Here is a 54,495-nt window from a genome sequence, read left to right as displayed (position 1 = left end):
GTCACCCCTGCAATAGGCCCTTTTCCCGCAAAAGCCCTTCCTTATATAGAGAGAACAATCCCCTGCTTTGCCTGCGGATTAACAGGTTGCCGCCAGCAACCTTTAAATGGCTCGCAAGGCCATTCTTGAGCGGTGCGTGAATGTTCAACAATATTCAGGCGAATTATGCGATAAACGGCGCCCCCGGAAAAAACGAACACCATGACGGACAATAAACGAGGCAAGGGACTTTCATTTGTCAGGAGGATCTATGCACCGCGCACCATCGGCATGGGTATCGGTCTGCTCGGTGTGTACGCCGGCATGCTGCCTCTGGACCCACCACCATGGGTATGGGCAGTCATGTTCTTCAATGGACTGCTCTGGCCACACCTGGCCTATCAGATAGGCCTTCGCTCGCGCACGCCCTACCAGGCAGAACAACGCAACCTGCTGATCGACTCCCTGACTGGCGGCTTCTGGACCGCCAGCATGCATTTCAATCCGCTGCCGAGCATTACCATCCTGTCGATGATGACCATGAACAACGTGGCCGCCGGCGGCCAGCGCCTGTTCGTGCGCGGGATGCTCGCGCAGATCGCCGGCATGCTGATCGCCATCGCCCTGTTCGGCCCCGGCCTGCAACTGGTCAGCAGCAACCTGCAGGTCTATGCCTGCCTGCCGATGCTCACCCTTTATCCGCTGGCACTCGGCTGGGTGTGCTATCGCCTGGCGATCCAGCTTTCCGAGCACAAACGCAGCCTCAGTGCATTGAGCCGTACCGACAGCCTCACCGGCCTGCTCAATCACGGCTCATGGAAGGACCTGCTGCAACTCAAGTTCCAGACCTGCCAGCAACAACTCAGCAGCGCCGTGATCGCGATCATCGACATCGACCACTTCAAGTCCATCAATGACACCTACGGCCATGTGGTCGGCGACGCCGTACTACGCCACCTAAGCGCCGAGCTGAAGATCGGCCTGCGAGAAGATGACCTGGCCGGGCGCTACGGCGGCGACGAGTTCTGCGTAATCCTGCCCGACACCAGCCTGGAGCAGGCCGCAAGAATCATGGAGCGCCTGCGCCAGCGGGTTGCCAGCTACCGCGACCCCGCCCTTCCCGAGCTGCGTATCAGCCTGAGTATTGGCCTCGCCATCTGTCGCACCGACTTCGACGACCCGGTGGCCTGGCTCAACGAAGCCGACAAGGCGCTGTACACGGCCAAGAACAGTGGTCGCGACCGGGTCAATTTTGTCGGTGGGGAAAACGTGCCGTCCAGAGTCGCCTATCCTGAGTGAAGTCAGCCCGCGCCGCACGAGCCCGTGCGGTGCGCGCCCACAGGATTTGGCACCGCCATGGAAAGGAACACCACCGCTCGTCAACGCTGGGCTCAGCCCAGGTTGCAAACGCGAAAACTGATTACCGGCGCTGTCCTGCTGTTTTCGCTGGCCTGCCTGATTGCCCTCGGTGCCCTGTTCAACATCGCCTATCAGTTGAACCAGAGCGAAAGCCGGCGAAGCATCTTTCACACCGACCGGGCCCTGCACCAGCGACTCGACGCCTCTCGCCAGTTTCTCTCCAGCTACGCCGTGTGGGATGCCGCCTACCAGCACTTCAAAGGCGACCCGGACACACGCTGGGCATATATAGAGAAGAACATCGGCGAATCCCTCTACACCGCCAGTGGCTATGAAGGTGTGTTCGTCATTGATGAGCAGCGCACCAAGTACGCGTTGTTCAAGGGCCAGCCCAGCGACTCGCCGATAACCGCCTACCTCGATACCCCGCTGGAAGCCCTGGTTGCCGAAGCCCGGGGCCTTGCGGCAAGCCGTCGTCAAGTGAGCCGCTACGTGCTGTTCAATGGCTGGCCGGCGCTACTCAGCGCTGCGGCGATTCGCCCGGACGACGATGTACTGCGGATTGATCCGCAAACCGCCCCGGTCCTGATCTTCGTTGACCAGTTGACCCAACCCAAGCTCGACAAGCTCGCCAGCGATGTCGGCCTGGATACCATGCACATCGTCAAAGCCGGCGATGAATCCGTCAGATCCGTGCGCCTGCCGCTGGACAGTATCGGCTACAGCCTGCAATGGAGCCCGCCGCGTCCCGGCGACCACCTGCTCTGGGCCGTACTGCCGCCACTGCTCGGCGCGATCCTGGTGCTGGGCCTGTTGATGGCGTACTTCTTCCGTTATGCGCTGCACGCTTCACGGGAAATCGACAGCAACCTGAATGCCCTGCAAGACAGCAACCAGGCCCTCGAAGCGAGTGAGCAACGCTTTCGCGCCGTGGCCGAGGCCGCATCGGACTGGATCTGGGAGGTCGACCGCCATCAACGGCTGACCTACCTGTCGCAACGTTTCGTCGATGTCACCGGCTACCGTACCGAAGACTGGCTGGGCCAACCGCTGAACCTGCTGCTCACCTGCGAAACCACGCCGCTGGGCGCCTGGCTCGACAACCTTGACGAACCACCCGGCCAGCAGGCGTCGCATCTGCGCTGCGCCTATCGCGACCAATACAACCAACTGCGTTTTTGCCGGCTTTCTGCGCGACCGATCTACCTCAAGGGCCAAACGGCGGGCTTTCGCGGCACCGCCAGCGACATCACCGACGAAGTCGCGGCCCATGCGCGCATCCAGCACCTGTCGATGCACGACGCGCTGACCGGCCTGGCCAATCGCAACAAGCTCTCGCGGTTCCTTGAGCAGGCGCTGCTCAAGGGCCCGGATGCGCCGCCGCTCACTCTGATCCTGCTCGATCTGGACAGCTTCAAGCCGATCAACGATTCCCTCGGCCACGCTGCTGGCGACGCGGTGTTGCTGGAGGTGGCCGCACGGCTGCGCGACTCGACCCGGGACGGCGACCTGGTGGCTCGGCTTGGCGGTGACGAATTCGTGCTGGTGATCGCCAAGCTGGACAACCGCAGCGAAATCGACCGTTTTTGCGCCCGCCTGATCGAAAACCTGCACACCCCCATCCTTTATGAAGATCACAGCCTGCATATCGGCGCCAGCCTGGGCATCGCCCAGACCCGCCTGCACGGCACCGATGCCGGCGAACTGATCCGCTGCGCGGACATTGCGCTGTACCAGGCCAAGGCCCAGGGCAAGAACACCTGGCGTTACTTCTCGGCGGAGATGAACCAGCAGATCCAATACCGCCGGCAACTGGAAAACGATTTGCGCCGCGCCGTGAAGAACCACGAATTCGTCCTGCACTTCCAGCCGCGCTATCGCCTGCAGACCCTGGAAATCGTCTCGGTCGAAACCCTGTGCGCTGGCAGCATCCGGTCGAAGGGCTGCTCGGCCCGGACACCTTCATCCCCCTCGCGGAACAAACCGACCTGATCGTCCCGCTGGGCCTGTGGGTGTTGCGCAGCGCGTGCGAGATCGCCCGCGGCTGGCCGGGAGCGTTACTGGTGTCGGTAAACCTGTCGCCGGCGCAGTTCTCCCGCAGCGATGTGGTCGCCGATGTCCGGCAGATCCTCATGGAAACCGGCTTCCCGGCCCAGCGCCTGGAACTGGAGATCACCGAGAACGTCATGCTCAACGATATAGAAGGTGCGCTCGGCACCATGAATGCGCTGAAGGAACTCGGCGTGCGCCTGAACATGGACGACTTCGGAACCGGCTACTCATCGCTGGGTTACCTGCGCACGTACCCCTTCGACAGCATCAAGATCGACAAACGCTTCGTCGCCGGGCTCAGCAGCGACAGCAATGACCGCGCGGTGGTCCAGGCGATCATCAACCTCGGCAAGGCCCTGGGCCTGACCGTCACCGCCGAAGGCGTGGAAACCGAGCAGCAGCTCAAGGCGCTGAGCATGGAAAACTGCCATGAGGTCCAGGGCTTCTATTTAAGTCACCCGCTGGAGCGCGCAGCATTCGAACAGTTGCTCGAACGCCATCGCGAAGAAAGAAGTGAACGCGGGCAAGCCGGTTAGACCGGCTACGCCCGCCCGACGCGCTCAGCCCACCCGACGCCGCTGCGCCATGATTTCCGGCAGGTCACGCCGCCGCTGGTAAACCCGCAGCGGTTCGCTGACGTTGAGCCGATCGTCGACGTTCTGTGCCAGCAACACATCGATCAGTTCGCGACTGAGGGTCATGGCCTCGCCATCGTTACCCTGCCAGACGAATTCGCTGCTGGGCGTGATGCTGTCATCGGCCACATCCATTCCGAACGAGTCTTCGCTGAAACGCACGATGTGCTTGCCGAGTTTGCGGTGGAAACCGACGAAGCCCTTGAGCTGGTCGGCGGCGGAGCAGATGTCCTGAGACGTGATGTGCATGTCAAACCTCGCTGAAAACACCCAAAAGGATGCAGGTCAAAAAGAGTTGGCACGCAAGTAGATGGGCATTCCTCTGACGGGAATGCTCGGGTTGCACAAGAGTAATGGAAATTACTTACCGCTTGTTCCGATTTTTCTATCTCATCGCGGATGCTCGCTACACTTGCAGCCGACATTCGATTTTCTGCAGCCAATGTTCCATGAAGACTTCAATATTTCCAGACAGCGCTACCATCAGCCGTATCCAGGTAGTGCCCGCCATTCTCCAGGTCATCAGCGAAACCACTGGCCTGCGCTTTGCCGCCATCGCACGGGTGACGGAAACCCGCTGGACCGCCCTCGCCGTTCTCGACACTCTTGGCTTCGGCATGAAGGTCGGCGACGAGCTGGATGCCCGCAGCACGCTGTGCGGTGAAATCCGCCGCACCCACCAGACCCTCGTCATCGACAAGGCCAGTGAAGATGCCACCTGCCTCGAGCACCCTGCTCCGCGCACCTATGGCTTCGAAAGCTATATCGCCGTGCCGGTGTTTCGCAGCGAAGGCAGCTTTTTCGGCACCATCTGTGCGTTTGATCCACTGCCGCGATCACTCAAAGGCAGCGCCATCCAGCCGATGATGGAAGCCTTCGCCCGGCTGCTGACCATCCAGATCGAAAGTGAGGAAAGCGCCCAGCGCACGGAAATCGCCCTGGAGAAAGAACGAGAAATCGCCGCGCTTCGTGAGAAGTTCATCGCGGTGCTCGGCCATGACCTGCGCAACCCGCTGTTCGCCATCACCGCCGGCGCCGAACTGCTGGTCAAGCGTCTGAGTGACGAACGTTCGCGCAATATCGCCGGACATATCCTCACCTCCGGTCGCCGGGCGACTCAACTGGTGCGCGATGTTCTGGATTTCGCCCGTGGGCGACTGGGCGACGGCATTCCGCTGAGCATCCTGCCCTGCCCGGACCTGGGCGAAGCGCTGCAACATGTCGCTTCCGAGCTGCACCGGGTGCACCCGCAACGCCAGATACAACTGAACATCGCCGACCTGTCGAGCATCTATTGCGACCGCGAACGCATCTGCCAACTGCTCTCCAACCTGATCGCCAATGCCGTGCAACATGGCGACGAAAGCAGCCCGATCACCGTCTCGGCGATGATGGAGGACAACCTGTTCATCCTCGGCGTGCACAACTTCGGTCCGCCGATCGCGCCGGACGTGGTGACGCAACTCTTCGAACCGTTTTCCCAGCTTCCGTCGGAAACGCCCCAGGTCGGCCTCGGACTTGGCTTATACATCGCCAAGCAGATCGCCCTGGCCCACGGCGGGCACATGGAGGTGCGCTCGTCCGCCGAGGCCGGGACGTTGTTCAGCTTGTACCTGCCGGTGGATCGAGTTGAGTCGCCAGCACTCCCGCCAGCCAATCCATGAACACCCGCACCCGCGGCGGCAAGTAGCGCTGGCCGGCATAGAGCAGCGACACCGGCATGGCGGCCGGAACATGATCGGGCAACAACGCCACCAGTTGCCCGCGCGTCAGGTAGTCGCGCACGCCGATCCAGGGCGACTGGATGATGCCCAGCCCGGCCAGCCCGGCGCTTTCATATGCATCCGTGTTGTTGGCGGTAATGGCCCCGCCCATGCTCACGAAACGGGTAACGCCCTGTTCCTGATACTCGAAGCCCGGGCTGCGCGAACCGAGGGCCTGCACGTAGTGCACCAGATGATGGGACGCCAGATCCGCCAGCGACGTAGGCGTGCCGAAACGCGCGAGATAAGCCGGGCTGGCGCAGTTGACCATGGCCAACTGGCCCAATGGCCGTGCCACTACCGCCAGGTCGCTCAAGGCGCCAATGCGCATCACGCAATCGAAACCTTCGCGCAGCAGATCGACCTGACGGTCGGTACAACTCAGTTCAACGCTCAAACCCGGATGCGCCGCCATGAATTGCGGTAGTTGCGGCAGGATGATGCGCCGGGCCATGCGGGTCGGCAGATCGACCCGCAGGCAGCCACTCAGCTCGGCGGGGTCGGCGCGGAACAGGCCCTCGATTTCCTCCATCCGCGATAGCAGCTCTTTACTACGCTCGTAGAGCAGCAGGCCGTCCTGGGTCGGCTGCACACGGCGCGTGGAGCGGTTGAACACGCGCGCGCCGAGCTGGCTTTCCAGCGTCCGGATCTGCTCGGACACGGTCGAACGCGGAAGACCAAGCTGCTCGGCGGCCTGGGTGAAACTGGCCAGTTCATTGACCCGGATAAAGGTTCGCAGCAGTTCCGGCTTGAGCATGGGCAGCGCCTGATTGTCCGATTGACCCGAACAGTATTTCCGAATATTGCGGATTTATCAGCCCATACGCGACCAATAGACTTTGCCCATCCCGACTATCCCCTCCAGAGGTACAGCGCATGTCTCGTAAAATCGCACTCATCACCGGTGCCAGCCGTGGCCTGGGCAAGAACGCCGCACTGCACCTCGCGGCGCAGGGTTTCGACATCATCGGTACCTATCACAGCAAGGCCGGCGAAGCGCAAACGCTGGTGACCACGCTTGAACAGAGCGGCGCCCGCGCCGCCATGCTGCAACTGGACGTCGGCAACAGCGCCAGCTTCGAGGCCTTCGCCAGCGCCTTGGGCGAAACACTGAAACGCGACTTCGGCCGCAATCACATTGATGTGCTGGTGAACAACGCCGGCATCGGCATCAACGCGCCCTTCGCCGAAACCAGCGAGGCGCAGTTCGACCAGTTGCTCAACATCCAGCTCAAGGGCCCGTTCTTCCTCACCCAGCGCCTGCTGCCGCTGATCGCCGATCAAGGCCGGATTATCAACGTGTCGACCGGGCTGACGCGCTTCGCCCTGCCCGGCTATGCCGCCTACGCCGCGATGAAAGGCGCCATGGAAGTGCTGACCCGCTATCAGGCCAAGGAGTTGGGCCAGCGCGGCATCCGCGTGAACATCCTCGCGCCGGGGGCCATCGAGACCGACTTCGGCGGTGGCGTGGTGCGCGACAACTCGGACGTCAACGCCTTTGTCGCCAGCAACACCGCGCTGGGCCGGGTCGGTCTGCCGGACGATATCGGCGCCGCGATTGCGCTGCTGGCCAGTGACGGCGCCGGCTGGGTTACCGGCCAGCGTCTGGAAGTCTCGGGCGGGATGTTCCTTTAATCCGCCGAGGCGCCCAATGCCACCCGCAACTGCGCCAGCGCCGGCAGTTGCAGGGCCTGGGCGGCATAGCACAAACCGACACGGCGACTCAGGGCCGCGCCTTGGCACGGTCGCCAGTGCACGCCCGGATGATGTTCGACCAATGATTGCGGCAGCAGCGCCTGCCCCAACCCCGCCGCCACCATATGCACCGCCTGCTGCAGGCTGGCGGCGGTGCCGGCGCAATCCTGCACGGCATCGCCATAAAAGCCGAGCAGGCGCTGGTGCGACGGCTGCTGCGGGCACGTGATCCAGCGCAACGCCGCGCCACTACTCGGCAGCGCCAGCACGAACGGCTCGTCCCACAGCGGCAGGAACAGTTCGTCCTCGCAGCACAGTGATTCGACGCCGAGCCGCGCATCGCCCGCGCACCCGTCCAGCAGCGTCAGTTGCAATGACGGCAGCGCCGCGCTGGCCATGCGGAGGAAGGATTCCACCTGGCTGCCGGCAATATCCGCCTCAATCCCCAATTGCAGCACCAATTGCTGACGGCCTTCGCGAAAACTCAGGCTCAACGCCTCGGCCTCGGCCACCATCCGCTGCGCCTGCGGATACAGCACCCGCGCCTGCTCGCTGACGTCGACGCCACGGGCCTGACGCAGGAACAAGGCGACGCCGAGCTCTTCCTCCAGTTGCCGGATGGTCACCGATAGCGACGGCTGGGCCACGCACAGGCGCTGCGCGGCCGAGGTGATGTTGCGTTCTTCGAAGACCGCGATGAAGGCCTTCAGGTGTCGAATATCCATAGTCATTTCCGATGCCAGCCAGCGGAATAAGCCGTTTCTCAAGACTTTCCGGGCTCAATAGAATTCAGCCATTCAAATTGATTATGCCTTGGAGGTCATCATGCTCAAGCCCCTGATTATCATCACCGGTGCCAGTTCCGGTATCGGCGAAGCCTGCGCGCGGCTGTTTTCGCAGGCCGGCCACCCGTTGTTGCTGCTGGCCCGCCGCCTGGAACGAATGCAGGCACTGGCGTTGCCCAACACCCTTTGCCGCGCCATCGATATCCTCGATCGCGAGGCTTTCGCCGCTGCTGTGAACGAGGCCGAGGCGACCTACGGCCCAGCTGATGCGCTGATCAACAATGCCGGCGTCATGCTGCTCGGGCAGATGCACAACCAGGACCCGGCGCAGTGGGAGCGCATGCTCGACGTCAACGTCAAAGGCCTGCTCAACGGCATTCACCTGCTCGCCGCCGGGATGGTCGAGCGCCGCCACGGTACGCTGATCAACGTCAGTTCGGTGGCCGGGCGCAAGACCTTCCCCAACCATGTCGCCTACGTCGGCACCAAGTTCGCCGTGCACGGGATTTCCGAAAACCTGCGCGAAGAGCTGTCGCCGCACAACGTGCGGGTGGTGACCATCGCCCCCGGCGCGGTGGAGACCGAACTGCTCGGCCACACCACCGACGAGGCGATCAAGCGCGGTTACGAAGACTGGAAACAGCAGGACATGGGCGGCCAGGTGCTCAGTGCCGAGGACGTTGCCGGTTCCATCCTCTGGGCCTACCAGCAGCCGCAGCACGTGTGTATCCGCGAGATCGTCCTGGCCGCAACCCGCCAGCAGCCCTGATCAGTACTCCTCGACCTGGACGCTGGCGGTCATCCCGGCGCTCAGGGCGAACCCTTCCGGCACCTCGTCGAGGCTGATCCGTACCGGAATGCGCTGGGCCAGGCGCACCCAGTTGAAGGTCGGTTCGACTTCGGCCAGCAACTGGCTGTCCGGGGTGGCGTTGCGGTCGGTGATGCCACGGCTGATGCTCTGCACGTGGCCTTTCATCGGTTCGCCGGCACTCATCAGCCAGATGTTCACCGGTGCGCCGACCTTGATCCGCGGCAGTTTGGTTTCTTCGAAATAGGCCTGCACATAGAACGTCGAGTCGTCCACCAGGGCCATCACCGGCTGCCCGGCGTTGACGTAGTTGCCTTCGGCCAGGCGCAGGTTGGTGATGTGTCCGTCGCGGGGCGCCTGGACCTTGCTGCGGGCCAGGTTGATGGCGGCGAGTTTGGCATCGGCCTGGGCCTGACGCAGTTCGCCGCGGGCCACGGCGGCGTTGATCTGGGCGTTCTCGCGCAGCTCGGCGCTGATCGCCTGCGGACCCAACGCGGCCCGGCGTGAAGCCTCGTGTTCACGCAAGCGCAACTGTTGCTGGCGGGTTTCGGCCACGGCGTTGGCCTTGTCCAGCGCCGCCTCGAAACGGTCGCTGTCGATGGACATCAGCAATTCGCCGGCTTTCACCTGCTGGTTGTCCTTGACCTTCAATTCACGCACCCAGCCGGAAACATCCGGGGCGACGATCACCACATCGGCGCGAATCTTCGCGTCGCGGGTCCAGGGGGTGAGCATGTAGTACTGCCACAAGTGGGTGCCGGCGAACACGGCCACAGCCACCAGGCACAGGGTCAGGGCGATACGCACGGTGGTACGCATGGACAAACTCCTCAGACAGTTCCCAGGTACAGCGTTACCAGGGTCAGGATGCAAACGAACAAGGCGCAATCGAACAGCGCTTCGTGCCAGATCCAGCGCCCCACCGGGGTCAGGCGCAGGAGCAGACGCACGAGGCCGGTGAGCAGCAGCGCCAGCACGACATAAATCAGAAACGGACTGAGCAGGACCCCGCCCAGCGCCCATTCACGCAAGCCCATGGATTTCCTCCAGCCGGCGGCACCAGCGGCCCCAGCTCTTTTGCAGTTGCAGAACGGCGCCCACCGCCAGGCGCAGGGCGTCGCTGGTTGGCTGAGCCTGCAGCGCGGCGATAAAGGTGGTGGTCGCCTCGTCCAGGCGGTGTTCGCGCCCCGGGCCCGGACCTAGTGCCAGCACCGCCTGCAAGTGTTGCAGGTATTCGCGCTGGGCCGACTCCACCGGCGCCCGGGCTACCGCCAGGCACATGCGCAGGTGCAACAACTCGTCGCCCATGTCCAGGCCATGCAATCCGTCGTCCCAACGTCCGCGCTCCTGCTCGGGCAGTGCCGCGAAGTGCCGCGCCAGTTGCAGCAGGCGGTCGGCCATGCGTCCGCCAAACCAGGTTTCCGCCCCGCGCAGTTCACGTCGGGTCAGGCGCACCAGATCGCTCTGGGTCGCGGCGCGCAGGCGCCGGCCGTGCCAGGCGGGATTACGCAGCACCAGCAGCTTGAATGCCAGAACCGCCACCCCGACGCCGATCATCATCGCCTGGCCATTGTTGAGAAAAGCCTCGACGCTGAAACTCATGTTGTTCAAGGGCGAGACCAGCACGATGAAATGCAGGCAATACGAGGTGGCTGTGGCGCCGATTCGCGGGTTGGCCATGCCCAGTGCGCCGAAAAACAGCGGAACGCCCATCCCCAGGCAGAGCATGGCGAAGCTGCTCCACTGCGGCAGCAGGATCTGCCCGACGAAGAACGCCACCGGCAGCGCCAGCAGAATGCCGCGCAGAAAACTCATGCCGATCTGCGCGCCGTTTTCGCGGCTGGCGAACAGGCTGCAGACCACGCAGGTCAATACCAGCCCGCCCGGCGCCGCGGTCCAGGCGGTGGCCATCCAGAAGCTGGCCATGGCCAGGAACGCCAAGGCGCTGCGCGAACCGAACAACAGGCCCAAGGGGAAATCGCGGTGCACGGCAAGGCTGTCCGGCAGATCCGCCGGCGCCTTGCCTTCTTCTACCGCGTGCAGCGCGTGGGTCGCGGCGGCGGCGTTGTCCAGCAGCAAGGTCAGGCGCGCCAGGCAATAGTGTTCGGCGGCGCTGTCACGCAGGTCCTGAGCGCCCTGCCAGACCCGCTGGCGCAGCGCCAGCAGTTGCTCGGCGTCAGGCGCGGCCAGGGCCGCGCGCACCTCGTCGAGCCAGGGCCGCAAGTGCTCCGCTTCGCCCTCGTCCAGTTGTCGCCATTGTCGGCGTACCGAACGGGCGATACGCAGCAGGATCAGCAGTTTCTGGCTCAAGCCGCGAATGGCCCGGGCGCGCTCACGGCCCAGGCGGCCTTCGAACCAGGCGTGTTCGCGCTGCGAATCGACGGCGACGATGCGCCCGAGGATTTCCACCAGGCTCTTGCGCCCTTCTTCATCGCCGGCAAGCGTCGCGCTGGCCGCCTGCAATCCGCTTTGCCAGGCCTGGCGCGCCTGCCCGGCCAATTGCTGCTCGACGCGCATCGGCCAGAGCAAGGCGCTGCTTAAAGTGGCGCAGATGATGCCAAGGCTGATTTCAGTGCAACGCGCCACCGCCTGATCGAACACCAGCAGCGGATGATTGACCGTGGGCAAGGCGATGATCGCCACGGTGTAGCCGGCCAGCACGAACGCGTAGGCCCAGGCGCTGCGCAGCAGGGTCGAACAGGCGGTGCACAGGCCCAGCCACAGCGCCAGGCAGATCAGGAACAGCCAGGGTGTCTGGGCGAACACGGCGATGAACACCACCGACATCACCGTCCCTACCAGCGTCCCGACCAGGCGCGCCAAACCCTTCTGCAAGACCATGCCGGACAACGGCTGGGCAACGATGAACGCGGTCATCAAGGCCCAGGCCGGCTGCTCCAGCCCCCAGCGCAACGCCAGCCACAAGGCCAGTCCGCCACCCAGCAAGGTCTTGATGGCGAATTGCACGGCAAGGGTGTTGGGCGCAAATAGCGCCTGCAAAGTGATCGGCACGGAGCGAACCTGAGGACGGTGGGGTTAACGATAGACAGAGGTGACAGGAAAAGAACTGAAACAAATTATTAGCTAGCTAACTATCAGAGTCCAGTGCCTTTTTCGATGTTGCCTTGCTACCCGCCTCGTCCTGCAAAAAACGCAGACAAAAAAAGGGGCGACCGAAGTCGCCCTAAATGCCTTGCGTGCTCGTTGTATCGGGAAGGAATCAGCGATCTTTGCGCTTCTGCGAGTCCTTCCAGATGAAAAGTCCGAAGCCGGCGAAGAAAACAAACATCAATCCGACTGTGACTACCCCTGCGACAACCACATTATCGAAGAACATGTTGGCCTCCATTTGCCGTGCCTGTCCGATGAGTGAACAGTAGCGAATGTGCCGGGAGGGAAAATTGATCGAGGTCAATAGCGCCCTGAGCGGGCGCCGGAGGCGGGAGCAGGCTTGACCTGCATCAAGATTTTCAGCGCTTGGCGGGTTTGCCCTTGGGCTTTTTCTTGCCTTTCTTGGCGGCGCCCAGAGGCATGGCCTGCTCGAAGGCGTTGCGCACCTCGTTCAGGCGTTTCTCTTTAAGGTCGTGGACACGACGGGCGCGCTCGGCGCCGAAATCAATCAGGTTGTCGTCTTGGCTCATGGTCGGGCTCTGAGGCAGCGAAGGCTCCATGATGAAGGCTGATGCCGGTGCTGAACAGCCCGGCGGTCAGACTTCGATGTCCACCAGCAACCCTTGACGGCCTTCACCGCCCATCAGCGGGGCCACCGGCACGGTGTTGTCGGCGTTGAGTTCGTCGCCGGGCATCGGCTGATAAGGATCGTCGTCCTGTTCCTGCGACGCCTGCTGGCCCTGGCGCCTGCGCTGTTCTTCGCGCAGGAGCACGGCGGCCTGCTCGGGGTGGCGATGCTTGAGATCGATCGTCCCGTCGCTGGAGCTGGGCTGGGTGGGCACCACGGGCTTGATGTCCGGGGTCGGTTTGACCGGGTCCAGTTGCGACGTGACGGGCACGGCGCTCAGCGGAATCATCGGTGGCAGCATGGTGAAGGGTCTCCTGTTGCCTCTGTGTCGGCACGTTTGACCACGGCTTGAGCAAGGAGTGCCGGCAACTGTGAGCGGCGTCACGGCGTGGAACCGACGCCCGGTCACCCGCTCATGGGCCAGAACCTTTGGTCAATACGCCGCTATCCGTTAAGATAGCCAGCTTTTTCATGGCGGGAGTCAGGCAGTATGGTGCAGCAGTATCAACCGGGGCAACGCTGGATCAGCGACAGCGAAGCCGAGCTGGGTCTGGGTACCGTCCTCGCACAGGATGGTCGCTTGTTGACCGTGCTCTACCCGGCCACTGGCGACACTCGCCAGTACTCACTGCGCAACGCCCCCCTGACCCGGGTGCGTTTCTCTCCAGGCGACCAGATCACTCACTTCGAAGGTTGGAAACTGACCGTCCGCGAAGTCGAAGTGATCGACGGGCTGCTGGTCTATCACGGCCTCAACGCACAGAACGAGGCGTGCACCCTGCCGGAAACCCAACTGTCGAACTTCATCCAGTTCCGCCTGGCCAGCGACCGCCTGTTCGCCGGGCAGATCGACCCGCTGCCGTGGTTCTCCCTGCGCTACAACACCCTCGAGCACACCAGCCGCCAGTTGCAGTCGTCGCTCTGGGGCCTGGGTGGCGTACGCGCCCAACCGATCGCGCACCAGTTGCACATTGCCCGTGAAGTAGCCGACCGTATCGCCCCGCGGGTATTGCTGGCGGACGAAGTGGGCCTGGGCAAGACCATCGAAGCCGGCCTGGTGATCCACCGCCAACTGCTGTCCGGCCGCGCCAACCGCGTGCTGATCCTCGTCCCGGAAAACCTCCAGCACCAGTGGCTGGTGGAAATGCGCCGACGCTTCAACCTGGAAGTCGCGCTGTTCGATGCCGAGCGCTTCATTGAAAGCGACGCCAGCAACCCGTTCGAAGACGCCCAACTGGCGCTGGTCGCGCTGGAATGGCTGGTCGACGACGAGAAAGCCCAGGACGCGCTGTTCGCCGCGGGCTGGGACCTGCTGGTGGTCGACGAAGCGCACCACCTGGTCTGGCACGAAGAAAACGCCAGCCCGGAATACGCGCTGGTCGAGCAACTGGCCGAGGTTATCCCCGGCGTGCTGCTGCTCACCGCGACCCCGGAACAGCTCGGTCAGGACAGCCACTTCGCGCGCCTGCGCCTGCTCGATCCGAACCGTTTCCACGACCTGGCCGCGTTCCGCGCCGAGAGCGAGCACTATCGCCCGGTCGCCGAAGCGGTACAGGAACTGCTCGACGAAGGCCGCCTGTCGCCCAAGGCCCACGCCACCATCCAGGGTTTCCTCGGTGCCGAAGGCGAAGCCCTGCTGGCAGCCGTCAACGATGGCGACACCGAGGCCAGCGCTCGTCTGATCCGCGAACTGCTCGACCGCCATGGCACCGGCCGCGTGCTGTTCCGCAACACCCGCGCCGCCGTCCAGGGTTTCCCGCAGCGCCAGTTGCACGCCTATCCGCTGCCGTGCCCCGACCAGTACATGGAGCTGCCGGTTGGCGAGCACGCCGACCTCTACCCGGAAGTAAGCTTCCAGGCCCAGGGCGACAGCGATGAAGAAAACCGCTGGTGGCGTTTCGACCCGCGGGTCGACTGGTTGATCGACACCCTGAAGATGCTCAAGCGGGTCAAGGTGCTGGTCATCTGCGCCCACGCCGAAACCGCCATGGACCTGGAAGACGCCCTGCGCGTGCGCTCCGGCATTCCGGCCACGGTGTTCCACGAAGGCATGAGCATCCTCGAGCGCGACCGTGCCGCAGCCTACTTCGCCGACGAAGAGTTCGGCGCCCAGGTGCTGATCTGTTCGGAAATCGGCAGCGAAGGCCGCAACTTCCAGTTCTCCCATCACCTGGTGCTGTTCGACCTGCCGGCCCACCCGGACCTGCTGGAACAGCGCATCGGTCGTCTGGACCGGATCGGCCAGAAACACACCATCGAGCTGCACGTTCCGCACCTGCAGAACAGCCCGCAGGAACGCCTGTTCCAGTGGTACGACCAGGCGCTGAATGCCTTCCTCGCCACCTGCCCGACCGGCAACGCCCTGCAGCATCAGTTCGGCCCGCGCCTGCTGCCGCTGCTGGAAGACAGCGACGACGACCAGTGGAAAGCCCTGATCGACGAAGCCCGCGCCGAGCGTGAGCGTCTGGAAACCGAACTGCACAGCGGCCGCGACCGCCTGCTGGAGCTGAATTCCGGCGGTGCCGGCGAAGGCCAGGACCTGGTGGAAGCGATTCTCGAACAGGACGATCAGTTCACCCTGCCGATCTACATGGAAACCCTGTTCGACGCCTTCGGCATCGACAGCGAGGACCATTCGGAAAACGCCCTGATCCTCAAACCGAGCGAAAAAATGCTCGACGCCAGCTTCCCGCTGGGCGACGACGAAGGCGTGACCATCACCTACGACCGTGACCAGGCGCTGTCCCGCGAGGACATGCAGTTCATCACCTGGGAACACCCGATGGTGCAAGGCGGCATGGACCTGGTCCTGAGCGGCTCGATGGGCAACACCGCCGTCGCGCTGATCAAGAACAAGGCGCTCAAGCCCGGCACCGTGCTGCTGGAACTGCTCTATGTCAGCGAAGTGGTTGCCCCACGCGCGCTGCAACTGGGCCGTTACCTGCCGCCGGCGGCGCTGCGCTGCCTGCTCGATGCCAACGGCAACGACCTGGCTTCGCGGGTGTCGTTCGAGACCCTCAACGACCAGCTCGAAAGCGTGCCGAAGGCCAGCGCCAACAAGTTCATCCAGGCCCAGCGCGATGTGCTGACGCCACGGATCAACGCCGGCGAAACCAAGATCCAGCCGCGCCACAACGAGCGCGTAGCCGAAGCGCAACGCCGCCTGGCTGCGGAAACCGAAGAAGAGCTGGCACGCCTGACCGCGCTGCAAGCGGTCAACCCGACCGTGCGCGACAGCGAAATCGACGCACTGCGCAAGCAGCGGGAAGATGGCCTGGCGATGCTGGACAAGGCAGCGCTGCGGCTTGAGGCGATTCGGGTTCTCGTCGCCGGTTGAAACCATTGGGGCCGCAATGCGGCCCCAATATCACACTGCTTCGGCGGCCTTGCCGCCAAGCCCTTCAGCTTCCTCCAACATCCCCGCCTTCATCTTCTGCGCATCGCGACTGAAACTCCGCGCCGCAAACAGCAGAAACACCAACGTAAACAGCAAGGCCACCGGGATCAGCCCCATGGCGTCATGCAGGCCCACGGCCTTGAACGCCTCGCTCATTTCCAGCGCCCCCGCCTCGAGCATCGCCACCTTGGCGTAGTGATCCGACAGCGATCCCACCACCACCGGCCCCAAGCCACCGCCCAGCAGATACAGCCCGGCGAAGAACAACGCCATGGCCGTCGCCCGCAAACGCGGCTGGACCACGTCCTGAATCGCGGTGTAGACGCAGGTGTAGAAGTTGTAGGCAAACAGCCAACCCACGCCGAACATCGCGACGAATACGCCGATCTCCACCCGCCCGGCATACAGCGCCCAGCCCGTCCCAAGCGTAGCCACCAGCATGCTGAACGCGCCGAACAGCAAGCGGCCGGCGGGCATGCGCTGGTGGATCTTGTCGGCAACCCAGCCGCCGAGGGTCAGGCCAAACAGCCCAGTTACACCGACGATCACTCCAGTTGCCACCGCCGCCTGCTGCAACGACAGCAGGAAGTAGCGCTGCAACATCGGCACCATGAACGAGTTGCAGGCGTAAGTGGCAAAGTTGTAGCTCAGCCCGGCCAACACCAGCCAGCCGAAGGTGGGAATGCTCAAGACCCGGCGCAGCGGACGGTCCAGCGGCGTCTGGGACGAGGCAACGGCTTCCGCCGCGCCCCGCGCCGGTTCGCGAATCATGAACATGAACAGCGCCAGGATCACCCCGGGCACCGCAGCAATGAAGAACGGCGCGCGCCAGCTACCAAAGGCCTGGACCATCGCCCCGATGGTGAAGAATGCCAGCAACAGGCCCAGCGGCAGCCCGAGCATGAAGATGCCCATGGCCCGGGAACGGCGCTCGGCGGGGAACAGGTCGCCGATCAGCGAGTTGGCTGCGGGCGCATAGCTGGCCTCACCCACGCCGACGCCCATGCGCACCAGCAGAAACGTCCAGAAACTGCCGACCATGCCGTTCACTGCGGTCAGCCCGCTCCAGACCGCCAGGCCCCAGCCCATCACTTTGCTGCGTGATCCGGTATCGGCCAGGCGTCCCAGCGGCAGGCCGGCGATGGCGTACACCAGGGTGAATGCGGTGCCGATCAAGCCGATCTGCAAGTCGCTGAGGTGCCATTCCAGGCGGATCGGCTCGATGACGATGGCGGGAATGGTGCGGTCGAAAAAGTTGAACAGGTTCGCCAGGAACAACAGGAACAGAATGCGCCAGGCATTGGCCGCTTGGGTGGGGGTATGCATCAGTCAGATCCCTCTTGTTTTTGTCAGTGCGCGCCAGTACGCCGGACAAAATCTAGAAGGCAATCTCAAGGCTGTCTGCCATCATCCATACGCTTGATGACGGGTAATTGTAACCATTTGCGCCGTTAGAACCGTTGGCTATGAACGTCATCACCAAATCATTGAAATCAATCTGCCATTAATCCCGATGCCTCAGCACGGTCTTTCTATACTCAGCAAAAGAAAAGAGTCTCCAGGCGGTGTGGGGACGAGTGCGAACTCGGCTGAACTGGGAGGCACGCTATGGAATGGCTGCACATGCTGCTTGCCGATCATCCGGCGGGCCATTTTGCTCTGGCTGTACGCCATAATCCCTACCTGATATTCCTCGCCTATCTGGTGATGTGCGCGGGCAGCTTCGCCACCCTCGATATCATCGAACGCATCGGCGACAGCGAACACGCTGCCGCCCGTCGACGCTGGAAGATTCTGGGTGCCTGCTGCCTGGCCTGCAGCGTGTGGGCCATGCACTACATCGGCATGCTGGCCTTCGAAACGACGCTGGAAGTCCACTACGACATGTTCCTCACCGGCGTGTCGCTGCTGATCATGCTGTCCGCCGCCCTCTGCGCCATGAACATCCTCGGCCAGCCCCTGCCACGCACTCGCCATTACGCCCTCGCCGCGCTGTGCGTCGCAGCCGGGGTGGCGATCATGCACTACACCGGCATGGCTGCCATGCGCTCCAACGCCTTGCAACACTACAACCCCGCACTGGTGCTGGTGTCGGTGATCGTCGCCCTGATCGCCGCGCTTTTGCCACTGTTGATGGCCCGCTACCTGCGTGGGGGCAATAGCTCCCGCCCGCAACTGTTCAAGTACGGCGCCGCCGTGGTCATGGCCGGGGGCATCATTGCCACCCATTACACCGGCATGTGCGCCCTGAGCCTGACCCTGCCCGACGGCACCAGCACGCAGATGGCGCTGAGCGACAACAGCCTGCAACTGAGCCTGACCATCGCCGTGATCACCCTGCTGATCAGCGGCAGTTGCATCAGCGCGGCGCTGTCGGACAAGAAGCTGCAAAGCAAGGAGCAGGACCTGCAGCGGGTCAACACCCTGCTCACCCAGCTCGACCAGGCCAGGGTTTCGCTGCAACAGGCCGCGCACTACGACGCCCTGACCAACCTGATCAACCGCCGCGGCTTCAACCAGATTTTCGCCGAGCGCCTGGCCGAGCAAAGCCAGATCGGCGGCATGCTCGGGGTGATGTTCCTCGACATCGACCATTTCAAGCGCATCAACGACAGCCTCGGCCACGACGCCGGCGACCAGTTGCTCAAGGCTATCGCCAACCTGATCAAGGCCGCGACCCGTAATCAGGACGTGGTGGCGCGGCTCGGCGGCGACGAGTTCTGCATCCTCTTCAACCTGAAAAGCCCGGATGAGGCCCGCGGCCTTGCCCAGCGCATCCTGCAGAAGGTCCGCGAGCCGATCGACCTGGCCGGGCGGCGCATGGTCATGACCACCAGCATCGGCATCAGCCTGTTCCCGGACGACGGCGGCAGTTGCGACGAGCTGCTCAAGCACGCCGACCTCGCGCTCTATCAATCCAAAGGCAGCGGGCGCAACAAGCTCAATTTCTTCAGCGACAACCTCAAGACCCGCGCCACCCTGGAACTGCAACTGGAGGAAGAACTGCGTATCGCCCTGCTGGAAGAGCGCGGCCTGCGCATTCACTACCAGCCGATCTACGAACTTGCCAGCGGCCGGGTGACCAAGCTCGAAGCGCTGATTCGCTGGCAGCATCCGCAACATGGCCTGCTCAGCCCCGACCGTTTCATCGGCATCGCCGAAACCAATGGCTTGATCGCCGACCTGGACCTGTGGGTCATGCGCCGGGCATGCCTGGACCTCGCCGAACTTAGCCAGCACGGTTTCGGTGATCTGAAAGTGACGGTCAACTGCTCCGCTCTCACCTTGGGCCGCGATGAGCTGGCCAACGAAGTTCAGGAAGCGTTGCTCGGAGCCGGCCTGCCGGCCTGGCGCCTGGAGCTGGAAGTGACGGAAAACGCCTTGATGGCCAATATCCACAGCACCATCGCCCTGCTGCGGCGGATCCGCGAGCAGGGCGTGTCGCTGTCTATCGATGACTTTGGCACCGGCTATTCATCGCTGGCCTATCTCAAACGCCTGCCGCTGGACACGCTGAAGATCGACCGTTCGTTCATCCAGGACGTGCCGCGTTCACGGGCGGACAAGGACATCGTCCAGGCAATCATGGTCATGGCCCACACCCTGCACCTGAAAGTGATCACTGAGGGTGTGGAGACCGAGGAACAGTACGAATTCCTCCGGCAACTGGAGTGCGACGCCATTCAGGGTTACCTGCTCAGCCGGCCGGTGCCGCTGGAAGCGCTGCGCGATGTGCTCAACGAGCTCAACCACCGCGAAGAACGGCTTATGGCTTGCTGCGATACAGATCAATCAGCGTCGCGGGATCTTTTTCCAGATAGCCCTGAGCGCCATGCAGGCGCATCAACTGCGCGGCCAGTCCGCTGACCGGGGTTGCCGAGCCCTGCTCACGGGAGAATTTGACGGCGGTATCGAGGTCCTTGAGCAGGGTCCGCACATGCCATTTCACCGGTTCGAAACGGCTTTCGGCCATTTGCGGCGCAAGGATCTGCAAGGGTTTCGAGTCGGCGAAACCACCGGCCAGGGCTTCGGCGATCAGGCTGGCATCGACCCCGGACTGCTCGGCCAGCGCCACCACTTCGGCAATCACCAGCGCATTGCAGGCCACGATCATCTGGTTGCAGGCCTTGGTTACTTGCCCCGCCCCTACCCCGCCCATGTGCGTCACCCGCTGACCCAGTGACAGCAAGGCCGGACGCACCCGCGCCAGGTCGTCCGCCTCACCGCCAACCATGATCGCCAAAGTGCCGGCCTCAGCGCCCGGGGTACCACCGGACACCGGCGTATCCAGCCAGCTCATGCCGCTGGCGGCCTTGAGCCGCGCGGCCATTTCGCGGGTAGCGGTCGGTTCCAGGCTGGAAAAGTCCATCAGCAACTGCCCGGCCTTCGCCGTGCTGGCGATACCCTCGGCACCGAACACCACGTCATGCACCACCGAGGTGTCCGCCAGGCACAGCATCACCACATCCGCCGCCTCGCACAGCTCGGCCGGCGTCGCCACTTGCCGGGCTCCGGCGGCCACCAACGGTGCGCATTTATCCGGCGAGCGGTTCCACACAGTCAGCGAAAAACCCGCCGCCAGCAGGCGTCGGCACATGGGCAGGCCCATCAGACCGATACCGGCAAAGCCCAGGGACAACGGCATTGGATTGCTCATCTACAGCTCCAGACAATTAAAGAAGTTGACGACTTGGACGATTCAGAAGGGGTACGAGGGGAAAACCCCTAGGGTTTATAGGGTAAAACCTGATCGCGTACGCCAGAGACGCGCTGATACAGTCGCGAAACTTATCCAGGGATGGCTGAATGATATCGACTGTTTCACTGCCACCCTCCCAGGCAAACGGCGCAAAATGACCTCCAAGAATACTCCAGCCAACGTGATTTCCGAGCTGCTTGCAGCCACCGCGCCCTCCAATTACGGGGCCCGCAGCTATTACAACCAGCCCACCCTGACGCCACAGCAATACCTCTACTTCACCGAACCAGACACCCAGCGCATCCTCGACAACCTCGACGGCCTGCGCGATCTGGTGTTCCCGCCGAGCCTGCATGTCGAAGACGACAGCCAGTTGCGGCTGGACCAGCAGTTCCCCTCGGTTTGTCTGATTGGCCTTGGCCGCTGCGGCTCGAACATCGCCCTGGATGTCGCCGAACTGGTCTACAACGCCCGCACGTTCTACCTCAACGAATTCAACAACGACGAGCGCACCGGCACCGACCCGAGCTACAACCCGGCGCGCTGGATCCGCAACAACCTGCGCCTGGTCCAGGCCAAGAGCGCCAAGCCGGTGTTCCTGGTCGAACCGCTGGTCATGCTCGGCGACCTGGACAAGGACATCGCCGGCCGCATCCGTTTCTCGCGCAAAGGCGAGAAAAGCGGCTTCCTGCGCGACTACAGCAAAATGAAGATCATGGACCTGTCCGAAGTCCATGCCGGCGGCGCCGGTAACGCGCCGATCCTCGGCCAGTACCTGGCGAAGATCATCCTCAACAAGGAAACCCACCGTTTCTCCAGCGCCGACTGGAAGCTGATCCACTCGTACCTGATCGATTCCTGCGGGATCAAGGCCAACCAGTCGCGGCTGTACTTCTACATTTTCAGCGCCGGCGGCGGTACCGGCTCGGGCATGGCCTCGGAGTTCGGCCTGGCCCAGCAGTTCTCGTACATGAACAAGACGTTCGACACCAAACCGGCCGACGAGCAAGACGGCGAGTCCGGGCACTCGTTCGTCTTCGAGCCGATCTTCACCAGCGGCATTTGCGTGCTGCCGAACATTTCCGACCATCGCAGTGAAATGTCTGAGGCGCTGCACATCAACGCCGGTCGACTGCTGTGCAAATACCTGTCGGAAGAATGGGACTTCTCGTACAACTTCGATAACGAAGACAGCAGCGAAGCCAGCGTCATGGGCCGCATTCGCCCATGGAACGCGATGATGCTGATCTCCAACGACATCATGCGCTACGCCGAAGAAAGCGATGACGGCAACATCCAGAACATCGACGTCAACGCGATGGAGAAGCACGCCAACCAGTACATCTCCCAGCAGATCTTCAACATCCTGACCGCCCAGGCGGTGACCACCGACTACGACCAGAACTACTTCCGTCGCGCCGGCATCGACATCGGCGAAACCATCCGCCTCGACGCCAACGACCTGTTCATGAGCCTGGCCGGCCCGGTGGCTATCGCCTACGCCGAATCGGTCGTGCCGGAAACCCCGACCCAGAGTTCGGAGAAGGGCTTCAAGGTGTTCGAGAAGGAACAGCCGCGACTGGACATCGACGACCTGTTCTTCCGCTCCATCGACCTGCCGCACTTCAACAAGGACACCCAGGCCATCGAGGGCATCAGCCTGCTGCCGATCGAGTCCAAGCGCTATCGCGCGGCCCTGGAGCAATACCGCACGTCCGGCTGCGACGCCGCGGCGCTGCATGACCTGCACTTCTTCAAGAACTGCTCGTCGGTGGTGTCGATCGTTTCGCTGCCCAAGGACTACAAGCTGTCCTACATGGACCTGAACCGGCTCAAGACCCACCTCAACAGCCTGTTCCCCAACACCACCCTCAAGCGCTACGCGCTGGTGATCGGCGCTTCGGCCAACCTGTCGCTGACCACGCTGATCGCCAAGAGCCCGTGCCTGTCGGACGACTTCCTGACCCTGATCGTGGCGTTCATCAAGCGCTGCTTCGCCCGCGCGCCTTATCGCTTCGACGAAACCCTGGACAACGCGATCCTCGACTTCATCACCCAGGAGGAATTCGAGGAGGAGCGCATCGATGAGCTGCTCAACGAATTCGAGAACCCGGCGAAGATCCTCGATACCAACTGGTACGCGATCAAACCGATGTACGAGAAGAAATATCGCGAGTTGATCAACGACAAGAGCAAGTTCGTCTCGATCAACGATATTCGCCTGTCGCGGGAGTGCGTGAAGAAAGCCGTGAAGTATCTGCGCGAGATTTACCGCCACCGGATTGGCAAGACCAAAGTCATTTCGCTCAATTACCACACCGGTAAAGTCGACTACTGAATCGGCGGGAAAACAAAAACGGGGCGCCCATAAAGGCGCCCCGTTTTGTATTTGCCCTGTTTCAAGGCTGGTGACTGTTACCGCCCGCCCGTGATGCGGCAGGACTGTTACCAACGGTCACCTTGCCTGAACAGGCTCGCGCACCAAAATGGACTCGCTGTGCGTTTTCACGCACCAATTCAGCTCGCGATCAGGCGGATTTGCGTTCCTGAATCAGGATGAATGGCGAAACCACCACCGCCCATATCTCTGGATCGCGGCTCTGAAGGTCAAGGGCCTGCTCGGCGGTGACCGCGCCGACAGTGCCAGCATTACGCCACAAGGCCACGCTTTCGGCACGATTCTCGGCCATTGCCTGTGCGACTTCGATCAGGTCGACGGTAGGCTCGACCCAAATCAGGTCACCCTTCGCCCAAAAACGCTCCAAGGCTTTCCACTCGATTACCGCCGTCTCACCGAGCAATTTGGCATAGAGGGTGCTTGGTTCATCTGTCATGGGTTCCACCAAAAATAATCCGGCTTGAGTAAAGCCCGGTATTTTTGCAGAAAAACCCAGTTTCAAATAAGTAATTGATCGACGGATACAGCAAAGCCAAGTGTTTCCGGGCAATACCGGAACAATAAAAGACGCTTTTTTGTAACTTTATGTCGATCAGGCGACACCCTCGGTTTTTGCCTCGGCGCGCCTGCTTTTCAAGCGAGGAAGCAGCGCTCTACACTGTACCGGTACAGTTGCCAGGGCATTCACCGGGGGCGATTCCGGAAGATCAGGCTCGCGGTACGGCGTAGCCGCACCGGGATCTGGTCAGGTCCTCTGCCTTGGCGCTTAGGACTATAAAAATTACAACAGAATGAGTGGAGCACTATGAGTAAGGCTACCAAGCAAATTTCCAAGTTGTTTGCCGCAATGGTTCTGGCCGGCGTCGCCAGCCATTCGTTTGCAGCCGACACCATCAAGATCGGCATCGCCGGCCCGAAAACCGGTCCGGTCACTCAATACGGTGACATGCAGTTCCTCGGTGCAAAACAGGCCATCAAAGACATCAACGCCAAGGGCGGCGTCGATGGCAAGATGCTCGAAGCCAAGGAGTACGACGACGCTTGCGACCCTAAACAAGCCGTGGCCGTTGCCAACAAAGTGGTCAACGATGGCGTCAAGTACGTGATCGGTCACCTCTGCTCCAGCTCCACCCAGCCAGCGTCCGACATCTATGAAGACGAAGGCGTGATCATGATTACCCCGGCCGCTACCAGCCCGGAAATCACCGCTCGTGGCTACAAGCTGATCTTCCGCACCATCGGTCTGGACAGCGCCCAGGGCCCGGCTGCCGGCAACTACATCGCCGACCACGTCAAGCCGAAAGTCGTCGCAGTCCTGCACGACAAGCAACAGTACGGTGAAGGCATCGCCACCGCGGTCAAGGAAACTCTGGAGAAGAAAGGCACCAAGGTTGCCGTCTTCGAAGGCCTGAACGCCGGCGACAAGGACTTCTCCTCGATCATCCAGAAGCTCAAGCAAAACAACGTCGACTTCGTTTACTACGGCGGCTACCACCCAGAGCTGGGCCTGATCCTGCGCCAAGCCCAGGAAAAAGGCCTGAAAGCCAAGTTCATGGGTCCGGAAGGCGTCGGCAACGACTCCATCTCGCAAATCGCCCAGAACGCTTCCGAAGGCCTGCTGGTTACCCTGCCGAAGTCGTTCGACACCGACCCTGCGAACAAGGCCATCTCCGACGCCATCAAGGCTGACGGCAAGGATCCAAGCGGTCCGTTCGTGTTCCCGGCCTACTCCGCAGTCGAACTGATCGCCGAAGGTATCAAGGCAGCCAAGAGCGAAGACACCGACAAGGTGGCAGCCGCCATCCACGCCGGCACCTTCAAGACTCCGACCGGCGACCTGTCGTACGACGCCAAGGGCGACCTGAAGGACTTCAAATTCGTGGTCTACGAATGGCATTTCGGCAAACCGAAAACCGAAGTTTCCCCTCAGTAACACTGTTTGATACATGACCGAAAAGCCCACTGTGCGAGCAGTGGGCTTTGTTTTACGAGGTTCATGGACCTGTTTCCCGCGATCCGGGATCGGGTTCACCTGAAAATCTTAAAACCGTCACCAGCGGTTCCCTGGCAGTTGCGCGCGCCGAAGTGGCTATAGACCACAAGGCCGTGCCGGGTACAAACCCACCAGAGAAATGCGTATCAGGTTTTTAGGAGCGCTGTAATGCCTGAGATCTATCACTTCTTCCAACAGCTGGTTAATGGCCTGACCATTGGCAGCACCTATGCCTTGATAGCCATTGGCTACACAATGGTTTACGGCATCATTGGAATGATCAACTTCGCCCATGGCGAGGTGTACATGATTGGTTCCTACGTGGCCTTCATCGTCCTTGCCGGACTGGCCATGATGGGTATCCACTCACTGCCGTTGCTGATGACCGCCGCGTTTGTCGCGACGATCCTCGTTACCAGTGCTTATGGCTACAGTATCGAACGGGTCGCCTACCGGCCGTTGCGTAACAGCAACCGCCTGATCCCGCTGATTTCCGCCATCGGCATGTCGATTTTCCTGCAGAACACCGTACTGCTTTCCCAGGATTCCAAGGACAAGTCCATTCCCAACCTGATCCCGGGGAGCATCTCCTTCGGCCCGGGCGGCGCGGAAGAAGTCCTGATTTCCTACATGCAGATCCTGGTCTTCGTGGTCACCCTGATCGCCATGACCGGCCTGACCCTGTTCATCTCCCGCTCCCGTCTGGGCCGGGCCTGCCGGGCCTGTGCCGAAGACATCAAGATGGCCAACCTGCTGGGTATCAACACCAACAACATCATCGCCCTGACTTTCGTCATCGGCGCCGCACTGGCGGCCGTCGCGGCCGTATTGCTGAGCATGCAGTACGGCGTGATCAACCCCAACGCCGGCTTCCTGGTGGGCCTGAAAGCCTTCACCGCGGCAGTCCTCGGCGGCATCGGCAGCATTCCGGGCGCCATGCTCGGTGGCCTGGTGCTGGGTGTGGCCGAAGCCTTCGGCGCTGACATCTTCGGCGACCAGTACAAGGACGTCGTGGCGTTCGGCCTGCTGGTTCTCGTTCTGTTGTTCCGGCCGACTGGCATCCTGGGCCGTCCGGAGGTTGAGAAAGTATGAACAGACATCTCAAATCGGCGTTTTTCAGCGCCCTGCTGGTCTGGGCCGTGGCATTCCCGGTACTGGGCCTGAAGCTCAGCATTGCCGGCATCAACCTCGAAGTGCATGGCCAGGGTCCCTTCACCCTCGGTGTCATCGCCCTGTGCTCGGTGCTGATGTTCCTGCGCGTGCTGTTCGACAAGCAATGGAGCGCGGCGATGAAGTCCCGTCGCGACGGTCCGTTGATCCCCGCCAATGTCAGCAACTACCTGACCCTGCCGAAGACCCAGCGCTACATCATCCTCGGCCTGATCGTGGTCGCCCTGGTCTGGCCGTTCTTCGGCTCGCGCGGCGCGGTCGACATCGCCACCCTGATCCTGATCTACGTCATGCTCGGCCTCGGCCTGAACATCGTGGTCGGCCTGGCGGGCCTGCTCGACCTGGGTTACGTCGGCTTCTACGCCGTCGGCGCCTACAGCTACGCAATGCTGTCGCACTACTTCGGCCTGAGCTTCTGGGTCTGCCTGCCGATCGCCGGCCTGATGGCTGCCACCTTCGGCTTCCTGCTGGGCTTCCCGGTGCTGCGCCTGCGCGGTGACTACCTGGCCATCGTGACCCTCGGCTTCGGTGAGATCATCCGCCTGTTCCTGCGTAACCTCACCGAGTGGACCGGCGGCCCCAACGGCATCAGCAACATCGAGAAACCGACCTTCTTCGGCCTGACGTTCGAACGCAAGGCCGCCGAAGGCATGCAGACCTTCCACGAGTTCTTCGGGCTGGAATACAACTCGATCAACAAGGTGATCTTCCTCTACCTGGTCGCGCTGCTGCTGGCCCTGGTAGCGCTGTTCGTCATCAATCGCCTGCTGCGCATGCCGATCGGCCGTGCCTGGGAAGCGCTGCGTGAAGACGAAATCGCCTGCCGTGCGCTGGGCCTGAATCCGACCGTGATCAAGCTGTCGGCCTTCACCCTGGGTGCCTGCTTCGCCGGCTTCGCGGGTAGCTTCTTCGCCGCTCGCCAAGGGCTGGTGACACCGGAATCCTTCACCTTCATCGAATCGGCGATCATCCTCGCCATCGTCGTGCTCGGTGGCATGGGCTCGCAACTGGGCGTGATTCTCGCGGCCATTGTGATGATCCTGCTGCCTGAGCTGATGCGCGACTTCAGCGAGTACCGCATGCTGATGTTCGGCGCCCTGATGGTATTGATGATGATCTGGCGTCCGCAGGGCCTGCTGCCTATGCAACGTCCTCATATGGAGCTGCGTCGATGAGCCGCGAAATTCTGAAAGTCAGCGGCCTGAGCATGCGCTTCGGCGGCTTGTTGGCGGTCAACGGCGTCGCCCTCACCGTCAAGGAAAAACAGGTGGTTGCCCTGATCGGGCCGAACGGCGCCGGCAAGACCACCGTGTTCAACTGCCTGACCGGCTTCTACAAGCCAAGCGGCGGCACCATCCTGCTCGATGGCCAGCCGATCCAGGGCCTGGCCGGCCACCAGATCGCCCGCAAGGGCGTGGTGCGGACCTTCCAGAACGTGCGCCTGTTCAAGGAAATGACCGCGCTGGAAAACCTGCTGATCGCCCAGCACCGCCACCTCAACACCAACTTCTTCGCGGGCCTGTTCAAGACCCCGGCGTTCCGCCGCAGCGAGAAGGAAGCAATGGAGCGGGCCCAGTACTGGCTGGACAAGGTCAACCTGACCGAGTTCGCCAACCGCACCGCCGGCACCCTGGCCTATGGTCAGCAGCGCCGCCTGGAAATCGCCCGCTGCATGATGACCCAACCGCGGATCATCATGCTCGACGAGCCTGCGGCCGGCCTCAACCCGAAGGAAACCGACGACCTCAAGGCACTGATCGGCTACCTGCGCGAGTCCCACAACGTCACCGTGCTGCTGATCGAGCACGACATGAAACTGGTCATGAGCATTTCCGACCATATCGTCGTGATCAACCAGGGCACTCCGCTGGCCGACGGCACGCCGGAGCAAATCCGTGACAACCCTGATGTGATCAAAGCCTACCTGGGGGAAGCGTAAATGCTGCAGTTCGAAAACGTTTCCACCTTCTACGGCAAGATCCAGGCGCTGCACGACGTCAACGTGGAAATCCGCCAGGGCGAGATCGTCACCCTGATCGGGGCCAACGGCGCCGGCAAGTCGACCCTGCTGATGACCCTTTGCGGTTCGCCGCAAGCCCACAGCGGCAGCATCCGCTACCTGGGTGAAGAACTGGTCGGCCAGAGTTCCTCGCACATCATGCGCAAGAGCATTGCCGTAGTGCCGGAAGGCCGTCGGGTGTTCTCGCGACTGACCGTCGAGGAAAACCTGGCCATGGGCGGTTTCTTCACCGACAAGGGCGACTACCAGGCGCAGATGGACAAGGTCCTGCAACTGTTCCCGCGCCTCAAGGAGCGCTTCAGCCAGCGTGGCGGCACCATGTCCGGCGGCGAGCAGCAGATGCTGGCCATCGGTCGTGCACTGATGAGCAAGCCCAAGCTGCTGTTGCTCGACGAACCGTCGCTGGGCCTGGCGCCGATCATCATCCAGCAGATCTTCGACATCATCGAACAGTTGCGCCGTGATGGCGTGACGGTGTTCCTGGTGGAGCAGAACGCCAACCAGGCGCTGAAAATCGCTGACCGCGCCTATGTGCTGGAAAACGGCCGGGTGGTGATGCAGGGCACGGGTGAAGCGCTGTTGACCGATCCGAAGGTGCGCGACGCCTACCTCGGCGGTTGATCGTTCAGCGTTTTGGGGCTGCTTTGCAGTCCTTCGCGACGGTTCGGCGCCCCGCCGAGCTCGCGAAGGGCCGCAAAGCGGCTCCAAGCATTTTCTGACGCAACTTCACTTGTGATCCCACGTCGCCCTGCGTACCGTTGAAAGCTTTTCTGGTCGAGATCCCGGAGTTTTCCTCGATGCGTATCGCTCATTCCCTGTTGGTCGCCGCCCTGCTGCCGCTGTTCGCCGGTTGCCAGTTGCTGGCCGACCAGCCGGAACCCGTCTCCACCGCCGGCATGACCCGCCTGCAAGGTGAACTCAGCGCCGCCAATGGCCAGTTGCTGTTCAAGCCCTGCACCGAAAGCCGCCGCTTCGTCATCAAGGACACCGGCAACACCAGCCTGTTGCAGGAGGCCGTAGCCCTCGCCAACACGCCCGGAGCACTGTTCGCCGACATTCGCGGCACCCTCGCCGGCAGCCAGAGCACCGGCGCCGACGGCCAATTCAATGTGCACCAGGTCTACCGTGTCGAACACGCCGCCAACGCCTGCAGCGACCCGAACTTCAAACGCCTGACCCTGCGCGCCTTCGGCCACGAGCCGGACTGGAACCTGAACATCAGCGGCAAGGGCATGGTCCTCGACCGTCCGGGTCAGCCGCCCTTGGCGCTGCCGTACCTGGAAGAGCAGTTGCCGGAAGGCCGCATCAACCTGAGCACCGAGGCCAACGGGCAGAAGATCGACCTGTGGCTCGCCCCGCAACGTTGCGTCGACAGCGCCACCGGCGGCATCAGCCACCTCAGCGCGCAATTGCGCCTGGACGGCAAGACCCTGAACGGCTGCGCCTACTACGGCGGCTCGCGCAACGACTGACAGCCGGCGCGCATTCAACCTGAGTGCTCGCGCGGTGAAACCTTTATACTCGGCGGTTTGTGTAAAGCCGCCGGCCCCTCCATGGCCGGGATACTGGACCCTGTCATGCTACGAATTACCGAACTGAAGCTGCCGCTGGATCACCCCGACGAAGCCCTGCGCGACGCTATCGTGCAACGCCTGGGCATCAGCGACGACCAGTTGCTGGACTTCACCATCTTCAAGCGCAGCTACGATGCGCGCAAGAAGAACACCGAACTGCTGTTCATCTACGCCATCGACCTGAATGTCCGTGATGAAGCAGCCGTACTGAGCAAGTTCGCCGACGATCACAACATCGGCATCGCTCCCGACGTCACCTACAAACCCGTGGGACCAGCCCCCGAGGGTGGCCTTGCCGAGCGTCCGATCGTGGTCGGTTTCGGCCCCTGCGGTATTTTCGCCGGCCTGATCCTGGCCCAGGCCGGGCTGCGCCCGATCATCCTCGAGCGCGGCAAGGAAGTTCGCCAGCGCACCAAGGACACCTGGGGCCTGTGGCGTAAAAGCGAGCTCAACCCGGAGTCCAACGTCCAGTTTGGCGAGGGCGGCGCCGGTACGTTCTCCGACGGCAAGCTGTACAGCCAGATCAAGGACCCGAAACACTACGGCCGCAAGGTCCTGCACGAGTTCGTCAAGGCCGGCGCGCCGGACGAGATTCTCTACGTCAACAAGCCGCACATCGGCACCTTCCGCCTGACCGGCATGGTCGAGAACATCCGCGAGGAAATCGGCGCGCTGGGCGGCGAAGTACGCTTCGAACACAAGGTCACCGACCTGGTGATGGACGACGGTCAACTGACCGGCGTGGTCCTGCAGAACGGCGAAACGCTGCATTCGCGCCATGTGGTCCTGGCCCTCGGCCACAGCGCCCGCGACACCTTCCGCATGCTGCACAGCCGCGGCGTATACATGGAAGCCAAGCCGTTCTCCATCGGTTTCCGCATCGAGCACCCGCAATCGCTGATCGATCAGGCTCGCCTGGGCAAATACGCCGGTCACCCGAAACTCGGCGCCGCCGATTACAAACTGGTGTACCACGCCAAGAACGGCCGCTCGGTCTACAGCTTCTGCATGTGCCCAGGCGGCACCGTGGTTGCCGCCACCAGCGAACCGGGCCGGGTCGTCACCAACGGCATGAGCCAGTACTCGCGCAACGAACGTAACGCCAACTCGGGCATCGTCGTCGGCATCACCCCCGAGCAGGATTACCCGGGCGGCCCGCTGGCAGGCATCGAGTTGCAGGAACGCCTGGAATCCCTCGCCTACGTCCTGGGCGGCAGCAACTACCAGGCGCCGGCGCAACTGGTCGGCGATTTCGTCGCCGGTCGTCCGTCCAAGGCCTTGGGCAGCGTCGAACCGTCCTACAAGCCGGGCATCAACCTTGGCGACCTGGCCCCGAGCCTGCCGGACTTCGCCATCGAAGCCATCCGCGAGGCCCTGCCGGCCTTCGACCGCCAGATCAAGGGCTACAACCTGCCGGATGCGGTACTGACCGGCATCGAGACGCGCACCTCGTCGCCGCTGCGGATTACCCGCGACGAAACGCTGCAAAGCCTGAATCTGAAAGGGCTGTTCCCGGCCGGTGAAGGTGCAGGCTATGCGGGCGGGATTCTCTCGGCCGGTGTCGACGGGATCCGCATCGCCGAGGCCGTGACCCGCAGCATGCTGGGGCTGACCGAGTAATCACGCCTGACGCGACGGTTCGGGGTGCCGAGCCGTCGCGACAAGCGAGTCAAATCCCTTCGCGCAAGACCGTCTCGGGCAGCGCTTCGCCCCGCTCGACACACCCTGCCACCACCTCGATCAACGCCTCCAGTTGATAGCCCTGCGCCTTCAACCACTGCTCGTCGTAGTAGGTCGTCGCGTAGCGTTCGCCGCTGTCGCAGAGAATCGCCACGATCGATCCCGCCTCGTCTGCCGACTTCATCTGCAATGCTGCCTGCAACGCCCCGATCAGGTTGGTCCCGCTGGAGCCACCGACCCGCCGCCCCAGCCGGCGCGCCAGGTAATGCATGGCCGCCAGCGACAAGGCGTCCGGCACTTTGACCATCGCATCGATCACCGCCGGCAAGAACGACGCCTCGACCCTCGGCCGGCCAATGCCTTCGATGCGCGACCCACAGTCCAGCCGCAGGTCGCGGTCACCGGTGCGGTAGCAATCGAAAAACACCGACCGCTCGGCATCGGCGCACAACACTCGGGTGGCGTGGCGCCGATAGCGCACATAACGCCCCAGTGTCGCGGTGGTGCCGCCCGTACCGGGGCTGGAAACCAGCCAGCTTGGCTCGGCATGCCGCTCGAAACGCAATTGACTGAAGATCGACTCGGCGATGTTGTTGTTCGCCCGCCAGTCGGTGGCGCGCTCGGCATAGGTGAACTGGTCCATGAAGTGCCCGCCGCTTTCCCGCGCCAAGCGCTCGGACTCGGCGTAGATCTGCGTCGGATCTTTCACCAGATGCGGCTGCCCACCGTAGAACTCGATCTGGGCGATCTTCTCCCGCGAGGTCGTCGCGGGCATCACGGCAATGAAGGGCAGACCGAGCAAGCGGGCGAAGTAGGCTTCGGAAATCGCCGTCGAACCGCTGGAAGCCTCGATGACCGGGGCTCCGGGCCGCAACCAGCCGTTGCACAGCGCATACAGAAACAGCGACCGCGCCAGCCGATGCTTGAGGCTGCCGGTGGGATGGCTGGATTCGTCCTTGAAATACAGGTCGACCTCGGGAAAGCCGGCCATCGGCAACGGAATCAAGTGCGTGTCGGCGCTGCGCTGGAAATCGGCCTCGATGATGCGGATGGCTTCGCGGGCCCAGGTGCGGTCATGGCTCATAGGGGGTTCTCAAGCGAAAGGACTACAGCACGCTAACACAGGATGTGAAGCGCTTTAAAAATCACAAGCGCGCCTCAAATTACAAATCCGGTTTAACCAACTACCGTCCACATAAGCCGATTCCGACATGCCAATCGGAAAACATCGACGAAACTGAAACGGTCGAAATTACTTATAACAAAAAAGAATATAGTTTTTATTTTAATGAATAACACAAAGGGTTAGGGTGGCCGGCCTTTTGCACATTTGATGGGAGGAAGCGATCTTGCCTCTTCGTAGCACATTCACTCGTTTCTTTCAGTTGGAAGCCGCCAGTGGCCTGTTGTTGATCGCTGCCGCGGTCCTGGCCCTGATCATCAACAATTCCCCGCTTTCCTGGTTGTACAGCGGGCTGCTGGAAGTCCCGGTGGCCGTCCAGATTGGCGCGTTGAACATCGCCAAGCCGCTGCTGCTGTGGATCAACGACGGCCTGATGGCGCTGTTCTTCCTGCTGATCGGCCTGGAGGTCAAGCGCGAGGTGTTGGAAGGACAACTGTCCAAACCTTCGCAGGTGGTACTGCCCGCCGCTGCCGCAGTGGGCGGCATGGTAGTGCCGGCGCTGATCTACTGGTTCCTCAACCGGGACAACCCCGCCGCCGTCGCGGGCTGGGCGATTCCTACCGCGACCGACATCGCCTTCGCGCTTGGCGTGCTGGCCCTGCTGGGCAAGCGGGTACCGGCCTCGCTCAAGCTGTTCCTGATGACCCTGGCGATCATCGACGACCTCGGCGCCATCATCATCATTGCGCTGTTCTACTCCGGCTCGCTGTCCAGCCTTTCGCTGATGCTGGCCGCCGCCTGCCTACTGGTGCTGATTGCGATGAACCGGCTGGGGGTGGTCAAACTCGGTCCGTACATGGTGGTCGGCCTGATCCTCTGGGTCTGTGTGCTGAAAAGCGGCGTTCACGCGACCCTGGCCGGGGTCACCCTGGCGCTGTGCATTCCACTGCGCACCCGCAATGCCGAGACCTCGCCGCTGCGCAGCCTTGAACATGCCCTGCACCCTTGGGTCGCATACGGCATCCTGCCGTTGTTCGCCTTTGCCAATGCCGGCGTGTCGCTGACCGGCGTGACCCTGGAAAGCTTCACCCACACCGTGCCCATGGGCATCGCCCTCGGCCTGCTGGCGGGCAAGACCATCGGCGTGTTCGGCCTGACCTGGATCGCCATCAAGCTCGGCATGGCCGCCCTGCCCAGCGGCGCCAACTGGGGACAGGTCCTCGGCGTGGCGATTCTCTGTGGCATCGGCTTCACCATGAGCCTGTTTGTCGGCTCGCTGGCCTTCATGCCCGGTAGCAGCGAGTACGCTGGCATGGACCGAATGGGCATCCTCACCGGTTCGCTGTTTGCCGCGCTGATCGGCTACGGCATCACAGCCCTGTGCAGCCGCAAGGCCCAGGCGAGCTGATCCACGGCTTTTCAGCCAGCAATAAAAAACCCCGAACGGCGCGCCGTGTCGGGGTTTTGTCTTTCTGGCGTTGCCGATCAGTGGGTGACGCGGCTGGTGCCGTCGACGGTCACGATACGCACGCGCTCGCCGACCCGGAAAATCTCGTTCTCCTGAACCTGCTGTACATAGGCGCGCATGCTGCCATCATCCTCGCGAACGGTGACTTCCACACCTTGGGTACGGGTCAGCCCTTCTTCGGCGGCAGAACCGGCCAAGCCGCCGGCGACCGCACCGATCACTGCGGCGACGATGCTGCCGCGACCGCCACCGATGGCGCTACCGGCGACACCACCGACCACCGCACCGGCGCCACCGCCGATCGGGGTTTTGGTGCCTTCGATCTTCACAGGGCGCAGGGACTCGATGGTACCCATGCGCACGGTCTGGACGCGGCGTGCCTCGTCCCGAGAGTAGGAGTCGCCGGACAGGTTGGAGGCACATCCCCCCAGCAGCAGCGACATCGTGGTGAACGATGCAACCAGCAGAACAGACTTACGCATAGGATCATCTCCTTAAGACAGGTGCTCATTAGACTCCGCACATTGACGACTGTCACGACACGCACCGGATAAAATTGCTTCCATTCAGCTTGGGTACAGGCAGCACACCTGGAACTGTCAGAAGGCTCGGTTAACAAGGATAGACATGGATTACTTCATCATCGCCGTCACCACCGTGGCCGGCCTGTATTTTCACGGTTGGCTGTACGTGCGGATCAGGCGCTGGACCGACCGGGACCTGGCCCTGTCGTTTGCGGGGAAGGACGAGCAGAAACGCGAATTCATGCTCCAGCGGCTCGAAGCGGCCAAGGCGCAGAAGGTCAAACGGAAGGAGTTGGCGGCCTGGCTGGAACGCGAGGCCGCCGGATACAGCGCAGCTTAAGGCGCCAGCCGCTCACGCAGCCAGGCGCCCTGCTCCAGGCGATAGTTGAGGCGATCGTGCAGACGGCTCGGACGGCCCTGCCAGAACTCGATGCGCTCCGGCAACAGGCGGTAGCCACCCCAGTGCTCGGGGCACTGCGGCTGGCTGTCGCTGAAACGCTGTTCGGTCGCCTTGAGCAGCGCCTCAAGCTCGCCACGATCGGCGATCACCCGGCTCTGCGGTGAAGCCCAGGCGCCCAGGCGGCTACCCAGCGGGCGCACCTGGTAATAGGCATCGGACTCTTGCGGCGAGACCTTCACCACCTTCCCTTCGATACGCACCTGGCGCTCCAGCGTCGGCCAGAAGAAGGTCATGGCCGCGTACGGATTGGCCAGCAAATGCTGACCCTTGGCGCTCTCGTAGTTGGTGAAGAAGGTGAAGCCCTGCTCGTCCAGGCCCTTGAGCAGGAGAATGCGGCAATGCGGACGGCCGTGCTCGTCCACGGTTGCCACGGTCATGGCATTGGCTTCCACCGGGGCCTGTTCGGTTTTCACCGCGTCGGCGAACCATTGGTGAAACAGCGCAAAGGGCTCGCTCGGGGCCTGGGCTTCAGCCAGGCCGTCGCGGGTGTAGTCACGGCGCATATCTGCCAGCGTCTGAGTCATCTACAGCGTTCCTTGAGGATCAGTTGGTCTTCGCAGGGCTGTTGGCCGCAACCTTCTTGGCTGCGGGCTCGGCTTTTTTCGCAGCCGGTTTGGCTGGTGCAGCTTTCTTCTTGGCCGCGGTGTCTTTCACCGGGGCGGCTTTCTTGGCAGGCGCCGCTTTGGCCGGGGCTTTGGCAGCAGCCTTGGCGGCTGGCTTGGCCGCAGGTGCCTTGACCGCAGGTTTGGCATCCTGGACAGCGACCAGCGCAGCCGGGCTTGGGGTTGGCTGCTGGTACTTGGCAAGCAGCGCCACCATGGTGGCTTGCGGGGTCAGGATCATTTCCACACGACGGTTCAGCGAACGGCCCTGCAGGCTGTCGTTGGCTGCCCGTGGCGCCACCGAACCGAGGCCGCGCAGGCCCAGGCGATCACGCTGCAGGCCGCTGAGGCGGAAGATCGCCGCCACCGACTGGGCGCGCTCCTGGCTCAGCTTCTGGTTGGCCGCGGCGGCGCCGCTGCTGTCGGCATGGCCGAGGACCAGGACGGCAGTCTTGGTGTCGGTTTCAACGATCTTGGCGATCCGGGTGATCGGGCCGAGGGTGACCGGCAGCAGCATGGCCGGACGATCCGGGTTGTAGCCGCTGTCCACCGGCAAGATCACCACCAGCACGTCTTCACGGCGCTCCAGTTCCAGCTTGCTGTCCTTGACCGCCTCGCGCAGGCGCGGCTCGTAAGCGTCCAGCCAGGCCTGGGTGGCCTTCACGTCAATCTTCGGTACCGCCGCCGCTGCGACCTCTTTTTCTTCGCTACCACCAAAAGGCCACCACCAACTGCCGCCTTCGGACTTGGCTTCGGACTTGACGACTTTCTCGGTCACGGCTGCCTTCACTTCCTGATCGGCGACCTTGTCCGAGCCAAACGGCCACCAGCTGTGACCGCTGTCGGCGGCGTCTTTCTGGGGGTTCTGGGCGCAACCGGTGATGGCCAGGCACAGGGCAAGAGCTAAGGTTTTATGTGAAGACATCAGCGATACACCATGAAAATGAAAGAAAAAATACGTGGAATGCAGAATAGCCAACCGGCCCCGTGAGTACAGGGCCAACCGATCAAAGGCACGCTTTCAGGACCCGCACCAGTTTTTGCGCACGGGGGTCCATGAGGATGTAGGGGCCGAGGGTATTGGTGACGAAGCCGAAGGCAACGTCGTGCTCAGGGTCAGCGAAACCGACCGAGCCGCCCGCGCCCGGATGCCCGAACGCACGGGCGCCGAGGCCAAACGTCGCGTTGGCCACCGTCGGCTGGTCAAGCATGCAGCCCAGGCCGAAACGGGTGCGGGTGAGCAGGGTCTTGTCTTCACCCAGGCTGTGTTCGCGGGTCAGTTCGTCGAGCAGTTCGGATTCCAGCAGGCTGCCATCGAGCAGCCCGGCGTAGAAGCCGGCCAGACTGCGGGCGTTGCCGTGACCGTTCGCCGCCGGCTGCTGCATGCGCCGCCACTCGGGTTTGTTGGTGCTGGTGAGGATTGCCGGCGGGTTGGTGAAGGCCCGGGTCGACAGGGCCTGCGGCTCGCGCATGGTGACCTGAAGCAAGCGCTGCGCCGCTTCGTCGCCGAGGTTGCCCTTGCCGCGAGCGATATGGGCGACACGGTGGAATTCCTCGTCGGCCAGGCCGATATGAAAATCCAGCCCCAAGGGTTTTGCCGTACGCGCAACGATCGACTCGCCCGGGCCCCGGCCATCGGCGCGGCGAATCAGCTCACCCACCAGCCAGCCATAGGTGATCGCGGCGTAGCCATGCGCACTGCCCGGCGTCCACCACGGCGCTTCAGCGGCCAGGGTGTCGACCATGGTTTGCCAGTTGTAGAGGGCTTCGGCGGGGAGCAGTTCGCGGATCGCCGGCAGGCCGGCCTGGTGGCAGAGCAAGTGGCGCAGGGTTACCGACTCTTTGCCGGCCTGGGCGAACTCGGGCCAGTAGCGCGCAACCGGCGCGTCGAGTTGCAGCTTGCCCTCGCCCACCAGTTGCAACGCGGTGACCGCGGCAAAGGTCTTGGTGCAGGAGAACAGGTTGGCGATGGTGTCGCTGTGCCAGGCCTCCTGGCCGTCCTTGTCGGCGCTGCCGGCCCACAGGTCGAGGACTGTTTCGCCACCGATCTGGATGCACAACGCCGCACCGCGCTCCTGGGGATCGTCGAAGAGAGCCGCGAAGGCCTCGCGTACCGCTTCGAACTTCAGTTCGAAATGACCCTGAATCTGCACCCGACGACTCCTGCACAACCTGCCTGAAAAGTGGCGTGCATTGTTTCAGCACGGAGCGGATTTGGGAACAGACACGGGTCAGACGGCGACATCATTCATCTAAGGTTCAGGGTTTGCCGGGCTCGCTCGCCGGTTGCCGGGCCGGTGCACTGCCGACGATCTCTTTCTCCACCTGCAGGTTGGCCTTGCGCACCTGTTCGACGAAGCCCTGGAACGGCACGTCGGTGATGCCGACCAGGCCGAAGTGGCCGTTTTCGCCATCGAGCAGACGTCCGCTGGCCGGCTGGTCGGCGAACTGGAACCAGTGCGCGCCGACAATGCTCGGCTCGGACAGCGCCGCCTTGAGGAACGCCGTGTAGGCCGGGCCGCGATCTTCCTCGCGGGCGACTTCCATCGGCCCCGGCCAGAACGGTCCGCGGTCGCGGGAACCGAAGTGGAACTCGGAGACCAGCACCGGCTTGTCCAGCGCCCGCAACTGGGCGAAGTCGTAGCCGTCCTGAGGTTTCGGGGTATAGAAGTTGAAGCTCAGCACATCACAGTATTGGGCGCAGGCCGCCACGGCCTCCGGAGTGGTAACGGCGAAGCGGCCGCCCAGCAGCAGTTGGTTCGGCGCATGCCACTTCAGTGCATCGGAGATGGTCTTGAAATAAGCGTCGGCGAAGGTGCGCTGGAAATGCTTGAAGTCCGCTTCGATTTCCGGGTGTTCGGCGCTTGGCAGCGGCGGCTCGAAGCCTGGGTCTTCCATCAGTTCCCAGGCGCTCAACTCGATGCCCCAGGCCTTGGACAGGCCTTCCTGGTTACGGTACTTGTCGCGCAGTTGCTTGAGGAAGGCACGCTTGGCCGGCACGTCGGTGGTCAGGCGCAAGGTGCCATAGGCCAGGCCATAGCGCGACTTGGGATCGTCTCCCGGCGCGGCCCAGGCCAGTTCGTTGTCGGCGAAGTAGCCGATCAGCCACGGATCATCGCGGTGATCGCGGGCGGCAATGGCCACCGCACGTTCGGTGGCCATGGCGAAACGCGGGTCGAACGGGTCGGGCATCGCGCCCCACCAGTCCATGCCGGTGCTGATGCTGGCGTAATCGCCGACGATCGCCAGCGGCAAGGTGTAAGGCAGACGCTGGGCATGGCCCAGGTCGGGGTCGCTCCAGTTGCCGAGGGTGTTGAAGCCCCAGGCCTGCAAACGGTCGAGGGCCTGGGCCTGCCAGCGTCCGGCATCGAAGGCGGTTGGCGGGCACGGCGCGGCGGGCGTATGGCCGGTGGCTGCGGCTGGCGTGCAAGGTTTGCCGTAGCTGCGCTCGAGGTTGGCGGCATAGAAGTCGAACCAGCGGCCCTGGTTGAAATTGCGTCCTTTGGACGAGGCATTGCCGTCGTTGTTGTTGCCGTCACCGTAGAAGGCCGCCAATGGCGAATCCGCCGCCGGCAGCCCGCTGAACATCGCTTCACGCCCGGCGACATAAGTGCGCCCGGGTTCAGCGTTCACCGCGTTGACGCCCAGCGAATAGAACGGATGCCCCTCCGGCGTAACCAGGTACCAGCGACCATCACGTTTGACCGTGCGGAAGAAGCCCTTGGCATCGAAGGTCTGCCCGCCGGTCCAGCCGCCGAAGCGGTCCAGCGGCTGCTTCTGGCGTTCGGCCAGCCAGGTCTTGAGTTGTTGCTGCTCTTTGGCGGCCGCGCTGCGCAGTTGCTCGTCGCTGCTGACCTTTTCCGGCCAGCGACCCCGGCTGAACTGGCCATAGCCATCGATCAACTGGCTGTACGCTGCCTGCTGCTGGCGGTCGTCGTCCTGCACGTTGATGCGCTCGATCAACACGCTCTGGGCGACATTCGGCTGGTTCATCGACAGGGTGACGGAGGTGACCTGGCTCAGGTCCAGCTCGCCAGCACTGCCGGTCAGGATCAGACGCTGACCTTCGAAGGTCCAGGGCATCGGCGGGCCGGCGCGCATGCCCTGGCTCAGCGGCGAACTGGCCTGGAGCGGGATCAGCACGGTCTGCGCCGGGCCGGCTGGCAGGTGGATGCGGCTGGTGAGGGTTTTGCCGTCGGCGCTCTGGATGGTCACGTTGACCGTCAGGGCCCAGTCCATCCCGCTTTGCAGGCGCAGGGTCAGGGCCTTTTGCGCGGACCAGTCCCAGACGCCAGTCTGCGGACTCATGCGCAGGTTGGGGCGCTGCACCGGATTGAACACCACTCGGCGCAGCACTTCGCCTTCGGCCGTCTGCTCAGCGTTGTACTGCGGCAGGCTGGCCTCCTCGGTCGCCACATTTACCACGGAGGTGGGGCGCACAAAGTTGAACAGCGTCTGCTGCGCGGCCAACAGTGGCGGGCAGAACATCAGCGCGAAAACGGCGGGAAGGGTACGGCGCAACATGGGGCTCGAGTTCTCCTTGAAGGACCCTTGCGGGTCTTGGGTCCGGTGAATAGACAGCGAGAAATACAAAAGATTTTCAGCGCCTGATCGCTGCGGCCTGGCGGGACGCCGAAGCGCAGCGATTGGGCTCAGGAAATTTCCCGACGAAACGGCGGCAGCGCGTTAAGAATAGCCTTGCCGTAGCGTTGGGTGACCACGCGGCGGTCAAGCAGGGTGATGATTCCGCGGTCCTCTTCGGTCCGCAGCAGGCGACCGCAGGCCTGGATCAGTTTCAGCGACGCATCCGGTACGGCGATTTCCATGAACGGGTTGCCGCCGCGCGCCTCGATCCATTCGGCCAACGCCGCTTCCACCGGGTCATCCGGCACGGCGAAGGGGATCTTGGCGATCACCACGTGCTCGCAATAGGCACCCGGCAGGTCGACCCCTTCGGCGAAACTGGCGAGACCGAACAGCACGCTGGGATCACCACCATCGACCCGTGCCTTGTGCTTGTTCAAGGTTTCCTGCTTGGACAGGTTGCCCTGGATAAACACCTGTTTGCGCCAGTCGCGGTCCAGGCCGTCGAACACGTCCTGCATCTGTTTGCGCGAGGAGAACAGCACCAGCGAACCCCGCGAACCTTCCACCAGTTCCGGCAGATCGCGAATGATCGCTGCGGTGTGAGCGGCAGCGTCTCGCGGGTCGGCGCGCAGGTCCGGCACGCGCAGCACGCCGGCATCGGTGTGGTGGAACGGGCTTGGCACCACCGTGGTGACCGCCGCCCGCGGCAAACCGGAACGCATGCGGAAACGGTCGAAGGTGCCCAGCGCGGTGAGTGTCGCCGAGGTCACCAGGGCGCCGTGGGCGACGCTCCACAGGTTGCGGCGGAGCATCTCGGCAGCCAGGATCGGGCTCGCGTTGACTTCGATGTCGAACAGCGCGCCGCTCTCGGCCAACGTCAGCCAGCGCGCCATTGGCGGGCTGTCTTCCGGGTCTTCGGCGGTGAAGGCGGTCCACAGTTCCCAGTTGCCCTGGGCGCGGGTCAACAAGGTGCCGAACAGCGGGTACCACTCCTCGGCCTGGTGGCTGGCGATGCCAATATTGACCTCGCCGTCCATGCCTTCCTTGAGCAGGTCGGTAAGACGGGAGAACAAGTCGTTGAGACGGGAAAAGCCCTTCTTCAGTTCGATGCCGATCTCACGGATATGCTCCGGAATCACGCCACCAACGAAGCGATGCCGAGGCCGCTCGCGGCCTTCGATGTCTTCGCTGGGACGGAAGTCGGCAACCTGCTCGCAGGCGCTGAACATGAATTGCTGCTGGTTCTTGATCTCCCGGGCCAGCTCCGGCACCTGCTCGATGAACTTGCCAAGGTCGCCCGGCAGCGGGTTCTGGGCCAGCAACTTGGTCAGGTTCTTCGCGGTCTGCTCCAGCCAGTCGGCGGTGGAGCGCAGGCGGCTGTAATGGGCGAAGTGGCCGATGGCCTTGTCCGGCAGGTGATGGCCTTCGTCGAACACGTAGATGGTGTCACGCGGATCGGGCAATACCGCGCCGCCGCCCAGGGCCAGGTCGGCGAGGACCATGTCGTGGTTGGTGACGATCACATCGACCTTGCCCATGCCCTCGCGCGCCTTATAGAAGGTGCACTGGCCGAAGTTGGGGCAGTGGCGGCCGGTGCACTGGCTGTGGTCGGTGGTGACCCGCATCCAGTCCTTGTCTTCCAGGGCCATGGGCCAACTGTCGCGATCACCGTCCCAGCGGTTGCCGGCGAGCTTCTCGATCATGCTGTTGAACAGCTTCTGGCTGACTTCATCGACCTCGATCTTGAAGCCTTCTTCCTCGAACAACTGCGCCGTGGCGCTCTGCGCGTGGCCTTCCTGCAACAGCAGGTCGAGCTTGGACAGGCACAGGTAGCGGCCGCGCCCCTTGGCCAGGGCGAAGCTGAAGTTCAGGCCGCTGTTGCGCATCAGGTCGGGCAGGTCCTTGAAGACGATCTGCTCTTGCAGGGCGACGGTTGCCGTGGCGATCACCAGGCGCTTGCCGGCGGCTTTGGCCGCGGGGATCGACGCCAGGCTGTAGGCCACGGTCTTGCCGGTACCGGTGCCGGCCTCGACCGCCACCACGGCCGGGTCGCCAGAGCGCCGACCTTCGTCGTCGCAGTCGATGTCGCCGAGCACCTTCGCCACTTCGGCGATCATCAGGCGCTGGCCATAACGCGGTTTGAGGCTCTTGGCTTCGAGAAAACGGGAGTAGGCGCCCTGAATCTGGGACTTGAGTTCGGTACTGATCATGGTCTCGGGGCGCCCAAAAAGGCTGGATAAATTTTCAGTGTTTCGAGTGGGCCGGCTATCATACCCCGCTATTGCCCTTTGCGCCGAATGGAGTGCCCGATGACCGCCTACGCCCTTCCCTACAGCCTGCATGTCCTGGCCGCCATGGTCTGGGTCGGCGGCATGTTCTTCGCCTGGATGATCCTGCGCCCGGCGGCCGCCACAGTCCTCGAAGGCCCGCCCCGGCTGCAGTTGTGGCTGGAAGTGTTTCCGCGTTTTTTCAGTTGGGTGTGGATCGCCGTGCTGGTCCTGGCGGTCAGTGGCGCGGGCATGCTGCACATGCACTATTCCGGCTTCGACCATGCGCCGCGCCATGTGCAGGTGATGATGGGGGGTGCCATCGCCATGTTCGCCCTGTTCATGCGAGTGCAGAGTCTGTTGCTGCCTGAGCTGCGCAAGGCCGTCGAGGCTGGCGACTGGGCAGCAGGCGCCGGTGTGATGGGTCGCATCCGGCGCATGGTGGGGATCAATCTGTTGCTGGGGATTGCGGTAATCGTGGTGGCGGCGTCGCGGTTGTCGTTCTGAGGGCCGCGCCAACGCCGCCGCCCTCAACACCACGCGTTACAGGCGCTGCACACTCAACTCGCCCGGCGACCCGGCCAGCCCAGGCTGGCCTGCGGCACCGGGACGACCATCGGCACCGCCATCGGTGCGATAGACCAGGCAGCCCTTGCTCGCCCCGCCCTGCCCCGGTTTGCCCGCGACACCCGGCGCACCGGGCGCCCCGCCGTCCAGACGCACCTTGATCTGCTCTGCCGGATAATCCGCCGGCAGGCTCAGGCGCACCCGGCCACCGGGAGCACCGTCATGACCATTGCCGCCGTTGTCACCATTGGCGCCACGGCTGGCCTGGCCCCAGGTGCAGCCACCGGCCTTGCCGTTGGCGCCATCGAGGCCGACAAAGCCCGGCGCACCGGTGCCGCCGCGGGCATCGATGGACAGCAGCGGTGCCTGCAAGCGATTCAGCCGCAGGTCCAGATTGCGGCCTGACTGTGCCGGCTTTTCATACGTCCCCGGCGCGCCATGGGCGGCGATCTGGCTGCCTTCGGCGAGCTGCGCGCTGCCGGCTTCGATACGCAGGGTGTCCTGGGCCGGCACCACGGCAATTCGTGCATCGCGGCCGAGGGTCAGTTGATCGACTTTCAGCTCCACCAGACTGGACGGCAACAGCAAGGTGGCGGAATCCGCCACATCGAGGCGCTCCAGGTGAACGACACTGGCCTTGTTTGCCAGACGCAGCACCGAATGCGGTGCAACGCTCAGGGCATCGGCCATGCTCAGCGGGCTGAACAACGCGGTCAACAGCATCAGCTTACGCATGCTTGGCTTCCTTGGGAGGTGCGGGGATGGAGAGGATATGGAAGATGCCCACCAGCAGAATCTGCAGGCGGTCGAACCAGCGGTGGCTGCGCTGGCGCAGGCGACCGTTGAAGAACAGGATTTCGAGCAGATGAAGCCCCAGCAGTGAGGCGCCGGCCAGGTTGATCAACTGGTGGAACGGCGGTTGCGCGGGAATCAGCAGATTCACCAGCACCACCCACCAGAACACCACTGTCAGCGCCTTGAACAAGCCGAGAAAGCCTTTCATAGCCTTGCTCCTGAAGGGTTCGCGTCAGCCGTGGCGATCCGCCAGGAGACAGACTGCCACCATAACGGCTGACGCCGCGCCGATCAATTGAGGTGCAGCTCTACCCGGCGATTCTGCGCACGGCCAGCGTCGGTTTCATTGTCTGCGACCGGCTCGCTTTCGCCGCGCCCCTGGCTGGTGACTTTCTGCGGCGACACGCCCTGGCTGATGAGGTACTCGGCCGCGGCGCTGGCGCGGCGCTCGGAGAGCCGCTGGTTGTAGGCGTCGGTGCCCTTGCTGTCGGTGTGCCCGACCACGCGGATGCGGGTCACCGCCGGGTTACTCAGGCGCTCGACCAGCGCGTTCAGTTGTTGCTGCGCGGCCGGCATCAATTCGGCCGAGTCGAAGGCGAACAGCACATTGCCCTGGTCACTGAGGGTAATGACTTCCTGCACCGGCTCAGGCTCGGCGACTTTTTCCGACACCGGGTACTGCGGCAGTGGGCAGCCGTTGTGGCTGACCGGGGTATTGGCCGGGGTGTCCGGGCAGCGGTCGCGGCGGTCGAACACGCCGTCGCCGTCTTCGTCGCCATCATGGGCATAGCAGATCAATCCGCCGGCAATGACCCCGGCAGCACCACCGCCTGCCGCCCAGGCCGAGCTTTCGATGGCGCCGAGTCCACCGCCCACCAGGCCGCCGAGCAGGCTGCACAATGGCCAGGTCCGTTGATTGAGTGGTGCGCTTCCATCGCTGTGGGTCGCGCAACCGGAAAGCAAGCCGGCCGCCAACAACACGGGAAGCGCGGCTCTGGTAAGTGCGGTCATGGGGAAATGCCTCCTGTGTTACTGGCTATTACCAGCACACAGGAGTAAAGACCGGCCCGCGGCACTTCACAAGCCACGGGCCGCGAGGCTTCAACGCTCGATGCGGATTTCCGTGCGGCGGTTCTGTGCCCGGCCGTCCGCGGTGCGGTTGTCGGCTTCAGGCTGACTTTCACCGGCACCGCGCACCGACACGAAGCTGGCGCGTGGCACGCCGGTTTCAATCAGGTACTCGGTCACCGAATGCGCCCGGCGCTCGGAGAGTTTCTGGTTGTAGGCGTCAGAGCCGACGCTGTCGGTGTGCCCGGTCACGCTCAGTCGGGCGCTTGGCGCTTCCTGTTTCAGGCGAGTGGCGATGGTGTTCAGGCGAGACTTGTCAGCCGCGGTCAGCTTGGCTGAATCGAACTCGAAGTGGATGTCACGGATAACGATGGTCTCTTCCTTCACGACCACCACTTCTTCAACCACTGCGACCGGTGCAGGCTCTGGCGGGCAGCCGTTGGCATCGACCTGGACACCACGCGGCGTGCCTGGGCACTTGTCGCGGCTGTCCGGCACGCCATCGCCGTCTTCATCGCCATCACCATGGACATAGCAATAAGCCGCGGCCATGGTGCCGCCCACCAATGCGCCCCAACCGGCCCAACTGCTGCTCTCGATCGCGCCCAATGCGGCGCCACCGACGCCTCCGACGGCAGCACACTTCGGCCAGTCGGTTTTTTGCAAACCTGCACAACCAGTCAATACGCTGGCTAGCAGAACCAGAGGTAAAGCTGTGCGAACTATGCTCATTTGTTGCATCTCCCAGGAGGATTCGGTGCAAAACCGATGCTCTGGGAGTAAAGACCGCAGCGTCCATCTCCGCCAGCAATAAGCCATGACGCAACCACCGCGCCCCTTTGCCTTGGCGCCGTGGCCCGCTAGTCTTGGCGGATCAGATGAGGACCTTCAATGACCGAGAGCTTTTCTTCGCGCACGCCGCAACAGGCCCTGGCCGCGCTATTGGAACACCATGCCCCGCAACGCCTGTTGCTGGTGGGCACACGCTTCCCCGCCCTGGAAGCCTTCGCCGCCGCGCACCCGCAGGCCAGCATCGATGTCGCCGCACCCGGTCCGCTGCCGGCGGATCTGGCGGGCAAGCGCTACGACCTGGCGCTGCTGGTGGACTGCCTGGAGCACCTGCCCAAGCGCAACGGCCTGGAATTGGTGGGCGGCATCCGCAACCTCAATGCCAACCGCATCGCCGTGCTGGCCGACCTCGCCGCCAGCGGCTGGGAAGACACTGATTTCTACTCGCTGGCGCTGCAGGCCAACGAGCGTTTCCAGCGTGATAACCAGGTCCTCGGCCTGTTCAGCTACGATCTGCGTGACTATAAACAGGTACCCGACTGGCTCAACGCCAAGTTCTGGGCCAATCCGCAAAACTTCGGCAAGTACTGGTGGTGACGCGATGAGTGTTTCGGTTTGTCCCTGCGGCAGCGGCAACCTGGTGGATACCTGCTGCGGGCACTATCACGCCGGGCACCCGGCCCCGGACGCCCAGACGCTGATGCGTTCGCGCTACAGCGCCTACGTGCTGGGCCTGGTGGACTATCTGGTGAAGACCACCCTGCCGGTGCAACAGGCCGGCCTCGACCGCCCGGCCATCGCCGCCTGGAGCGCGCAAAGCACCTGGCTCGGGCTGGAGGTGGAATCGGCGGAGGTCTTCGGCGGTCAGCCCGAGCACGCCTTCGTCACCTTCACCGCGCGCTGGCATGACGCTGATGGCGAACACAGCCACCGCGAGCGTTCGGCCTTCGTGCAGAACCAGGGCCACTGGTACTTCATCGACCCGACCGTCGGCCTCAAGGCCGGCCGCAACGACGCCTGCCCCTGCGCCAGCGGGCAGAAATTCAAGAAGTGCTGTTCCAGTTATGTAGGCGGATAGCGACCATGCGCCGTCTGGCCCGTCTGTCAGTGCTCATGCTCCTGCTGAGCCTGACAGGCTGCGCCAGTTGGCTGGACAGCGACTTCCGCGATCCCGAGGTGCACCTGATCAAGGTGGAAACGGTCAAGGCGCGGCTGATGCAGCAGCGCTTCATCCTTCACTTTCGTATCGACAACCCCAACGACAGCGCCTTGCAGGTTCGCGGTCTGAGCTACTCGGTACGGTTGAATGAGCTGCTGCTGGCCCAAGGCGACGACGGCCAGTGGCTGCGGATCGACGCCCACGGCCGGCGCACCGTCCAGGTCGAGGTGCGGACCAACCTCTGGCAGCACCTGAAACCGCTGGCGAAGATGCTGCGCGCCCACCGGCCGCTGCACTACCGCCTCGAAGGCACCCTGCGCACCGGATTATTCTTCACCCGCGACCTGCACTTGTCCCGCAGTGGTGAGATAATTCCCGGCGATTTTGTCCCGGAGTAACCCAGATGACCCAGCAACCCCACGTTCACGGCCCTGATTGCAATCATGATCACGACCATCACCACGATCACGACCACGGCCATGTGCACGGTCCGCACTGCAACCACGCGCCCCAGGAGCCGGTGCGCAACACGTTGAAAGATGTCGGCCGCAACGACCCTTGCCCCTGCGGCAGCGAGAAAAAATTCAAGAAGTGCCACGGCGCCTGAGTGTGACTTCCTGTAACAGCGGTCGCGCTTTGTGATATCCATAACGCCGACCGCTGCGCCCTGGCGCGGCAGAACGACGGCAGCATGCGCCATGCTGCCGTTTCCTGATGGAGCGCCTCATGATCGATCTGTACTACTGGACCACCCCCAACGGCCACAAGATCAGCCTGTTTCTTGAGGAGACCGGCCTTCCGTACCGGATCCACCCGATCAACATCGGCAAAGGCGAGCAATTCGCCGCCGACTTCCTGAAGATTGCCCCCAACAACCGTATTCCGGCCATCGTCGACAACGACACCGCCGACGGCCAGCCACTGTCGCTGTTCGAATCCGGGGCCATCCTGCTTTACCTCGCCGAAAAAACCGGCCAGTTCATCCCGCAAGACCTGCGCGGTCGCCAGGAAGCCCTGCAATGGCTGTTCTGGCAAATGGGCGGTCTCGGCCCGATGGCCGGGCAGAACCACCATTTCAATCGCTTTGCACCGGAAAAGATCCCGTACGCCATCAAACGCTACGTCGACGAGACCAAACGCCTCTACGGGGTGCTGAACAAGCGCCTGGAAGACCGACCGTTCGTCGCCGGCGAGGCGTACAGCATTGCCGACATGGCGATCTATCCGTGGATCGTTCCGCACAAATGGCAAGAGCAGAATATCGACGACTTCCCGGCCCTTAAAGGCTGGTTCGAGCGCATTCAGGCCCGTCCTGCCACCCAGCGCGCCTACGCCCTGGTGGAAAAGATCAACCCGCCGCAGCCATAAGCCCGCGTCACCGGCGCGGTGCTTTGCAAATAAAGCCCGCGCCCCCGCTTGCATGGGGCCATCGCGCTCACTAACGTAGCGCCTTTCAGCCGCCACCCCCTTGCAGGAGCTTTGCCATGGCCTCGCCAGCCTTTCCCCTTTCACGTCTTCGGTTCGGCGTCGCCGCGGCCGCACTCGGGCTGCTCAGCCTGGGTGGTTGCCAGATGGGCAACGTTCGCGACAGCGTGCCACCGACCGTCGGGGTCGAGCCGCTCAAGGGCCTGGCGCAGAACGTTTCGGTACGGCGCAATGCCCAGGGCATGCCGCTGATCGAAAGCAGCTCCTTCCATGACGCCCTGTTCAGCCTCGGCTACGTGCACGCCTCCGACCGCATCGGCCAGATGCTCGGCATGCGCCTGCTGGCCCAGGGTCGGCTGTCCGAGATGGCTGGCGCCGAGGCGCTGGACGTCGACCGCTTCATGCGCGCCACCAACCTGCGCCAGAGCGCGACCCAACTCTATGCCGACGCCTCGCCGCGCCTGAAGCGCTTCTTCGAGGTCTATGCCCGCGGCGTCAACGCCTACCTGTTCCGCTACCGCGAAAAACTGCCGTCGCCGCTGGCCGGCTACCGCCCGGAGTACTGGAAAGCCGAGGACTCGGCGCTGGTCTTCGCCCTCTACAGCTTCAGCCAGTCGGTGAACCTGCAAGAAGAAATTGCCGCCCTGACCCTCGCGCAGAAAGTCGGTGCCGACAAACTGGCCTGGCTGCTGCCCAACTACCCAGACGAACCGCTGCCGGAGGCCGAGGCCGACAAGCTCAAGGGCCTGAACCTCGCCAGCCAGTTGACCGGCCTGGCGCCGGTGGCGGCGGTCAGCGCGCAACTCGCCGCGTTCAACGTGCTCGGCAATGCCAACTCGGCCAACTGGGCCCTCGGCCCGCAGCGCAGCCGCAGCGGCCGCAGCCTGTTGGCCAGCGACAGCCAGGGCGGCTGGGTGTTGAGCCCGGTGCAGATCCGCACCACCAAGTACCAGGCCGCCGGTTTCACCCTGCCCGGCCTGCCTTTCGTGCTCGCCGGTTTCAACGGCAAGCTGGCCTGGAGCGGCAGCGCGGCCATGGGCGACAACCAGGACCTGTACCTGGAAAAACTGCGTCGCCAGGGCAGCCAGTTGCTCTACGAAGTGGACGGTCGCTGGCAGCCTGCGCGGGCGCGCAACGAAACCTTCTTCGTCAAGGGCCAGCGCCCGCAGCGCGAAGTCATCTACGAAACCGGCCACGGCGCCCTTCTCACCGGCGACAAGGGCGGCCTCGGCCTGGCGCTGCGCATGCCCGACCTCAAGGGCGACAAGAGCCTCGACGCGTTCTTCGACCTGTCGCGGGCGCAGAACGTCGAGCGCGCCTTCGACGCCAGTCGCGAGATCGGTGCGGCAGCGCTGAACATGGTCTTCGCCGATGCCAGCAACATTGGCTGGCAAGTCACCGGCCGCTACCCCAACCGCCGCGAAGGCCAGGGCCTGCTGCCCTCGCCGGGCTGGGACAGCCGCTACGACTGGGACGGCTACGCCGACGCCATGCTCCATCCGTACGACCAGGACCCGCCGCAAGGCTGGCTCGGCAACGCCAACCAGCGCAGCGCACCACGCGGCTACGGCATGCAGTTGTCCAACAGTTGGTCGTACCCGGAGCGCGCCGAACGCCTCGCGCAACTGGCCGGCAACGGCAAGCACGACAGCCGCAGCCTTATCGCCATGCAGAACGACCAGACCACCCTGTTCGCCAACAAACTCAAGGCCATGTTCGAAGCGCCGGGCATGGCCCAGCCGTTGAAAAAAGCCATCGACAGCCTGCCGGCCGAGCAGAAGGCCCGCGCCCGCGAAGCCTACACCCGCCTGATGGCCTTCGATGGCCGCCTGAGCCAGACCTCGGCCGACGCCGCGGTGTACGAACTGTTCCTTCAGGAAAGCACGCGGCTGACCTTTCTCGATGAACTCGGTCCGGAGTCGAGCCCGGCGTGGCAGGCATTCGTCGCCAATGCGCGGCTGTCCTATTCGGCCCAGGCCGACCACCTGCTGGGTCGCGACGACAGCCCGTTCTGGGATGACCGCACGACCCCGGCGAAAGAAGACAAACCGACCATTATTGCCCGCAGTCTGGCCGCGGCGATCAGTGCCGGTGAACAGCAACTCGGTGCCGACCGCAAGACCTGGCAATGGGGCAAGCTGCACCAGTACCAATGGCCGACGGCCAACCTGCATGGCCTGGGCGACAACCTCAGTCGACGGCCGCAAGCGGTGGGCGGCGACCACAGCACGCTGAACCCGTCGACCTATGCCTGGGGCCAGGACTTCAAGGCCAGCCTCGGCCCGGCAGTGCGCATGGTGGTGGACTTCGGCCAGGTCGAGCCACTGCAATTGCTCACCAGCAGCGGCCAGTCCGGCAACCCGGCTAGCCCGCAGTTTGCCAACGGCCTGGATGCGTGGTTCCGCGGGCAGTACCAGAGCGTGCCGCTGCAAACGCAGAACTATGAGCGGGCGTATGGCAGCAAGCGCCTGACCTTGGTGCCGGGGAAGTAATTTATCGGCCTTGAGGGCCTTATCGCTGCGGTTCGGTCCCCCGACAAACCAGCGATAAAGCCCTCAAAAACACCGAACTTCCCCAACCCGTAACCGCTCTACCGATACAAGCCCTCCACCAGCAGCCCTGCCATGGACCTTGTCATCGCCCGCCCCGAAGGCCTCTACTGCCCGCCCGGTGATTTCTACATCGATCCCTGGCGCCCCGTGGAACGGGCGGTCATCACCCATGGCCACGGCGACCACGCCCGCACCGGCAATCACCATTACCTCTGCGCCGAACCCGGCGCCGGCATCCTGCGCGCCCGCCTCGGCGCCGACATCAATCTGCAAACCCTGCCCTACCGCGAACGCCTGTCGCACCACGGCGTCACCCTGAGTTTCCACCCCGCCGGCCATGTGCTCGGCTCGGCCCAGGTGCGCCTGGAATACCAGGGCGAAATCTGGGTCGCCTCGGGGGACTACAAGGTCGAAGCCGATGGCACCTGCGCGCCGTTCGAGCCGGTGCGTTGCCACACCTTCATCACCGAATCCACCTTCGGCCTGCCGATCTACCGCTGGCAGCCGCAAGCCGAGGTGTTCGGTGAAATCAACGACTGGTGGCGCGCCAACCAGACCCGCGGCAAAGCCAGCGTGTTGTTCTGCTACGCCTTCGGCAAGGCCCAGCGCATCCTCCACGGCATCGACGCCAGCCTCGGGCCGATCCTCGCCCACGGCTCGGTCGAACCGCTCAACCGGGTCTACCGCGAAGCCGGCATCGCGCTGCCATTGACGCAATACGCTGGTGACATCCCGCGCAACGACCCCCTGCTGCGCCAGGCCCTGATCATCGCCCCGCCCTCGGCCGGCGGCAGCACCTGGATGCGCCGCTTCGGCGATTACAGCGATGCCTTCGCCAGCGGCTGGATGCGCCTGCGCGGCACTCGTCGGCGGCGCGGGGTCGATCGCGGCTTCGTGCTGTCCGACCACGCCGACTGGCCGGGCCTGCTCTGGGCCATCGCCGAAACGGGCGCGCAGCGGGTGATGGTCACCCACGGCTCGGTCAACGTGCTGGTGCGCTATCTCACCGAGCTGGGACTCGACGCCCGTCCCTTCGTCACCGAATACGGCGACGAAGACGACGCACCGACCGCAGCGCAGGCCGAGGCATGAAAGCCTTCGCCGAGCTGTACCTGCGCCTGGACGCCACCACCTCCAGCAACGCCAAGCTGCAAGCCCTGCAGGACTACTTCAGCCAGGCGCCAGCGCGGGACGCCGCCTGGGCGGTGTACTTTCTCGCCGGTGGTCGTCCCCGACAATTGGTGCCGACCCGCGTACTGCGCGACATCGCCACCCGCCTGGCGGCGCTGCCGGAATGGCTGTTCGAGGAGAGCTATCAGGCCGTGGGTGACCTGGCCGAAACCTTCTCGCTGCTGTTGCCCGAGGCTGAATACAGCAGCGACGCGGGCCTGGCGCACTGGGTCGAAGACGAACTACTGCCGCTACGCGGCCTGCCGGCGGAAACCTTATCGGAGCGCCTGCCGCAGCTCTGGGCGCAACTGGACCGCAACAGCCTGCTGGTCTGCCTGAAGCTGATCACCGGCAGTTTCCGCGTCGGTGTATCGAAGCTGCTGGTCACCCGCGCCCTGGCGCAACTGGCCGGCCTTGACGCCAAGCAGGTAGCCCAGCGCCTGGTCGGCTACACCGACCTCAGCCACCGGCCCACCGCAGACGACTACCGCGCGCTGGTCGCTCCGGCCTCGGCGGACGAGCATGCCCAACGCGGCGGCCAGCCTTATCCCTTCTTCCTCGCCCATGCCATGCAGCAGCCAGTCGAGCAGTTCGACGACCTGCTCGGCCCGGTCAGCGACTGGCAGGCGGAATGGAAATGGGACGGCATCCGCGCGCAACTGGTCAAACGCGACGGTCAGTTGTGGATCTGGTCGCGGGGCGAAGAACTGGTCACCGAGCGCTTTCCCGAGCTGCACGCGCTGGCCGCGAGCCTGCCCGACGGCACGGTGCTCGACGGCGAGATCGTGGTGTGGAAACCCGATCCCGACACAGACGCCATCGCCGTCCAGCCCTTCGCCCTGTTGCAGCAACGGATCGGCCGCAAGACCCTCGGCAAGAAGCTGCTGGCCGATGCGCCGGTGGCCCTGCTCGCCTACGACCTGCTGGAATGGCACGGCGAAGACTGGCGCAACCGACCGCAGCACGAACGCCGGCGGCAACTGGAAACCGTGGTCGGCCAGATCCAGGACGCGGTGCTGCAACTGTCGCCCGTGCTCGCCGCCAGCGACTGGGCCGACCTCGCCCGCCAGCGCGAGAACTCCCGCAGCCTCGGCGTCGAAGGGCTGATGCTCAAGGCCCGCGACGCCCTCTACGGCGTGGGCCGGACAAAAGACATGGGCGTGTGGTGGAAATGGAAGATCGACCCCTTCACCGTCGACGCCGTGCTGATCTACGCCCAGCGCGGCCACGGCCGCCGCGCCAGCCTCTACAGCGACTACACCTTCGCCGTCTGGGACGCCCCGCCCGGCACGCCGGAACGTACTCTGGTGCCGTTCGCCAAAGCCTATTCCGGGCTTAGCGACGCCGAGATGCGCGGCGTCGACGCGATCATCCGCAAGACCACCATCGAGACCTTCGGTCCGGTACGCAGCGTAACCCCGACCCTGGTCTTCGAGCTGGCCTTCGAAGGCATCGCCCTGTCCCGCCGCCACAAAAGCGGCATCGCCGTGCGCTTCCCGCGCATGGCGCGCTGGCGCCAGGACAAGCCGGTTGAAGAAGCGGATGACCTGGCGACGTTGCAGGCGTTGCTCAGCTAGGCGAACGCAGGCAGCGCAGGGTCAGCAGCGCAAACGCCAGCACCGTCAGCGCCACCGCGGCACTGGTGAGCGACACACCTTCGCGGAACGCCGCGTCCGCCGCCTGCAACAGCGCCGCCGCATGCTCGCCGCTGCTGACCGTGCGCGCACCGCCCAGGGTTGCCGCCGCGCGGGTCGCCTCGTCCGACAGCCCTTCGGGTAGCACCAATGACAACCGGTACAGCGCCGCGACCGCGCCGCCGATCAGCGTCGTGCCCAGCACTACGCCCACCTCATAGGCCGTTTCGCTCACCGATGACGCACTGCCCGCGCGCTCGGCGGGGACCGAACTCAACACGAGGTCATTGGAGACCGTGGTGATCGCCGCAACACTGATATTGAGCAGCACGAAGGCCACGCAGACGCTGACCACACTGGCCTGAACCAACGCCATCACCGCGAACGCCAAGGCCCCGAGCAGCAGGCACGCCGCCAGCAAGCGGTTAGGCGCGACATTGCGCGCCAACGGCACCACGGCCATGCCGGCGATGATCGCCAGCACCTGACCGGGCACCAGGATCAGGCTGGCGGCCAGCGGTGCCATGCCGAACACCAGTTGCAGCAGTTGAGTGGCGAA

Annotated in this window: 49 protein-coding genes and 1 pseudogene (1 of these 50 cut by a window edge); 26 read left to right on the top strand and 24 right to left on the bottom strand. The window is 63.6% G+C overall.

The window, feature by feature from the left end; translation table 11 throughout:
* The first annotated feature begins 201 nt into the window (after positions 1 to 201).
* Together HWV67_RS19090 and HWV67_RS19085 are read left to right on the top strand one after the other, a co-directional pair.
* Positions 202 to 1,278, top strand: a complete 1,077-nt coding sequence (locus tag HWV67_RS19090) for a diguanylate cyclase (RefSeq protein WP_175652361.1) — start codon at positions 202 to 204, stop codon at positions 1,276 to 1,278.
* A 57-nt stretch (positions 1,279 to 1,335) separates the two neighbouring features.
* Positions 1,336 to 3,926 (top strand): annotated as a pseudogene (locus HWV67_RS19085) (bifunctional diguanylate cyclase/phosphodiesterase).
* A gap of 24 nt (positions 3,927 to 3,950) precedes the next feature.
* On the opposite strand, the gene HWV67_RS19080 reads toward HWV67_RS19085, so the two are convergent.
* Positions 3,951 to 4,274, bottom strand: coding sequence for a DUF2025 family protein (locus tag HWV67_RS19080; protein ID WP_175652359.1), 324 nt, complete (start codon positions 4,272 to 4,274; stop codon positions 3,951 to 3,953).
* Between the two features lie 200 nt (positions 4,275 to 4,474).
* On the opposite strand from HWV67_RS19080, the gene HWV67_RS19075 reads away from it, so the two are divergent.
* Positions 4,475 to 5,689 (top strand): GAF domain-containing sensor histidine kinase, encoded by a 1,215-nt coding sequence (locus tag HWV67_RS19075; protein ID WP_175652358.1) that lies wholly within the window; start codon positions 4,475 to 4,477, stop codon positions 5,687 to 5,689.
* Here the strand turns inward: HWV67_RS19075 and HWV67_RS19070 are convergent.
* Positions 5,628 to 6,545, bottom strand: coding sequence for a LysR family transcriptional regulator (locus HWV67_RS19070; protein ID WP_175652356.1), 918 nt, complete (start codon positions 6,543 to 6,545; stop codon positions 5,628 to 5,630). The two genes, HWV67_RS19075 and HWV67_RS19070, sit on opposite strands and share 62 nt — an antisense overlap.
* Positions 6,546 to 6,664: 119 nt before the next feature.
* Here HWV67_RS19070 and HWV67_RS19065 point away from each other — a divergent pair, with 119 nt between their 5' ends.
* Positions 6,665 to 7,423 (top strand): SDR family NAD(P)-dependent oxidoreductase, encoded by a 759-nt coding sequence (locus HWV67_RS19065; protein ID WP_175652355.1) that lies wholly within the window; start codon positions 6,665 to 6,667, stop codon positions 7,421 to 7,423.
* Here the strand turns inward: HWV67_RS19065 and HWV67_RS19060 are convergent.
* A complete protein-coding gene (locus HWV67_RS19060) occupies positions 7,420 to 8,208 on the bottom strand; it encodes a LysR family transcriptional regulator (RefSeq protein ID WP_175652354.1) in 789 nt (262 codons plus the stop codon). The genes HWV67_RS19065 and HWV67_RS19060 overlap by 4 nt on opposite strands.
* Positions 8,209 to 8,308: 100 nt before the next feature.
* On the opposite strand from HWV67_RS19060, the gene HWV67_RS19055 reads away from it, so the two are divergent.
* Positions 8,309 to 9,037: an SDR family oxidoreductase gene (locus HWV67_RS19055; protein WP_175652353.1), complete on the top strand. Its 729-nt coding sequence runs from the start codon at positions 8,309 to 8,311 to the stop codon at positions 9,035 to 9,037.
* On the opposite strand, the gene HWV67_RS19050 is transcribed toward HWV67_RS19055, so the two are convergent.
* From HWV67_RS19050 to HWV67_RS19030, 6 genes are all read right to left on the bottom strand, one after another.
* The gene (locus HWV67_RS19050; protein ID WP_175652351.1) at positions 9,038 to 9,895 is read right to left on the bottom strand and encodes an efflux RND transporter periplasmic adaptor subunit; all 858 of its coding nucleotides are present in this window, start codon (positions 9,893 to 9,895) and stop codon (positions 9,038 to 9,040) included. It abuts the gene before it with no gap.
* An 11-nt stretch (positions 9,896 to 9,906) separates the two neighbouring features.
* On the bottom strand, positions 9,907 to 10,113 hold the full coding sequence (locus tag HWV67_RS19045) for a DUF1656 domain-containing protein (protein WP_175652349.1): 207 nt from the start codon (positions 10,111 to 10,113) through the stop codon (positions 9,907 to 9,909).
* A complete protein-coding gene (locus HWV67_RS19040; protein WP_175652348.1) occupies positions 10,100 to 12,088 on the bottom strand; it encodes an FUSC family protein in 1,989 nt (662 codons plus the stop codon). The genes HWV67_RS19045 and HWV67_RS19040 overlap by 14 nt, the downstream gene beginning before the upstream one ends.
* 208 nt (positions 12,089 to 12,296) lie before the next feature.
* Positions 12,297 to 12,413 carry a cytochrome c oxidase subunit CcoM gene (gene ccoM, locus HWV67_RS31925; RefSeq protein ID WP_042122864.1) on the bottom strand — a complete coding sequence of 39 codons (117 nt, stop codon included), beginning with the start codon at positions 12,411 to 12,413 and terminating at the stop codon, positions 12,297 to 12,299.
* Between the two features lie 133 nt (positions 12,414 to 12,546).
* Positions 12,547 to 12,717: a hypothetical protein gene (locus tag HWV67_RS19035; protein WP_175652346.1), complete on the bottom strand. Its 171-nt coding sequence runs from the start codon at positions 12,715 to 12,717 to the stop codon at positions 12,547 to 12,549.
* Positions 12,718 to 12,783: 66 nt separating this feature from the next.
* Positions 12,784 to 13,116 carry an aspartate-semialdehyde dehydrogenase gene (locus tag HWV67_RS19030; RefSeq protein WP_110971810.1) on the bottom strand — a complete coding sequence of 111 codons (333 nt, stop codon included), beginning with the start codon at positions 13,114 to 13,116 and terminating at the stop codon, positions 12,784 to 12,786.
* 189 nt (positions 13,117 to 13,305) lie between these two features.
* Between HWV67_RS19030 and rapA the strand changes: the two genes are divergently transcribed.
* Positions 13,306 to 16,152, top strand: coding sequence for an RNA polymerase-associated protein RapA (gene rapA, locus HWV67_RS19025; RefSeq protein ID WP_175652345.1), 2,847 nt, complete (start codon positions 13,306 to 13,308; stop codon positions 16,150 to 16,152).
* 30 nt (positions 16,153 to 16,182) lie between these two features.
* Here the strand turns inward: rapA and HWV67_RS19020 are convergent, their stop codons facing one another.
* Positions 16,183 to 17,538: a spinster family MFS transporter gene (locus HWV67_RS19020; RefSeq protein WP_175652344.1), complete on the bottom strand. Its 1,356-nt coding sequence runs from the start codon at positions 17,536 to 17,538 to the stop codon at positions 16,183 to 16,185.
* Between the two features lie 282 nt (positions 17,539 to 17,820).
* Here HWV67_RS19020 and HWV67_RS19015 point away from each other — a divergent pair, with 282 nt between their 5' ends.
* Positions 17,821 to 20,079 carry a bifunctional diguanylate cyclase/phosphodiesterase gene (locus HWV67_RS19015; protein WP_175652342.1) on the top strand — a complete coding sequence of 753 codons (2,259 nt, stop codon included), beginning with the start codon at positions 17,821 to 17,823 and terminating at the stop codon, positions 20,077 to 20,079.
* On the opposite strand, the gene HWV67_RS19010 is transcribed toward HWV67_RS19015, so the two are convergent.
* Positions 19,979 to 20,869 carry an NAD(P)-dependent oxidoreductase gene (locus HWV67_RS19010; protein WP_175652341.1) on the bottom strand — a complete coding sequence of 297 codons (891 nt, stop codon included), beginning with the start codon at positions 20,867 to 20,869 and terminating at the stop codon, positions 19,979 to 19,981. The genes HWV67_RS19015 and HWV67_RS19010 overlap by 101 nt on opposite strands.
* A 196-nt stretch (positions 20,870 to 21,065) precedes the next feature.
* Here HWV67_RS19010 and HWV67_RS19005 point away from each other — a divergent pair, with 196 nt between their 5' ends.
* Positions 21,066 to 23,249 (top strand): hypothetical protein, encoded by a 2,184-nt coding sequence (locus tag HWV67_RS19005; RefSeq protein ID WP_175652340.1) that lies wholly within the window; start codon positions 21,066 to 21,068, stop codon positions 23,247 to 23,249.
* Positions 23,250 to 23,439: 190 nt separating this feature from the next.
* Here the strand turns inward: HWV67_RS19005 and HWV67_RS19000 are convergent, their stop codons facing one another.
* The gene (locus HWV67_RS19000; RefSeq protein WP_095154947.1) at positions 23,440 to 23,745 is read right to left on the bottom strand and encodes a DUF2288 domain-containing protein; all 306 of its coding nucleotides are present in this window, start codon (positions 23,743 to 23,745) and stop codon (positions 23,440 to 23,442) included.
* A gap of 369 nt (positions 23,746 to 24,114) precedes the next feature.
* Here HWV67_RS19000 and HWV67_RS18995 point away from each other — a divergent pair, with 369 nt between their 5' ends.
* From HWV67_RS18995 to HWV67_RS18965, 7 genes are all read left to right on the top strand, one after another.
* Entirely contained in the window at positions 24,115 to 25,242 is a 1,128-nt protein-coding gene (locus HWV67_RS18995) for a branched-chain amino acid ABC transporter substrate-binding protein (protein ID WP_095154946.1), read from the top strand.
* A gap of 228 nt (positions 25,243 to 25,470) precedes the next feature.
* The gene (livH, locus tag HWV67_RS18990; protein ID WP_095154945.1) at positions 25,471 to 26,394 is read left to right on the top strand and encodes a high-affinity branched-chain amino acid ABC transporter permease LivH; all 924 of its coding nucleotides are present in this window, start codon (positions 25,471 to 25,473) and stop codon (positions 26,392 to 26,394) included.
* Complete coding sequence (locus HWV67_RS18985; RefSeq protein ID WP_095154944.1) at positions 26,391 to 27,647, top strand: high-affinity branched-chain amino acid ABC transporter permease LivM; 1,257 nt, start codon at positions 26,391 to 26,393, stop codon at positions 27,645 to 27,647. Before livH ends, HWV67_RS18985 begins: the two co-directional genes overlap by 4 nt.
* Positions 27,644 to 28,411, top strand: a complete 768-nt coding sequence (gene livG, locus HWV67_RS18980; RefSeq protein ID WP_095154943.1) for a high-affinity branched-chain amino acid ABC transporter ATP-binding protein LivG — start codon at positions 27,644 to 27,646, stop codon at positions 28,409 to 28,411. Before HWV67_RS18985 ends, livG begins: the two co-directional genes overlap by 4 nt.
* The gene (locus HWV67_RS18975; protein WP_095154942.1) at positions 28,412 to 29,113 is read left to right on the top strand and encodes an ABC transporter ATP-binding protein; all 702 of its coding nucleotides are present in this window, start codon (positions 28,412 to 28,414) and stop codon (positions 29,111 to 29,113) included.
* A gap of 176 nt (positions 29,114 to 29,289) precedes the next feature.
* Complete coding sequence (locus HWV67_RS18970; protein WP_110971817.1) at positions 29,290 to 29,964, top strand: COG3650 family protein; 675 nt, start codon at positions 29,290 to 29,292, stop codon at positions 29,962 to 29,964.
* A 105-nt stretch (positions 29,965 to 30,069) separates the two neighbouring features.
* A complete protein-coding gene (locus HWV67_RS18965) occupies positions 30,070 to 31,686 on the top strand; it encodes an NAD(P)/FAD-dependent oxidoreductase (protein ID WP_095154940.1) in 1,617 nt (538 codons plus the stop codon).
* Between the two features lie 49 nt (positions 31,687 to 31,735).
* Here the strand turns inward: HWV67_RS18965 and HWV67_RS18960 are convergent, their stop codons facing one another.
* Positions 31,736 to 32,830: a PLP-dependent cysteine synthase family protein gene (locus HWV67_RS18960; protein ID WP_095154939.1), complete on the bottom strand. Its 1,095-nt coding sequence runs from the start codon at positions 32,828 to 32,830 to the stop codon at positions 31,736 to 31,738.
* Positions 32,831 to 33,095: 265 nt separating this feature from the next.
* On the opposite strand from HWV67_RS18960, the gene nhaA reads away from it, so the two are divergent.
* Complete coding sequence (gene nhaA, locus HWV67_RS18955) at positions 33,096 to 34,277, top strand: Na+/H+ antiporter NhaA (RefSeq protein ID WP_175652339.1); 1,182 nt, start codon at positions 33,096 to 33,098, stop codon at positions 34,275 to 34,277.
* Positions 34,278 to 34,354: 77 nt separating this feature from the next.
* Here nhaA and HWV67_RS18950 read toward each other — a convergent pair whose 3' ends face one another.
* A complete protein-coding gene (locus tag HWV67_RS18950; RefSeq protein WP_095154937.1) occupies positions 34,355 to 34,819 on the bottom strand; it encodes a glycine zipper 2TM domain-containing protein in 465 nt (154 codons plus the stop codon).
* A 145-nt stretch (positions 34,820 to 34,964) separates the two neighbouring features.
* On the opposite strand from HWV67_RS18950, the gene HWV67_RS18945 reads away from it, so the two are divergent.
* The gene (locus HWV67_RS18945; protein WP_175652338.1) at positions 34,965 to 35,201 is read left to right on the top strand and encodes a hypothetical protein; all 237 of its coding nucleotides are present in this window, start codon (positions 34,965 to 34,967) and stop codon (positions 35,199 to 35,201) included.
* Here the strand turns inward: HWV67_RS18945 and pdxH are convergent.
* The 5 genes from pdxH to dinG form a co-directional block, all read right to left on the bottom strand.
* On the bottom strand, positions 35,198 to 35,845 hold the full coding sequence (gene pdxH / locus HWV67_RS18940) for a pyridoxamine 5'-phosphate oxidase (RefSeq protein WP_110971822.1): 648 nt from the start codon (positions 35,843 to 35,845) through the stop codon (positions 35,198 to 35,200). The genes HWV67_RS18945 and pdxH overlap by 4 nt on opposite strands.
* Positions 35,846 to 35,864: 19 nt before the next feature.
* On the bottom strand, positions 35,865 to 36,848 hold the full coding sequence (locus HWV67_RS18935) for an OmpA family protein (RefSeq protein WP_175652337.1): 984 nt from the start codon (positions 36,846 to 36,848) through the stop codon (positions 35,865 to 35,867).
* 82 nt (positions 36,849 to 36,930) lie between these two features.
* Positions 36,931 to 38,076, bottom strand: a complete 1,146-nt coding sequence (locus HWV67_RS18930; protein ID WP_175652336.1) for a serine hydrolase domain-containing protein — start codon at positions 38,074 to 38,076, stop codon at positions 36,931 to 36,933.
* A 106-nt stretch (positions 38,077 to 38,182) separates the two neighbouring features.
* Positions 38,183 to 40,447, bottom strand: a complete 2,265-nt coding sequence (locus tag HWV67_RS18925; RefSeq protein ID WP_175652335.1) for a beta-galactosidase — start codon at positions 40,445 to 40,447, stop codon at positions 38,183 to 38,185.
* Positions 40,448 to 40,575: 128 nt separating this feature from the next.
* Positions 40,576 to 42,720 carry an ATP-dependent DNA helicase DinG gene (gene dinG / locus HWV67_RS18920; protein WP_175652334.1) on the bottom strand — a complete coding sequence of 715 codons (2,145 nt, stop codon included), beginning with the start codon at positions 42,718 to 42,720 and terminating at the stop codon, positions 40,576 to 40,578.
* Positions 42,721 to 42,819: 99 nt separating this feature from the next.
* Here dinG and HWV67_RS18915 point away from each other — a divergent pair, with 99 nt between their 5' ends.
* Positions 42,820 to 43,284 (top strand): CopD family protein, encoded by a 465-nt coding sequence (locus HWV67_RS18915; protein WP_175652333.1) that lies wholly within the window; start codon positions 42,820 to 42,822, stop codon positions 43,282 to 43,284.
* 36 nt (positions 43,285 to 43,320) lie between these two features.
* On the opposite strand, the gene HWV67_RS18910 is transcribed toward HWV67_RS18915, so the two are convergent.
* The 4 genes from HWV67_RS18910 to HWV67_RS18895 all read right to left on the bottom strand — a co-directional run bounded on the left by HWV67_RS18910 (position 43,321) and on the right by HWV67_RS18895 (position 45,939).
* Positions 43,321 to 44,079, bottom strand: a complete 759-nt coding sequence (locus tag HWV67_RS18910; protein ID WP_175652332.1) for a collagen-like triple helix repeat-containing protein — start codon at positions 44,077 to 44,079, stop codon at positions 43,321 to 43,323.
* Complete coding sequence (locus tag HWV67_RS18905; protein ID WP_095154928.1) at positions 44,072 to 44,347, bottom strand: DUF1145 domain-containing protein; 276 nt, start codon at positions 44,345 to 44,347, stop codon at positions 44,072 to 44,074. The genes HWV67_RS18910 and HWV67_RS18905 overlap by 8 nt, the downstream gene beginning before the upstream one ends.
* Positions 44,348 to 44,430: 83 nt before the next feature.
* On the bottom strand, positions 44,431 to 45,150 hold the full coding sequence (locus HWV67_RS18900) for an OmpA family protein (protein WP_175652331.1): 720 nt from the start codon (positions 45,148 to 45,150) through the stop codon (positions 44,431 to 44,433).
* Between the two features lie 90 nt (positions 45,151 to 45,240).
* Positions 45,241 to 45,939 carry an OmpA family protein gene (locus HWV67_RS18895; RefSeq protein WP_175652330.1) on the bottom strand — a complete coding sequence of 233 codons (699 nt, stop codon included), beginning with the start codon at positions 45,937 to 45,939 and terminating at the stop codon, positions 45,241 to 45,243.
* A gap of 159 nt (positions 45,940 to 46,098) precedes the next feature.
* Here HWV67_RS18895 and HWV67_RS18890 point away from each other — a divergent pair, with 159 nt between their 5' ends.
* From HWV67_RS18890 to HWV67_RS18855, 8 genes are all read left to right on the top strand, one after another.
* A complete protein-coding gene (locus HWV67_RS18890; protein ID WP_175652329.1) occupies positions 46,099 to 46,593 on the top strand; it encodes a DUF6231 family protein in 495 nt (164 codons plus the stop codon).
* A gap of 4 nt (positions 46,594 to 46,597) precedes the next feature.
* Positions 46,598 to 47,074 carry a YchJ family protein gene (locus tag HWV67_RS18885; RefSeq protein WP_175652328.1) on the top strand — a complete coding sequence of 159 codons (477 nt, stop codon included), beginning with the start codon at positions 46,598 to 46,600 and terminating at the stop codon, positions 47,072 to 47,074.
* 5 nt (positions 47,075 to 47,079) lie between these two features.
* A complete protein-coding gene (locus HWV67_RS18880) occupies positions 47,080 to 47,553 on the top strand; it encodes an LEA type 2 family protein (protein ID WP_175652327.1) in 474 nt (157 codons plus the stop codon).
* A gap of 5 nt (positions 47,554 to 47,558) precedes the next feature.
* Positions 47,559 to 47,762: an SEC-C metal-binding domain-containing protein gene (locus tag HWV67_RS18875; RefSeq protein WP_095154922.1), complete on the top strand. Its 204-nt coding sequence runs from the start codon at positions 47,559 to 47,561 to the stop codon at positions 47,760 to 47,762.
* A 119-nt stretch (positions 47,763 to 47,881) separates the two neighbouring features.
* The gene (locus HWV67_RS18870; protein WP_110971833.1) at positions 47,882 to 48,523 is read left to right on the top strand and encodes a glutathione binding-like protein; all 642 of its coding nucleotides are present in this window, start codon (positions 47,882 to 47,884) and stop codon (positions 48,521 to 48,523) included.
* Between the two features lie 116 nt (positions 48,524 to 48,639).
* A complete protein-coding gene (locus HWV67_RS18865) occupies positions 48,640 to 51,072 on the top strand; it encodes a penicillin acylase family protein (protein ID WP_175652326.1) in 2,433 nt (810 codons plus the stop codon).
* Positions 51,073 to 51,204: 132 nt separating this feature from the next.
* Positions 51,205 to 52,224 (top strand): ligase-associated DNA damage response exonuclease, encoded by a 1,020-nt coding sequence (locus tag HWV67_RS18860; protein WP_175652325.1) that lies wholly within the window; start codon positions 51,205 to 51,207, stop codon positions 52,222 to 52,224.
* Positions 52,221 to 53,879: an ATP-dependent DNA ligase gene (locus tag HWV67_RS18855; RefSeq protein ID WP_175652324.1), complete on the top strand. Its 1,659-nt coding sequence runs from the start codon at positions 52,221 to 52,223 to the stop codon at positions 53,877 to 53,879. The genes HWV67_RS18860 and HWV67_RS18855 overlap by 4 nt, the downstream gene beginning before the upstream one ends.
* On the opposite strand, the gene HWV67_RS18850 is transcribed toward HWV67_RS18855, so the two are convergent.
* A protein-coding gene (locus tag HWV67_RS18850) for an MFS transporter (protein WP_175652323.1) crosses the window boundary here: on the bottom strand, positions 53,872 to 54,495 show its final stretch. Its footprint extends 873 nt past the window's final position; 624 of the gene's 1,497 nt are visible here — the last part of the coding sequence; its start codon lies off the right edge, out of view; it ends in the stop codon at positions 53,872 to 53,874. The two genes, HWV67_RS18855 and HWV67_RS18850, sit on opposite strands and share 8 nt — an antisense overlap.

Origin of the sequence: Pseudomonas sp. Marseille-P9899 (assembly GCF_903166565.1) — a bacterium.
Lineage (GTDB): Bacteria > Pseudomonadota > Gammaproteobacteria > Pseudomonadales > Pseudomonadaceae > Aquipseudomonas > Aquipseudomonas huaxiensis.
This window is presented reverse-complemented; position numbering and strand designations above follow the sequence as displayed.

Excerpts from the sequence above, each read along its gene's own strand:
- HWV67_RS18865 (WP_175652326.1), top strand. The coding sequence starts at position 48,640 with ATGGCCTCGCCAGCCTTTCCCCTTTCACGTCTTCGGTTCGGCGTCGCC.
- dinG (WP_175652334.1), bottom strand. The coding sequence starts at position 42,720 with ATGATCAGTACCGAACTCAAGTCCCAGATTCAGGGCGCCTACTCCCGT.
- HWV67_RS18950 (WP_095154937.1), bottom strand. The coding sequence starts at position 34,819 with ATGCGTAAGTCTGTTCTGCTGGTTGCATCGTTCACCACGATGTCGCTG.
- HWV67_RS19065 (WP_175652355.1), top strand. The coding sequence starts at position 6,665 with ATGTCTCGTAAAATCGCACTCATCACCGGTGCCAGCCGTGGCCTGGGC.
- HWV67_RS18880 (WP_175652327.1), top strand. The coding sequence starts at position 47,080 with ATGCGCCGTCTGGCCCGTCTGTCAGTGCTCATGCTCCTGCTGAGCCTG.
- livH (WP_095154945.1), top strand. The coding sequence starts at position 25,471 with ATGCCTGAGATCTATCACTTCTTCCAACAGCTGGTTAATGGCCTGACC.
- HWV67_RS19080 (WP_175652359.1), bottom strand. The coding sequence starts at position 4,274 with ATGCACATCACGTCTCAGGACATCTGCTCCGCCGCCGACCAGCTCAAG.
- HWV67_RS19035 (WP_175652346.1), bottom strand. The coding sequence starts at position 12,717 with ATGAGCCAAGACGACAACCTGATTGATTTCGGCGCCGAGCGCGCCCGT.
- HWV67_RS18965 (WP_095154940.1), top strand. The coding sequence starts at position 30,070 with ATGCTACGAATTACCGAACTGAAGCTGCCGCTGGATCACCCCGACGAA.
- HWV67_RS18890 (WP_175652329.1), top strand. The coding sequence starts at position 46,099 with ATGACCGAGAGCTTTTCTTCGCGCACGCCGCAACAGGCCCTGGCCGCG.
- HWV67_RS18860 (WP_175652325.1), top strand. The coding sequence starts at position 51,205 with ATGGACCTTGTCATCGCCCGCCCCGAAGGCCTCTACTGCCCGCCCGGT.
- HWV67_RS19020 (WP_175652344.1), bottom strand. The coding sequence starts at position 17,538 with ATGCATACCCCCACCCAAGCGGCCAATGCCTGGCGCATTCTGTTCCTG.
- HWV67_RS19090 (WP_175652361.1), top strand. The coding sequence starts at position 202 with ATGACGGACAATAAACGAGGCAAGGGACTTTCATTTGTCAGGAGGATC.
- HWV67_RS18855 (WP_175652324.1), top strand. The coding sequence starts at position 52,221 with ATGAAAGCCTTCGCCGAGCTGTACCTGCGCCTGGACGCCACCACCTCC.
- HWV67_RS18975 (WP_095154942.1), top strand. The coding sequence starts at position 28,412 with ATGCTGCAGTTCGAAAACGTTTCCACCTTCTACGGCAAGATCCAGGCG.
- livG (WP_095154943.1), top strand. The coding sequence starts at position 27,644 with ATGAGCCGCGAAATTCTGAAAGTCAGCGGCCTGAGCATGCGCTTCGGC.
- HWV67_RS18925 (WP_175652335.1), bottom strand. The coding sequence starts at position 40,447 with ATGTTGCGCCGTACCCTTCCCGCCGTTTTCGCGCTGATGTTCTGCCCG.
- HWV67_RS18870 (WP_110971833.1), top strand. The coding sequence starts at position 47,882 with ATGATCGATCTGTACTACTGGACCACCCCCAACGGCCACAAGATCAGC.
- HWV67_RS18910 (WP_175652332.1), bottom strand. The coding sequence starts at position 44,079 with ATGCGTAAGCTGATGCTGTTGACCGCGTTGTTCAGCCCGCTGAGCATG.
- HWV67_RS18905 (WP_095154928.1), bottom strand. The coding sequence starts at position 44,347 with ATGAAAGGCTTTCTCGGCTTGTTCAAGGCGCTGACAGTGGTGTTCTGG.
- HWV67_RS18935 (WP_175652337.1), bottom strand. The coding sequence starts at position 36,848 with ATGTCTTCACATAAAACCTTAGCTCTTGCCCTGTGCCTGGCCATCACC.
- HWV67_RS19010 (WP_175652341.1), bottom strand. The coding sequence starts at position 20,869 with ATGAGCAATCCAATGCCGTTGTCCCTGGGCTTTGCCGGTATCGGTCTG.
- rapA (WP_175652345.1), top strand. The coding sequence starts at position 13,306 with ATGGTGCAGCAGTATCAACCGGGGCAACGCTGGATCAGCGACAGCGAA.
- HWV67_RS18895 (WP_175652330.1), bottom strand. The coding sequence starts at position 45,939 with ATGAGCATAGTTCGCACAGCTTTACCTCTGGTTCTGCTAGCCAGCGTA.
- HWV67_RS18995 (WP_095154946.1), top strand. The coding sequence starts at position 24,115 with ATGAGTAAGGCTACCAAGCAAATTTCCAAGTTGTTTGCCGCAATGGTT.
- HWV67_RS19005 (WP_175652340.1), top strand. The coding sequence starts at position 21,066 with ATGACCTCCAAGAATACTCCAGCCAACGTGATTTCCGAGCTGCTTGCA.
- HWV67_RS18985 (WP_095154944.1), top strand. The coding sequence starts at position 26,391 with ATGAACAGACATCTCAAATCGGCGTTTTTCAGCGCCCTGCTGGTCTGG.
- HWV67_RS18915 (WP_175652333.1), top strand. The coding sequence starts at position 42,820 with ATGACCGCCTACGCCCTTCCCTACAGCCTGCATGTCCTGGCCGCCATG.
- HWV67_RS19000 (WP_095154947.1), bottom strand. The coding sequence starts at position 23,745 with ATGACAGATGAACCAAGCACCCTCTATGCCAAATTGCTCGGTGAGACG.
- HWV67_RS19030 (WP_110971810.1), bottom strand. The coding sequence starts at position 13,116 with ATGCTGCCACCGATGATTCCGCTGAGCGCCGTGCCCGTCACGTCGCAA.
- HWV67_RS18900 (WP_175652331.1), bottom strand. The coding sequence starts at position 45,150 with ATGACCGCACTTACCAGAGCCGCGCTTCCCGTGTTGTTGGCGGCCGGC.
- HWV67_RS19050 (WP_175652351.1), bottom strand. The coding sequence starts at position 9,895 with ATGCGTACCACCGTGCGTATCGCCCTGACCCTGTGCCTGGTGGCTGTG.
- HWV67_RS18875 (WP_095154922.1), top strand. The coding sequence starts at position 47,559 with ATGACCCAGCAACCCCACGTTCACGGCCCTGATTGCAATCATGATCAC.
- HWV67_RS19060 (WP_175652354.1), bottom strand. The coding sequence starts at position 8,208 with ATGGATATTCGACACCTGAAGGCCTTCATCGCGGTCTTCGAAGAACGC.
- HWV67_RS19015 (WP_175652342.1), top strand. The coding sequence starts at position 17,821 with ATGGAATGGCTGCACATGCTGCTTGCCGATCATCCGGCGGGCCATTTT.
- HWV67_RS18945 (WP_175652338.1), top strand. The coding sequence starts at position 34,965 with ATGGATTACTTCATCATCGCCGTCACCACCGTGGCCGGCCTGTATTTT.
- HWV67_RS19070 (WP_175652356.1), bottom strand. The coding sequence starts at position 6,545 with ATGCTCAAGCCGGAACTGCTGCGAACCTTTATCCGGGTCAATGAACTG.
- ccoM (WP_042122864.1), bottom strand. The coding sequence starts at position 12,413 with ATGTTCTTCGATAATGTGGTTGTCGCAGGGGTAGTCACAGTCGGATTG.
- HWV67_RS19055 (WP_175652353.1), top strand. The coding sequence starts at position 8,309 with ATGCTCAAGCCCCTGATTATCATCACCGGTGCCAGTTCCGGTATCGGC.
- HWV67_RS18960 (WP_095154939.1), bottom strand. The coding sequence starts at position 32,830 with ATGAGCCATGACCGCACCTGGGCCCGCGAAGCCATCCGCATCATCGAG.
- HWV67_RS19075 (WP_175652358.1), top strand. The coding sequence starts at position 4,475 with ATGAAGACTTCAATATTTCCAGACAGCGCTACCATCAGCCGTATCCAG.
- pdxH (WP_110971822.1), bottom strand. The coding sequence starts at position 35,845 with ATGACTCAGACGCTGGCAGATATGCGCCGTGACTACACCCGCGACGGC.
- HWV67_RS19045 (WP_175652349.1), bottom strand. The coding sequence starts at position 10,113 with ATGGGCTTGCGTGAATGGGCGCTGGGCGGGGTCCTGCTCAGTCCGTTT.
- HWV67_RS18885 (WP_175652328.1), top strand. The coding sequence starts at position 46,598 with ATGAGTGTTTCGGTTTGTCCCTGCGGCAGCGGCAACCTGGTGGATACC.
- HWV67_RS18970 (WP_110971817.1), top strand. The coding sequence starts at position 29,290 with ATGCGTATCGCTCATTCCCTGTTGGTCGCCGCCCTGCTGCCGCTGTTC.